53 protein-coding genes (1 of these 53 only partly in view) are annotated in these 55,958 nt (G+C 72.7%); 30 read left to right on the forward strand and 23 right to left on the reverse strand.

Annotated elements, in window-relative coordinates; genetic code table 11:
• Positions 1–1,678, reverse strand: partial view of an MMPL family transporter gene (locus tag Q5425_RS16780; protein WP_308673168.1) — the 5' portion only. The gene continues 323 nt to the left of window position 1, outside the view; the window shows 1,678 of its 2,001 coding nt (coding positions 1–1,678); its start codon is at positions 1,676–1,678; its stop codon lies off the left edge, out of view.
• Positions 1,679–1,959: 281 nt separating this feature from the next.
• Here Q5425_RS16780 and Q5425_RS16785 point away from each other — a divergent pair, with 281 nt between their 5' ends.
• The 3 genes from Q5425_RS16785 (at position 1,960) to Q5425_RS16795 (ending at position 5,188) form a co-directional block, all read left to right on the forward strand.
• Positions 1,960–3,207 carry a helix-turn-helix domain-containing protein gene (locus Q5425_RS16785; protein WP_308673169.1) on the forward strand — a complete coding sequence of 416 codons (1,248 nt, stop codon included), beginning with the start codon at positions 1,960–1,962 and terminating at the stop codon, positions 3,205–3,207.
• A gap of 117 nt (positions 3,208–3,324) precedes the next feature.
• A complete protein-coding gene (locus Q5425_RS16790) occupies positions 3,325–4,422 on the forward strand; it encodes an aldose epimerase family protein (protein ID WP_308673170.1) in 1,098 nt (365 codons plus the stop codon).
• 49 nt (positions 4,423–4,471) lie between these two features.
• The gene (locus Q5425_RS16795; protein ID WP_308673171.1) at positions 4,472–5,188 is read left to right on the forward strand and encodes a transporter substrate-binding domain-containing protein; all 717 of its coding nucleotides are present in this window, start codon (positions 4,472–4,474) and stop codon (positions 5,186–5,188) included.
• Positions 5,189–5,193: 5 nt separating this feature from the next.
• Here Q5425_RS16795 and Q5425_RS16800 read toward each other — a convergent pair whose 3' ends face one another.
• Positions 5,194–5,703 carry a DinB family protein gene (locus Q5425_RS16800; protein WP_308673172.1) on the reverse strand — a complete coding sequence of 170 codons (510 nt, stop codon included), beginning with the start codon at positions 5,701–5,703 and terminating at the stop codon, positions 5,194–5,196.
• 168 nt (positions 5,704–5,871) lie between these two features.
• On the opposite strand from Q5425_RS16800, the gene Q5425_RS16805 reads away from it, so the two are divergent.
• The 5 genes from Q5425_RS16805 to Q5425_RS16825 all read left to right on the forward strand — a co-directional run bounded on the left by Q5425_RS16805 (position 5,872) and on the right by Q5425_RS16825 (position 13,144).
• A complete protein-coding gene (locus tag Q5425_RS16805; protein ID WP_308673173.1) occupies positions 5,872–8,832 on the forward strand; it encodes a hypothetical protein in 2,961 nt (986 codons plus the stop codon).
• Between the two features lie 110 nt (positions 8,833–8,942).
• Positions 8,943–9,077, forward strand: a complete 135-nt coding sequence (locus tag Q5425_RS16810) for a hypothetical protein (protein ID WP_308673174.1) — start codon at positions 8,943–8,945, stop codon at positions 9,075–9,077.
• Between the two features lie 114 nt (positions 9,078–9,191).
• Positions 9,192–10,784, forward strand: a complete 1,593-nt coding sequence (locus tag Q5425_RS16815; protein WP_308673175.1) for an AMP-binding protein — start codon at positions 9,192–9,194, stop codon at positions 10,782–10,784.
• 434 nt (positions 10,785–11,218) lie between these two features.
• Positions 11,219–12,313 (forward strand): DnaJ domain-containing protein, encoded by a 1,095-nt coding sequence (locus Q5425_RS16820; protein WP_308673176.1) that lies wholly within the window; start codon positions 11,219–11,221, stop codon positions 12,311–12,313.
• 195 nt (positions 12,314–12,508) lie between these two features.
• On the forward strand, positions 12,509–13,144 hold the full coding sequence (locus tag Q5425_RS16825; RefSeq protein ID WP_308673177.1) for a LysE family transporter: 636 nt from the start codon (positions 12,509–12,511) through the stop codon (positions 13,142–13,144).
• A 47-nt stretch (positions 13,145–13,191) separates the two neighbouring features.
• Here Q5425_RS16825 and Q5425_RS16830 read toward each other — a convergent pair whose 3' ends face one another.
• Positions 13,192–15,663 (reverse strand): M14 family zinc carboxypeptidase, encoded by a 2,472-nt coding sequence (locus Q5425_RS16830; protein ID WP_308673300.1) that lies wholly within the window; start codon positions 15,661–15,663, stop codon positions 13,192–13,194.
• A 181-nt stretch (positions 15,664–15,844) separates the two neighbouring features.
• On the opposite strand from Q5425_RS16830, the gene Q5425_RS16835 reads away from it, so the two are divergent.
• The gene (locus Q5425_RS16835) at positions 15,845–16,504 is read left to right on the forward strand and encodes a DUF998 domain-containing protein (protein WP_308673178.1); all 660 of its coding nucleotides are present in this window, start codon (positions 15,845–15,847) and stop codon (positions 16,502–16,504) included.
• Between the two features lie 9 nt (positions 16,505–16,513).
• Here the strand turns inward: Q5425_RS16835 and Q5425_RS16840 are convergent, their stop codons facing one another.
• Entirely contained in the window at positions 16,514–17,077 is a 564-nt protein-coding gene (locus Q5425_RS16840) for an ester cyclase (protein ID WP_308673179.1), read from the reverse strand.
• Between the two features lie 76 nt (positions 17,078–17,153).
• Between Q5425_RS16840 and Q5425_RS16845 the strand changes: the two genes are divergently transcribed.
• A complete protein-coding gene (locus tag Q5425_RS16845; RefSeq protein ID WP_308673180.1) occupies positions 17,154–18,455 on the forward strand; it encodes a cytochrome P450 in 1,302 nt (433 codons plus the stop codon).
• Complete coding sequence (locus Q5425_RS16850) at positions 18,452–19,114, forward strand: TetR/AcrR family transcriptional regulator C-terminal domain-containing protein (RefSeq protein ID WP_308673181.1); 663 nt, start codon at positions 18,452–18,454, stop codon at positions 19,112–19,114. The genes Q5425_RS16845 and Q5425_RS16850 overlap by 4 nt, the downstream gene beginning before the upstream one ends.
• On the opposite strand, the gene Q5425_RS16855 is transcribed toward Q5425_RS16850, so the two are convergent.
• The 6 genes from Q5425_RS16855 to Q5425_RS16880 form a co-directional block, all read right to left on the reverse strand.
• On the reverse strand, positions 19,111–19,764 hold the full coding sequence (locus tag Q5425_RS16855) for a GTP pyrophosphokinase family protein (protein WP_308673182.1): 654 nt from the start codon (positions 19,762–19,764) through the stop codon (positions 19,111–19,113). The two genes, Q5425_RS16850 and Q5425_RS16855, sit on opposite strands and share 4 nt — an antisense overlap.
• Positions 19,765–19,929: 165 nt before the next feature.
• Entirely contained in the window at positions 19,930–21,189 is a 1,260-nt protein-coding gene (locus Q5425_RS16860; protein ID WP_308673183.1) for a hypothetical protein, read from the reverse strand.
• Positions 21,190–21,299: 110 nt separating this feature from the next.
• Positions 21,300–22,175, reverse strand: a complete 876-nt coding sequence (locus tag Q5425_RS16865; RefSeq protein WP_308673184.1) for an LLM class F420-dependent oxidoreductase — start codon at positions 22,173–22,175, stop codon at positions 21,300–21,302.
• 76 nt (positions 22,176–22,251) lie between these two features.
• Complete coding sequence (locus Q5425_RS16870; protein WP_308673185.1) at positions 22,252–23,550, reverse strand: alpha/beta hydrolase; 1,299 nt, start codon at positions 23,548–23,550, stop codon at positions 22,252–22,254.
• 35 nt (positions 23,551–23,585) lie between these two features.
• Complete coding sequence (locus tag Q5425_RS16875; RefSeq protein ID WP_308673186.1) at positions 23,586–24,374, reverse strand: hypothetical protein; 789 nt, start codon at positions 24,372–24,374, stop codon at positions 23,586–23,588.
• A gap of 163 nt (positions 24,375–24,537) precedes the next feature.
• Entirely contained in the window at positions 24,538–25,539 is a 1,002-nt protein-coding gene (locus Q5425_RS16880; RefSeq protein WP_308673187.1) for a hypothetical protein, read from the reverse strand.
• Positions 25,540–25,598: 59 nt separating this feature from the next.
• Between Q5425_RS16880 and Q5425_RS16885 the strand changes: the two genes are divergently transcribed.
• From Q5425_RS16885 to Q5425_RS16925, 9 genes are all read left to right on the forward strand, one after another.
• Entirely contained in the window at positions 25,599–26,180 is a 582-nt protein-coding gene (locus Q5425_RS16885; RefSeq protein ID WP_308673188.1) for a TetR/AcrR family transcriptional regulator, read from the forward strand.
• Positions 26,177–27,175: a hypothetical protein gene (locus Q5425_RS16890; RefSeq protein ID WP_308673189.1), complete on the forward strand. Its 999-nt coding sequence runs from the start codon at positions 26,177–26,179 to the stop codon at positions 27,173–27,175. Before Q5425_RS16885 ends, Q5425_RS16890 begins: the two co-directional genes overlap by 4 nt.
• A gap of 96 nt (positions 27,176–27,271) precedes the next feature.
• Positions 27,272–30,412: a family 43 glycosylhydrolase gene (locus Q5425_RS16895; RefSeq protein WP_308673190.1), complete on the forward strand. Its 3,141-nt coding sequence runs from the start codon at positions 27,272–27,274 to the stop codon at positions 30,410–30,412.
• 117 nt (positions 30,413–30,529) lie between these two features.
• Positions 30,530–30,874 carry a hypothetical protein gene (locus Q5425_RS16900; RefSeq protein WP_308673191.1) on the forward strand — a complete coding sequence of 115 codons (345 nt, stop codon included), beginning with the start codon at positions 30,530–30,532 and terminating at the stop codon, positions 30,872–30,874.
• Positions 30,875–31,069: 195 nt separating this feature from the next.
• Entirely contained in the window at positions 31,070–31,546 is a 477-nt protein-coding gene (locus Q5425_RS16905) for a MarR family transcriptional regulator (protein ID WP_308673192.1), read from the forward strand.
• A 149-nt stretch (positions 31,547–31,695) separates the two neighbouring features.
• Positions 31,696–32,286, forward strand: coding sequence for an RNA polymerase sigma factor (locus Q5425_RS16910; RefSeq protein ID WP_308673193.1), 591 nt, complete (start codon positions 31,696–31,698; stop codon positions 32,284–32,286).
• Positions 32,279–33,157 carry a CU044_5270 family protein gene (locus tag Q5425_RS16915; protein WP_308673194.1) on the forward strand — a complete coding sequence of 293 codons (879 nt, stop codon included), beginning with the start codon at positions 32,279–32,281 and terminating at the stop codon, positions 33,155–33,157. Before Q5425_RS16910 ends, Q5425_RS16915 begins: the two co-directional genes overlap by 8 nt.
• Positions 33,158–33,222: 65 nt before the next feature.
• On the forward strand, positions 33,223–33,867 hold the full coding sequence (locus Q5425_RS16920) for a TetR/AcrR family transcriptional regulator (RefSeq protein ID WP_308673195.1): 645 nt from the start codon (positions 33,223–33,225) through the stop codon (positions 33,865–33,867).
• A 66-nt stretch (positions 33,868–33,933) separates the two neighbouring features.
• Positions 33,934–34,803: a trypsin-like serine protease gene (locus tag Q5425_RS16925; protein ID WP_308673196.1), complete on the forward strand. Its 870-nt coding sequence runs from the start codon at positions 33,934–33,936 to the stop codon at positions 34,801–34,803.
• Here Q5425_RS16925 and Q5425_RS16930 read toward each other — a convergent pair whose 3' ends face one another.
• Complete coding sequence (locus Q5425_RS16930) at positions 34,804–35,439, reverse strand: TetR/AcrR family transcriptional regulator (RefSeq protein ID WP_308673197.1); 636 nt, start codon at positions 35,437–35,439, stop codon at positions 34,804–34,806. It lies immediately after the preceding gene.
• Between the two features lie 96 nt (positions 35,440–35,535).
• On the opposite strand from Q5425_RS16930, the gene Q5425_RS16935 reads away from it, so the two are divergent.
• Entirely contained in the window at positions 35,536–36,132 is a 597-nt protein-coding gene (locus Q5425_RS16935; protein ID WP_308673198.1) for an SRPBCC family protein, read from the forward strand.
• 20 nt (positions 36,133–36,152) lie between these two features.
• Positions 36,153–36,470: a hypothetical protein gene (locus tag Q5425_RS16940; RefSeq protein ID WP_308673199.1), complete on the forward strand. Its 318-nt coding sequence runs from the start codon at positions 36,153–36,155 to the stop codon at positions 36,468–36,470.
• On the opposite strand, the gene Q5425_RS16945 is transcribed toward Q5425_RS16940, so the two are convergent.
• The 3 genes from Q5425_RS16945 to Q5425_RS16955 form a co-directional block, all read right to left on the reverse strand.
• The gene (locus Q5425_RS16945) at positions 36,451–37,203 is read right to left on the reverse strand and encodes a ZIP family zinc transporter (RefSeq protein WP_308673200.1); all 753 of its coding nucleotides are present in this window, start codon (positions 37,201–37,203) and stop codon (positions 36,451–36,453) included. The two genes, Q5425_RS16940 and Q5425_RS16945, sit on opposite strands and share 20 nt — an antisense overlap.
• Positions 37,204–37,601: 398 nt before the next feature.
• Positions 37,602–37,742 carry a hypothetical protein gene (locus tag Q5425_RS16950; protein ID WP_308673201.1) on the reverse strand — a complete coding sequence of 47 codons (141 nt, stop codon included), beginning with the start codon at positions 37,740–37,742 and terminating at the stop codon, positions 37,602–37,604.
• 35 nt (positions 37,743–37,777) lie between these two features.
• Positions 37,778–38,620, reverse strand: a complete 843-nt coding sequence (locus tag Q5425_RS16955) for a phytanoyl-CoA dioxygenase family protein (RefSeq protein ID WP_308673202.1) — start codon at positions 38,618–38,620, stop codon at positions 37,778–37,780.
• 81 nt (positions 38,621–38,701) lie between these two features.
• Between Q5425_RS16955 and Q5425_RS16960 the strand changes: the two genes are divergently transcribed.
• Entirely contained in the window at positions 38,702–39,697 is a 996-nt protein-coding gene (locus Q5425_RS16960; RefSeq protein ID WP_308673203.1) for a LacI family DNA-binding transcriptional regulator, read from the forward strand.
• A gap of 40 nt (positions 39,698–39,737) precedes the next feature.
• Here the strand turns inward: Q5425_RS16960 and Q5425_RS16965 are convergent, their stop codons facing one another.
• On the reverse strand, positions 39,738–40,988 hold the full coding sequence (locus Q5425_RS16965) for a GGDEF domain-containing protein (protein WP_308673204.1): 1,251 nt from the start codon (positions 40,986–40,988) through the stop codon (positions 39,738–39,740).
• Positions 40,989–41,231: 243 nt separating this feature from the next.
• Entirely contained in the window at positions 41,232–42,464 is a 1,233-nt protein-coding gene (locus Q5425_RS16970; RefSeq protein ID WP_308673205.1) for an MFS transporter, read from the reverse strand.
• A gap of 166 nt (positions 42,465–42,630) precedes the next feature.
• On the opposite strand from Q5425_RS16970, the gene Q5425_RS16975 reads away from it, so the two are divergent.
• Positions 42,631–43,185 carry a DUF2231 domain-containing protein gene (locus tag Q5425_RS16975; protein WP_308673206.1) on the forward strand — a complete coding sequence of 185 codons (555 nt, stop codon included), beginning with the start codon at positions 42,631–42,633 and terminating at the stop codon, positions 43,183–43,185.
• A complete protein-coding gene (locus Q5425_RS16980) occupies positions 43,182–43,661 on the forward strand; it encodes a hypothetical protein (RefSeq protein ID WP_308673207.1) in 480 nt (159 codons plus the stop codon). The genes Q5425_RS16975 and Q5425_RS16980 overlap by 4 nt, the downstream gene beginning before the upstream one ends.
• Positions 43,662–43,667: 6 nt before the next feature.
• Here Q5425_RS16980 and Q5425_RS16985 read toward each other — a convergent pair whose 3' ends face one another.
• The 4 genes from Q5425_RS16985 to Q5425_RS17000 form a co-directional block, all read right to left on the reverse strand.
• A complete protein-coding gene (locus Q5425_RS16985) occupies positions 43,668–44,624 on the reverse strand; it encodes a catechol 2,3-dioxygenase (RefSeq protein ID WP_308673208.1) in 957 nt (318 codons plus the stop codon).
• 20 nt (positions 44,625–44,644) lie between these two features.
• Positions 44,645–45,724 (reverse strand): 4-oxalomesaconate tautomerase, encoded by a 1,080-nt coding sequence (locus tag Q5425_RS16990; RefSeq protein WP_308673209.1) that lies wholly within the window; start codon positions 45,722–45,724, stop codon positions 44,645–44,647.
• Positions 45,721–46,425: a 4-carboxy-4-hydroxy-2-oxoadipate aldolase/oxaloacetate decarboxylase gene (locus Q5425_RS16995; protein ID WP_308673210.1), complete on the reverse strand. Its 705-nt coding sequence runs from the start codon at positions 46,423–46,425 to the stop codon at positions 45,721–45,723. Before Q5425_RS16995 ends, Q5425_RS16990 begins: the two co-directional genes overlap by 4 nt.
• Positions 46,426–46,540: 115 nt before the next feature.
• A complete protein-coding gene (locus tag Q5425_RS17000) occupies positions 46,541–47,215 on the reverse strand; it encodes a GntR family transcriptional regulator (RefSeq protein ID WP_308673211.1) in 675 nt (224 codons plus the stop codon).
• Between the two features lie 78 nt (positions 47,216–47,293).
• Here Q5425_RS17000 and Q5425_RS17005 point away from each other — a divergent pair, with 78 nt between their 5' ends.
• The 3 genes from Q5425_RS17005 to Q5425_RS17015 are packed head-to-tail and all read left to right on the forward strand — an operon-like array spanning position 47,294 to position 49,817.
• The gene (locus Q5425_RS17005) at positions 47,294–48,289 is read left to right on the forward strand and encodes a DUF1932 domain-containing protein (protein WP_308673212.1); all 996 of its coding nucleotides are present in this window, start codon (positions 47,294–47,296) and stop codon (positions 48,287–48,289) included.
• Positions 48,283–48,723, forward strand: coding sequence for an MFS transporter (locus Q5425_RS17010; protein ID WP_308673213.1), 441 nt, complete (start codon positions 48,283–48,285; stop codon positions 48,721–48,723). Before Q5425_RS17005 ends, Q5425_RS17010 begins: the two co-directional genes overlap by 7 nt.
• Entirely contained in the window at positions 48,720–49,817 is a 1,098-nt protein-coding gene (locus tag Q5425_RS17015; RefSeq protein ID WP_308673214.1) for a spore photoproduct lyase family protein, read from the forward strand. The genes Q5425_RS17010 and Q5425_RS17015 overlap by 4 nt, the downstream gene beginning before the upstream one ends.
• A gap of 1 nt (position 49,818) precedes the next feature.
• On the opposite strand, the gene Q5425_RS17020 is transcribed toward Q5425_RS17015, so the two are convergent.
• Genes Q5425_RS17020 through Q5425_RS17030 form a run of 3 tightly spaced genes read right to left on the reverse strand, consistent with a single transcriptional unit; the run spans position 49,819 to position 53,138 of the window.
• Positions 49,819–51,171 carry an MFS transporter gene (locus Q5425_RS17020; protein WP_308673215.1) on the reverse strand — a complete coding sequence of 451 codons (1,353 nt, stop codon included), beginning with the start codon at positions 51,169–51,171 and terminating at the stop codon, positions 49,819–49,821.
• A 30-nt stretch (positions 51,172–51,201) separates the two neighbouring features.
• Positions 51,202–52,116, reverse strand: a complete 915-nt coding sequence (locus Q5425_RS17025) for an amidohydrolase family protein (RefSeq protein ID WP_308673216.1) — start codon at positions 52,114–52,116, stop codon at positions 51,202–51,204.
• Positions 52,113–53,138 carry an amidohydrolase family protein gene (locus tag Q5425_RS17030; protein ID WP_308673217.1) on the reverse strand — a complete coding sequence of 342 codons (1,026 nt, stop codon included), beginning with the start codon at positions 53,136–53,138 and terminating at the stop codon, positions 52,113–52,115. The genes Q5425_RS17025 and Q5425_RS17030 overlap by 4 nt, the downstream gene beginning before the upstream one ends.
• 139 nt (positions 53,139–53,277) lie before the next feature.
• On the opposite strand from Q5425_RS17030, the gene Q5425_RS17035 reads away from it, so the two are divergent.
• Together Q5425_RS17035 and Q5425_RS17040 are read left to right on the forward strand one after the other, a co-directional pair.
• Positions 53,278–55,575, forward strand: coding sequence for a LuxR C-terminal-related transcriptional regulator (locus Q5425_RS17035; RefSeq protein ID WP_308673218.1), 2,298 nt, complete (start codon positions 53,278–53,280; stop codon positions 55,573–55,575).
• Between the two features lie 86 nt (positions 55,576–55,661).
• A complete protein-coding gene (locus Q5425_RS17040) occupies positions 55,662–55,832 on the forward strand; it encodes a hypothetical protein (RefSeq protein ID WP_308673219.1) in 171 nt (56 codons plus the stop codon).
• Positions 55,833–55,958: the final 126 nt, after the last annotated feature.

A 55,958-nucleotide genomic window follows, 5' to 3' on the forward strand; every position in this document is an offset into this window, starting at 1 on the left:
CCTCGTAGTCCATCGACAGCCCGAACAACCCGGCGAACAGGAAGACGGGCAGGTACGGCTCGATCGGGCCGCCGAAGGCGAACACCACCGCGCCGGTCGTCGCGGCCGCGGTCAGCAGGTTCATCACCGCCGCGGTGAGCGGGATCAGCACGCTGCGGAACACCCAGGCGAGCAGCAGGACCGAAATCCCGACGACGGCGGCGAGGAACAGCGGCAGCCGCGCGGTGATCGCCGCGGAAAAGTCGGCCCGGGCCGCCACGACCCCGCCGACGTGGGCGTCCGGGCTGCCGAGGATCCGGGCCATCACCCGCGTCGAGGCCAGCAGTTCGCCGGTGGCCGGGTCGTCGGGCGCCGTCCGCGGGCGCACCGTGAGCAGCCAGACGTCCCCGGGCAGTGCGGCGGGCGGCCCGACGTCGGCGCTCGCGAGCAGCGCTTCCCGCAACTGGCCCACCGAGGAGCCGCCCGTCCCGGTCACCAGCAGCGGGGCGTCCGCGCCCGGCCCGAAGCCCTCTTCCAGCAGTTCGGCGGCGGTCCGCGTGACGCTGCCGGGCGGGTCGAGGGCGGCGTCCGGCACGCCGAGCCGCAGCCCGGTCATCGGCAGCGCGAGCACGGCCACGACCAGCAGGGCCGCCAGGGTGTACGGGCCGGGGCGAGCGGTCACCGAGCGCGCGAGCCGGGCCCACCCGCCGTCGCCGCCCTCCGGGCGCGGGCTCATCCGGCGGGCAAGCGGCCGCAGCAGCGCGGGCAGCAGGGTGAGCGCGGCGAAGGCCGTCAGCAGCACCGAGACCGCGGCGGCCACCGCGATCCCGGTCAGGAACGGCAGGCCGACCGTGAGCATGCCGGCCAGGGAAACGCACACGGTGACGCCGGCGAAGACCACGCTGCGCCCGGAGGTCGCGGCCGCGACGGCCAGCGCCGCCGCCGGCCCGGCGCCTTCCCCGCGACCCTGCCGGTAGCGGGTGAGCACGAACAGCGCGTAGTCGACGCCGACCCCGAGCCCGAGCAGCGCGGCGATCTCGGTGCTGATCTTCGGCAGGGTCGTGACGTGCGACAACAGGGTCACGGCGGCGAGCGCGCAGCCGACCGAAACCGACGCGGTGAGCACCGGGAGCAGGACGCAGCTCACCGAGCCGAAGGCCACCAGCAGGACCACGGCCGCGGCGAGCAGGCCGATCCCGGCGTTGCCCAGGTCCGGCGCGGCGGCCGTCATCGCGGCGAGCTCGCCGGAGGCCCCGGCGGTGAGGCCGCCGGCGTCGCGGAGGACGGCGGCCAGCGCGTCGGCCGTCCCCTGCCCGAGGTCGGCGGCCGGGGCGTCGAAGCGCACGGTGAGCACCGCGGTCCGCCGGTCGGCGGACAGCTCGCCGGGCGGCGGGCCGGCGGAAACGACGTGGGGCAGTGCCGCGAGCCGGGCGGCGAGAGCGTCGAGCCGGGCGCGGCCCGTGCCGCTGTCGACGGGCCCCTCCGGCGAGCGGACGACCACGCGTTCCGCGGCGCCACCGGCACCGGCCCCGCGCAGGAGGTTCGCCGCCGCCGTGCTGTCGGCGGCGGGCAGGTCCACCGTGTCGCGGAAGGCCGCGCCGGTGTGCAACGCGGCGGCACCGAGCCCGCCCAGCGCCACCAGCCACAGCACGACGACGATCCCGGCGCGGCGGAAGCACCAGGAAACGAGCGCCGTCATCGGTGTTCTCCTCCCGGGTGCCGGTTGATCACGCTAACAACGGGAAGGGCGCGAAGATACCGTCCCCGCTGACAAATCGAATCCCGGAAACCTTTGCCGCGGTTAGTGATCCTGGTTTGTCCGGCAGGTGACAAACTTCGGTGCGGCCGTTGAGTCCCGCGTGACAGAACCCGCTCCGGGCTCAGGGAAGGCGGTTGCCAAGTCCGATCGCGTGTGAGTACATGACCTCCGCGCCGACGACGGCGCGAACTCTCCACGAGGTGCGGCGAGGGGTGTGTGCCATGACCCGGACGTTCAAGCAGGCGGCGATCCCGCACCCGCGGGGCACCGGCCGCGCGCGGCAGCTGTGGTGCTCGCTGCCGACGGAACTCGCGGGCCGGTTCCGGCCGCACGCCGACCCGCTCGCCCGGCGGATCCTCGAGGAGGTCCAGCGGGCCGTGCCCGAGTACGCCAAACCCCTCGAAGGCGAATTCGGCAAGATGATCGTGCTGGCGATCGAGCAGGCGGTGCTCAGCTGCATCGACAGCATCGAAAACCTGGCGTCCACACAGGACAATTGGGCGAAGTTGTTCATGGAGGTCGGGAAGCGCGTTCACCACGACGGCGGCAGCCTCAACTCGCTGCAGGCCGCCTACCGCGCGGGCGGCCGCGCGGCGTGGCGCTACGTGGCCGAGCTCGGGCAGGCCCACCGCTTCCCGGCCGCGGTGCTCTGCGTCGGCGCGGAGGCCATTTTCGCCTACGTGGAAGAGATTTCCTCCTACTCGGTCGAGGGGTACACACTGGCGCAGGCGATGGCGACGGGCACGCTCGAAAGACGGCGGCGCCGGTTGTTCGAACTGCTGCTCGCCACCCCGCCGTCGTCGCCGGCCACGCTGGCGACGATGGCCAAGGCGGCGCAGTGGGCGATGCCCGAGCAGGTCACGGTCGTCGCGCTCGACCCGCGCACCGAGCACCAGCCGCCGCCCACCCCGCAGCTGGCCGGCGACGTGCTGCTCGACCTGGAAGGTCCCGAGCCCTGCTTCCTGACCCCGAACCCGGACCGCGACCTGCGGGGGCTCGAGGGCCGGCTGCCGGGCTGGCGCGCGGCGATCGGCCCCCGGGTCCGCCCGGCCGACGCGGCGACGTCGCTGCTGTGGGCCCGCCGCACGCTCGACCTGGTCCGCCGCGGCCTGGCCGGCGACCGCCCGGTCACCCAGACGGCCGACCACCTGGCGACGCACTGGCTGCTGATCGACCGGTTCCTGCTGGACGAGCTGTCGGCGAAGGCGCTCGCGCCTTTCGCGGGCCTGACGGTGAAGCAGCAGACCCGGCTGGCCGAGACGTTGCTGAGCTGGCTGGAGCACAACGGGAACACCCCGGAGATCGCCCAGGCCCTGCGGATCCACCCCCAGACGGTCCGCTACCGCGTGAGCCAGCTGAGCGAGCTGTTCGGCGACCGGCTGGCCGATCCGGCGCACCGGCTGGAGATCCAGATGGCCCTGCGCGCCCACCGGCTGCTCGGCACCCGTCCCCCGGCCGGCGAGCGCTGAGCCCCCGGGGTCGCCTCCACTGCCCTGGAGGCGGCCTCGGTCCTTGACCGTGCGGGGCGCCGGAACCTATCGTCTTCCCAGGCTGTTAGCGCTAACAGCCGGTTGGAGGACCCGCCGATGACCCCGCTCCCGCCCGGACTCACCCGGGAGTTCTTCGGCCGCGCCGACGGCGCGGACGTGCACCGGTACACGCTCGGCCGTCCCGGCGGCCCGCGCGTGCGCGTGCTCGACTACGGCGGCGTGCTCCAGTCGCTGGAGGCGCCGGACCGCGACGGCCGGCCGGGCAACGTCGTGCTCGGCTTCGGCGACCTCGACGGGTACGTCGCCAACAACCGGCCGGGAGCGGACCGGGTGTTCCTGGGCGCGGTGATCGGCCGGTTCGCCAACCGGATCGCCGGCGGCACCTTCACCCTCGACGGCGTCCAGCACCGGGTGCCGCAGAACAACGGCAAGAACAGCCTGCACGGCGGCCCCGCCGGGTTCGACACGCGGATCTGGGCGGCGACCGGGATCTCCGACGGCGACGGCGTCGCGCTGCGGCTCACGCTGGTCAGCCCGGACGGCGACCAGGGCTACCCCGGCCGGCTCACCACCGAGGTCACCTACCGCGTCGACGCCCGCGACCGGCTGCGCCTCACCTACCGCGCGACCACCGACGCGCCGACGGTCGTCAACCTGACCAACCACACCTACTGGAACCTGGCGGGCGAAGGGTCGGGCGACGTCCACGAGCACTGGCTGGAGATCGCCGCGAGCCGGTTCTGCCCCACCGGCGAGGACCTGATCCCGGCCGGCGACCCGGCCCCGGTCGAGGGCACCCCGTTCGACTTCCGCCGTCCGGCGCGGATCGGCGCCCGGATCGGCGAGCCCGACCCCCGGCTGGTGACCGGCCAGGGCTACGACCACAACTGGGTGCTCGACCGCGGTGCGCCGTTCGCCGCCCGGGCCTGGGACCCGGCGTCCGGCCGCCTGCTCACGATGTGGACGACCGAGCCGGGGCTGCAGTTCTACTCGGGCAACTACCTCACCGCGGACCTGGCCGGCACCGGCGGCCGCCCGTACCACCGCGGCGCGGGCTTCGCCCTGGAAGCCCAGCACTTCCCGGACTCCCCGAACCGCCCGGACTTCCCCAGCACGGTGCTGCGGCCGGGCGAGGTCTACCACCAGGAGACGGTGTTCGCCCTGACCACCGCGGACGAGCCGCCGGTGGCGTGAGCGACAATCGCGGGGCGCGCGCCCGGTGCCGTCGATACCCTCGCCGGTCATGGGAGATCTTTCCGCCGTCGCCCGGGACCTCGCCCCCACCGGCACACTGCGCGCCGCCGTCAACCTCGGCAACCCCGTGCTCGCGCACGGGACACCGGCGGAGCCGGGCGGGGTCACGGTCGACCTCGCGCGCGAAACGGCCGCACGGCTGGACCTCCCGGTGGAGCTCGTCTGCTTCGACGCGGCCCGGAAGTCGTTCGAGGCGCTGACCTCGGGCGCGGCCGACCTCGGCTTCCTGGCGATCGAACCGGCCCGCGCGGCCGAGGTGGCGTTCACGGCGCCGTACGTCGTCATCGAGGGTGGGTACGTCGTAGCGGACGGCTCGCCGTTCGAGGCGCCGTCCGACGTCGACCGGCCGGGCGTCCGGATCGGCGTCAAGCAGGGTTCGGCGTACGACCTGTACCTGACCCGCACCCTCCGGCAGGCGACGATCGTGCGCGGCGAGGACGGCGTCACGGCGTTCGAGACCGAAGGCCTGGAGGTCGCCGCCGGGATCCGGCAGCCGCTGACCGCCTACGCCGCCGCCCACCCCGGGACCCGCGTGCTCCCCGGGCGGTTCATGGAGATCCGGCAGGCGGTCGCCACGACCCCGGACCGCCGCCCGGAGACGATCGTGTTCCTGGGCGAGCTGGTCGAGGAGCTGAAGGCGAGCGGGTTCGTCGCCGACGCCCTGCGCCGCGCCGGCCAGGACGCCACGGTCGCCCCGCCCGCCTGACGGCGTTATCTGCCGGTCACGCCGTCGACGAGCTCGCGGCCGACGTCGACGTGCCCGGCGTGCCGGGCGAAGCTCTGCACCAGGTGGAACAGGATCCACGCGAGCGTCGGGTGCTCTTCGGCCCCGCCGCGGCGGGTGGTCCGGACCGCCCGGGCGTCCAGCGGGGTGACCGCGGCGACCCGGGCGCAGTTGTCCCGCTCGGCGCGGAAGAAGGCCGTGATGTCCGCCGAGGATTCCTCCGGCGCGACGAACCACTCCTGTTCGGCGGTGCGCGGCCAGGAGAAGTCGACGTCCTCCCCGGCGAACAGGTACCGGATCCAGAAGCGTTCGGTGCAGGCGAGGTGCTTGACCATCCCCAGCGGCGTCCACCCGGACGGCACCACGCTCCGGCGCAGCTGGTGGTCGGAGAGGCCCTCGAGCTTGCGCAGGACGGCGGCGGCGTTGTGGTCGAGGTACCCCAGCAGAAGCGCGCGCGGATCGGCCAGGGTGGGCGGGGGCTCGGGCGTCTCGACCATGATCAAAAACTAGCGGCCGGCGGCCCGCGGTGCGGCGATCCCGCGCCCCCACGACGGGGTGACCCGGGACCCGGGGGTCCCGGGAAAACGTGACAGTTCGCGGACAACTCCGCTCGACGGGCAGCGCGGACCGGGCGCCCGGCCGGCTCATCCCCGGATGATGGCCCGGTGACGGAGAATTCCGCTTCGGGCCGGTTCACCGGACCGGTGGTCCAGATCGGGACGGTACGGGGTGCCGTGCACGCCGGCGGATCCGGTCCGGTGCGCAGCTACTACCTCACCCGGGTCGAATCCTTTGCGCCCCGGTGCCTGGTCGGTCGCGACGAAGAACTCGCCGAACTGGCCCGGTTCTGCACCGACCCCGGCACCGGAGGGGCGTATGCCTGGTGGCGGGCCGAGGCCTGGTCGGGGAAGTCGGCGCTGCTGGCGGCCTTCGTACTGGATCCGCCGCCCGGGGTGCAGCTCGTCGCGTTCTTCATCACCGGGAGCCAGCCCGGCCAGAGCGATCGCCGGGCCTTCGTCGACAACCTGCTCGAGCAGCTCTGCGCAATCCGGGAAATACCGCTTCCGCAGTCGACGGACTCGACGCGCGAGACGCAGCTGCGGGGCCTCCTCGCCGAGGTCGCGGACCAGTGCCGCCGGCGCGGTGAGCAGTTCGCGCTCGTCGTGGACGGGCTGGACGAGGATCACGGCCTGGACGGCAGCCCAGACACCCACAGCATCGCGGCGCTGCTCCCGGAGCACCCGCCGGCGGGGATGCGCGTGATCGTTTCGGGCCGCAGCAGCAGGCCCCTGCCCACCGACGTCCCCGACGACCATCCCCTGCGCGAGCCGGCGATCATCCGCCCGCTCGCCCCGTCCGCAAAGGCCGGCGCCGTGCGCGATGCCAAAGAACGCGACCTGAAACGTCTCCTCCGCGGCGCTCCGATCGAGCAGGACGTCCTGGGCCTGATCACTGCGGCGGCCGGCGGCCTCACCGCACCGGACCTGGTCACCTTGACCGGCGCCATGCCCTGCGACATCGACGACTGCCTGCACACCGCGACCGGGCGCAGCTTCGCCTGCCGTCCACCGGAGCGTCCCGGGCTGACCGACGAGGTCCACGTCCTGGCCCACGAGCAGCTCCTGGTCACCGCGCGGGAGATGCTGGGGCCCCGGCTCGCGGGCTACCGGCAGCGCCTGCACGAGTGGGCGGACGGCTACGCGGACAAGGGATGGCCACCGGACACGCCCGAGTACCTGCTCCGGGGTTACTTCGCGCTGCTCCTGGCGGAACAAGACGTGCCCCGCATGCTGGCCTGCGCCACCGACCCGCATCGTCACACCCTCGCCCAGGTCCGCGCGGGCGGCGACGGCGCCGCGCTGAGTGAGATCACCGCGACGCAGAACTTGATCCACGCCTCCGGGCCGCCGGACCTGGTCGCCCTCGCCCGGCTCGCGGTCCATCGCGTGCACCTGCTCCGGGGCAACGGCCGGGTGCCACCGGCCCTGCCGTCGGGCTGGGCCAAGCTCGGCCACCTGGACCGGGCGGAAGCGATGATCGCCGCCATCCGGCACCCGTTCGACCGCATCCGGGCCTTGATCGCGACCGCGGCGGTTTGCCGCGCCAAGGGACACCCCAGCCAGGCGGCGAGCCTGCTGGATCAGGCGGAGGAACACGCGGCCGCGCTCAGCCAGTTCTTCGGCGCCGGCCCGGTGGTTTCGCTCGCCAAGGCGGCCGGCCGCGCCGGCGATCACGAACGCGCACGCCGCGTAACGGCACTCGTGCAGAACACCGCCGAACGCGCGGAAGCACTCGCGCTGCTGGCCGGCGATGCCGCCGCCGAGGCACCGGACCGGGCGGACGCGCTCCTGGCCGAAGCCGGGAAGCTGCTCGAAGGCGAGGAGCAGCACGGATCCGCGGAGGCGCTGAGCGCGATGGCCGCGGCCGCCGCCGAACTGGGCCGGCCGGACCATGCCGCGGACCTGCTGGAGGACGCGGAAACCACGCTCTCGACGGCCCGCCTGGCCGGGCGGACCACTTTTGCCGGCCCGGTGGCGGCCGACGCCGCCCGGGCCGGTGACGACGAGCGCGCCCTGCGGATCCTGGACACGCTGGAGGACGCGGAAAAGCGGGAGGAATGGCTGGGGGAGATCCTTCGGATCACAGCCAAGCAGGACCGCCACCGTGCCGAAGCCATCGCCCGGACGACGTCGGAGCCCGTGCGGTTGGGCGCCCGGCTGGCGGAAGTCGCTTCGTCGATCGGCACGAAGGACCCGGCCGGGGCGGCCCGCCTGAGTGCCGAGGCACTACGCATCGCCCTGGAGGCGCCGGACGCTCTCCAGCGCCGGAAAGCCCTGATCGCCGTCGCTCCGACGCTCGCGGAAACCGGGGACCCGCAGCGCGCGGCGAAGATCGCGCGGGAGTACGCGGAAAAGGGCAACGACGCGCAGGCGCTTTTTGTCGTGGCGGCCGCCCTCCTCCGGGCCGGCAGCGCGGACGAAGGCGCCGAAGTCCTCCAGCTGACCGAGCGGGTGGCCCGGGGGCTCGTCGGCGAGTACGACCAGCGCATCTCCGTGCTGTGGATCAGAACGATGGCCGACCACGAAGACTTCGACCGCGCGGAGCGCCAAGCCGCTCTGTTGACCGATCCCACGGCGCGGGCGTCTGCCTGGGCCGCCATCACCGAAGGCGCGGTGGCGGCAGGCGAGCTCGACCGGGCCGAACGCACGCTGGCCCGGGTGGCCGACCCGGCGCTCGAGTGGCGGCCGCGGCTGGACGTGCTCCGGGCCCTCTTGGCGGCCGGCCTGCCGGAACGCGCGCGAGCCGTCGCGCGGAACGCGGCCGATCCCCCGGACCGCGTGAACGCGGTGCTGCTGGTGGCGAAGCAGACGCGTGACGGTGATCTGCTCGACGAAGCCGGGCGCCTCGCCGAGGCGCAGCCCGACCCCGTCGAAGCGATGAACGGCCTGCTCGAGGTGGTCGCGGTAGCGGCGGATCGGGGTGACCGCGACCGCACGACGGCCCTGATCGACCGCCTCCGGCCCCTCGCCGCGCACTCGGCGAAGACCCGGCCGGCGATTCCCGCCCGGCGGCCCGGAACGTCCGGCAGGTCCTCGAGCTCTGCTCGGGCCGGATCCGGAGCCTGACCGAGCTCGGCCAAGAGGTCTCGACGTGGAGGGGCCTCAGTAAGGATTGGACGCGCAAGACAGCGACCTCCGCGGTCCCCGGCCGGTTCCCGGCCACCGACACCCGGGGCTTGTCCCCGGAGCGGGCGCTGGCGAAGCAGCTGGTCGAGCACGACTGGGCCTACGTCGTCGAGGACCTCGTCGACCGCTGCCCGGAGGCCTACCCGGCGATCATCGCCGAACTCGATGTGCTCGCCGGCGGCTGAACCGACCCGTATCGCTGTCTCGTTGCCGCCGTCAACGATGCGACATTGCGTCTTCTCGACGGTCGCAACGAGTGCTACGTTCCTCGTGGGGCAGGTCGAGACCGAGGAGCTGCGATGAGGCTTACTCCCAGCGCTCACACCGACTCCTTCTGCCGCGACCGGCTGCCGCCCGGTGAGCAATGGCCGCGGCTCGTGTTCGACCTGCCGGAGCTGCACTACCCCGAGCGGCTCAACGCCGCGACGGTGCTGCTCGACGACACCGCCGCCCGCCTCGGCCCGGACCGGCCCTGCCTGCGCTCGCCGCAGGAGGTGTGGACCTACGGCGAAGTCGTGGCGCGTGCCAACCGGATCGCCCACGTCCTCACCGCCGAGCTCGGGGTCGTGCCCGGCAACCGCGTGCTGCTGCGCGGCACCAACACGCCGTGGCTCGCGGCGTGCTGGCTCGGCGTCCTCAAGGCCGGGGCCGTCGCCGTCACGACGATGCCGATGCTGCGCCGCGGCGAACTGGACAAGATCGCCGACCGCGCGCAGCCGTCGGTCGCCCTGTGCGACGAGCGCCTGCTCGACGAACTGCCGCCCGGGCTGCCCGTGGTGTCCTACGGCACCGAGCGCGCCGAACTGGCCGGACGCTGCGCCCGGCACCCGGCGGCCTTCGCCGACGTGCCGACGGCCGCCGACGACGTCGCCCTGCTCGCCTTCACCTCCGGCACGACCGGGACGCCGAAGGCCACCATGCACTTCCACCGCGACCTGCTCGCCATCGCCGACACGTTCTCCCGGCACGTCGTGCAGCCCACCGCGGACGACCTCTTCTGCGGCACCCCGCCGCTGGCGTTCACCTTCGGCCTCGGCGGCCTGCTGGTGTTCCCGCTGCGCGCCGGCGCGTCGACGCTCCTGCTGGAACGCGCGACCCCCAAGGAGCTGGCGTCGGTCGTCGCCGAGCAGGCGGTGACGGTGCTGTTCACCGCCCCGACCGCCTACCGCGCGATCCTCGGCGCCGGCGACGGGCCGCTGCTGGCCGGGGTCCGCCGCGCCGTCTCCGCCGGGGAAGCGCTCCCCGCCGCCGTGGCCGAGCGGTACCGCGAGGTCGCCGGATCGCCGTTGATCGACGGCATCGGCAGCACGGAGCTGCTGCACGTGTTCATCTCCGCGGCCGGCGCCGACGTCCGCCCCGGCCGGACCGGCAAGGTCGTGCCCGGCTTCCGCGCCGCCGTGCTGGACGCCGACGGCCGGCCGGTGCCGGACGGCACGCCGGGACTGCTCGCGGTCCAGGGCCCCACCGGCTGCCGCTACCTCGGCGACCCGCGGCAGACCGACTACGTCCGCGACGGCTGGAACATCACCGGCGACACCTACGTCCGCGAACCCGACGGCTACTTCCGCTTCGTGGCGCGCAGCGACGACATGATCGTCTCCTCCGGTTACAACATCGCGGCTCCCGAGGTCGAGGAAGTGCTCCTGACGCACCCGGACGTCGAGGAGTGCGCGGTCGTCGGCACGCCCGACCCGGACCGGGGCGCCGTCGTGACCGCCTTCGTCGTGCTCCGGCCGGGCGCCGCCCCGGGCCCGGACGTCGTGCACGCCCTGCAGGAGCACGCCAAAGCCGTTGCCGCGCCGTACAAGTACCCGCGCCGGGTGCGCTTCCTCGACGCGCTGCCGCGCAACGCCAGCGGGAAGCTGCAGCGGTTCCTGCTGCGCGAGCGCTGACGGGGGTGACGGGCCCGCTGCCGAGGTGGGGTGGCGGTGGGCCCGTCACGTCTGAGGGGGTTCGAGGACATGCCTCCATCGTAGGCGAGCTTTCGAACATCTGTTCGCGGCTATTCAGGTGAAATCCGGCTACGAAAAGTGACCAGGAAGCCCGCTTTCCCGGCCGGCGCAACACTTCCGGGTGACATATGGTCCTCAGTGGACACTCCCGGACCACCGCAAACCCCGTCGCACCGCCACGCCGGACGTCGTCACGCGCACGCATGCGGCGGGTACGCCGGAGCGCGCAAACCCCGCGCCGTCAGCGGTAAAACTCCCACACGGCGCTGACCTGCGCCGAGGAGCATCACCCGCACGCGCCGCCGAGGCGGTGACAGACCCCGTGGCCCGACCCCATAAAGTCTTCGCGCAGCCATCCGGAGGTGAACGCCCGCGTGCCCGAGGTCGACTACTACGAGGTGCTCGGCGTCCGCCGGGACGCCACGGCGGCCGACGTCAAGACGGCCTACCGCCGGCTGGCCAAGTCCCTGCACCCGGACGGCGGCGGCACGGTCGGCACGTTCCGGCTGCTGCGCGAGGCCTACGACGTCCTGAGCGATCCGGTCGCCCGCGCCCGTTACGACTCCGGCGGCGCGGCCGTGGTGCCCGTGCCGGTCCGGCCGCGCCCCCGCCGCCGCTTCGGCGACGAGCCGGGGTTCGTCCCCGACCTGCCCGAACTGGACGCCGAGGACCTGAGCTGGTGGCACTGCGCCGGCGAGGACACCCGGATGCGGCACGGCCGCCGCAGCGGGCCCGGGCACACGCCGGTGGTCGCCGCGATCGCCGGGATGGTGCTCGTGCTGCTGCCGCTGGTGACCGGGGTCGGGTTTTCCCCGCCGGTGCTCGTCGTCTGGCTGCTGCTGACGGCCGGCACGGCGTTGCTGGTCCAGCGGCTGGCGCGCGGGTACCTGCGGGCCGCCCGGGACCGCGAGGCGTACGCCGAGGAGTTCGGCGGCCGCACGGTCTTCGGCGCTCCCGGCACCGAGCGCGACGAGCTGGCCGAGCGGCTCACCGCCGACCTGCTCGAGGGCTACCTCACCCGGCTGCCCGGCGCCCGCATCTTCCACGGCCTCGCCTGGCCCGGTTCGGTGTTCGCCGACGTCGACCACGCGGTGCTGTGCGGGAAGCGGCTGGTGCTCATCGAGTCGAAGCTGTGGCTGCCGGGCCACTACGAGACGGCCGAGGACGGCCGGCTCCTGCGCAACGGCCGCCCGTTCCGCGGCGGCGGCAGCCGGCTCGCCGAAAGCCTCGCCGCCTACCGCGGCCTGCTGCCCGACGTGGCGCTGAGGGGCGCGATGATCGTGTACCCGAGCCGCAGCGGCGACCTGACCACGGCCGACCCGGGCGACCTGCCCGTCGCGCCGATGACGCCGGAGGAGTTCCTGCACGAGATCGGCGAGTGGCTGGCGGCGGATCCGTCCACAGTGGATCACCCGACGCTGAGGACGATGCGCGACCAGGTCGTCGGCGGAGGCGGCCGGGCCGCGTGAGCCAGGTTCCCGAGCGCCCCAATGGGGCGTTCGGTGCGTCCAACGCACCCAATGTGGCGTTCGGTGCGTCCGACGCACCCAATGCGGCGTTCGGTGCGTTGGACGCAACCAACGCCACATTGGGGCGCTTGCCGGCAAGGGAGGCCGACCCGCCTCGGCCCGGTCCGATGAGCCCGGTCCGATGAGCCCGGCCTGATGAGTCCCGCCGCTACCCTCGCCACCGTCCTCCTGGCCTACCTGCCGGCCGCCGTCTCCCCCGGCCCGAACTTCGTGCTCATCGTGCACACCGCCGCCACCGGAACCCGGCGGGCCGCGGTTGCGATCGCGCTCGGCGTGGTCGCCGCGGGCGGGCTGCTGGCCGCGGTCGCCGTCTTCGGGCTGGGCGGTGTCCTGGCACGCACGCCGTGGCTGGCCACGGCGTTGCGCGTGGTCTGCGGCGCGTACCTGGCGTGGCTCGGCGCCCGGCTGTGGTGGCGCGCCCCCGCCGACCCCGCCACACCCGCCAAACCGCCGGACCAGGCAGTGAGCACCCCGGACCGCCCGGGAACCTTCTTCCGCCGCGGTGTGCTGAGCAACCTGACCAACCCCAAGGCCGTCGCGTTCTTCGGCAGCGTCCTCACCGCGACGCTCCCGCCCACCGAACCCACGGCCGTCAAAGCCGCCGCGGTCGCCCTGATCGTCGCCGCCTCGGCCGCCTGGCACCTCGGCGTCGCCCTGCTGTTCTCCTCCCCCGTCACCCAGCGCTGGTACGCCCGCGCGGAACCGGCCCTCAACCGCGTCGTGGGCACGGTTCTCGTCGTCCTCGGCGTCACCCTGGCCGTAACGCCGTGAAGGCCTCCCCGCGCGAGCGAGGAGGCCTTCACGTACCGAAAACCGGGCTACCGGACCCCGCCCGACGCGCGCTGCTTCTGCGCGTGCGCGGAGCGGGTGCAGACCTCGCCGACGTCGACCGTCTGGCCGCGGTCGGCGTAGACGTCCGCCACGCCGACGAGCTTGCCGTTCGGCGACGAGCAGGTCAGCTGGTAGGCCTCCTTCGTCCCGTAGGTCGGCGGGATCGGCGACGAGAACGACACGTCCCCGGCCCAGTCGTCGACCGCGGCCGGGTTCGCCTGGTCGTAGTTGACCACCACGGCCTTGTAGTCACCGGCCGGCGGGTCGAACAGCACGGCGTGCTCGGACGTCGTGCCGCCGTTCGCCGACGAGCTGACCAGGTTGCCCGCCGCGTCGTAGATGAACAGGTCCCAGTCGGTCGCGGTGTTCGCCCAGTTGATGTTGACGCTGAACTTCCCGTTGTCGACCTTCGGCAGGCCGTCGACGTGGAAGGTGAACGAGTCACCCGCCGGGTCCTCCGGGTAGTTCTGGTTGATCGGCGGCACGCCCGCCGGGTTCGTGACCGCGAAGCCCTGCTGCGCGGGGCCCTGCGGGTCGCGCCCGTACCGGCCGGCCACGTACGGCCGCGTCGACGGGTTGACCGACCAGGCGAAGCGCCCGCCGGTGGCGGTGAACTTCGAGTTCAAGTCGTCGGTGATGTAGATCGGCGGCTTGGTCGAGCCGTCGGGCTGGATCACCGGCGACGTCGGCGTCTGGAACGTCTTGTGCAGCTTGAGCTGGTAACCCTTCGGCGCCGAGCCGATCAGCGTCGAGTGCTGCTGCGGGTCGGCCGCGTTGCCCAGCATGTCCAGGAACGCCTGCCGGTTGCCGCCCTTGCCGGCCCCGGCCGCCGGGGCCAGGCCCGCGTACTCGGCCACGACGCTGTCGGCGTAGGGCCCGTGGAAGCCGTTGCCGCCGACCTCGATGGTGAAGCCCCAGCCGCCGGTGGCCCAGTACGACCAGTCCTCGGTGGTGCCGGTGGTGTCGTAGAGCGCCCAGCTCGGCTCGCTGGTGTAGCCGTTGCGCGAGGCCAGCTTGTCGCCGAGGGCCTTGTACTGCGGTTCCTCCAGCGGCGGGCGGATGTCGGCCACGCCCGGCGGGCGCAGCACCAGCGCGGCGACCGTGTGCATCGTCATCAGGTTGGTCACCTGGCGCGAGGACACGATCGAGCGCACGTTGCGCACCTCGGGCTCGCTGAACGGCGCGGACCCGCGGAAGGTGTCGCCGCTCCAGGCCAGCTCGGCGCCGGCGCCGCCCCAGAAGCCGCCGTAGTTGCGGTTGGGGTCGGTGCCGCGGAGGCGCCCGCCCGGGTTCGCCTTGCACACGCCGGTCGCGAACTGCGGCGGCGAGTCGTTGACGTTGCAGTTCTTGCGCTTCATCTCGTAGTCGAACCGGGTGAAGTCACCCTTGGGCTCGGCCTCGCGGGAGATCTCGAAGCCGTCCGGGTTGATGATCGGCACGACGATGTTGCGCGTCTTGCTCACCAGCCCGCGGATGGCTGCGTCGCGCGAATAGCCGTTGACCAGCTCGTACGCCCATTCGATGACGTGCTCACCCGCCGGCCACTCCCGGGCGTGGTGCACGCCCATGGTGAAGTTCACCGGCTTGCCGTCGGTCACGTTCTTGACGTCGGTGGCGATTTCGACGCCGACGACGTCCCGGCCTTCCCACGTCGATTCCGGCATCGTGAACGCCGAGACCAGGTTCGGGTTCTTGCGCGCCAGTTCCTTGAGCTCGTAGTTGTACTCGTAGAGGTGCCGGTAGCCGGTGCGCCCGGAGGGCAGCGCGGTCGCGGCGGTCTTCGCGGCGAACTCGCGGTCGATCTTCGCGTCCCGGATCGACTTGGCCGAGAGGTCCGCCTCGATGACCTTCGACTTGAAGCCGCTGTCCTTGAGCGTCTTGCGGTCGGCGTCGTCGGCGAGCACGACCTCGACCCCGGTCGCGTCACCCTTCTCCGTGACGTCGAGCCCGAGGGCGGTCAGCTTGCCCTTGTCGGCGCGCGTCGGCGTCTCGACGCGGACGAGCTCCGCGCGCTGGACCGCCGGCGCCGCACCGGTCGGCGTGCCCTGCGGCGTCAGCGCCAGGAAGTCGACCCCGAGCTGCGCCTGACGGGCCGAGCCACCGTACCGGCAGCCCTGGACGACGAGCTCCTGCCCCTTTTTCACGAAGCTTTCAGCGAGTTCGTGGCTGCGCAACGCGGCGGAGGCGGCGACCACCGCGCCCGTGGCCTTGTCGAAGACGGCGACGTCCCAGTCGCCCTCGGCGCCCTGCGCCGGCTGCAGCCGCGCCTGGACCAGACCGTCCACGGTGGACGTCAGCTCGCGGCGATCGGTGCCCGAGGTGCCCTTGGGCAGCACTTTCGCGAAGCACGAGCGGGCCACCGACTTGTCGGCGCGCAGGACGTTCTGCGCCGCGCCGGCGGTGCCGGACGGCAACGCGACGAACGTTCCGGCCAGCGCGACGGCCGAAGCCAGCAGCACTAGCCGTCTTGGTGAATTCCCCACGGAAAGCGACCTCCTTGACCGAGGCCGGCACGCACGGACGTACCGGTAGCGGAGGACCATAATGGAGGAAATCCGGCCGGGGACACCGCCGTAAGTCGGACAGCGTGCACCCTGCTTTTCACCGGGAACTCAACCACCGGTCGGCTACTGTGCGCCCATGGTCACGGTCCCTGCGCGGCGAGTGTCGGTCGCGGTCTCCCTGACGGGCATTGCGGCCTTGGTGATCGGCGCCGGCCTGGTGCTGCTGCTGCAGGTCATCCCGCCGACCGACGAGATCAGCGCCACCCGCCGCACGATCAGCGAGTACGGCCTGTCCGACCACAAGCGGGTCTTCGACGTGGCGGTGGTCCTGGTCGCGCTGGGCTCGGCGGCCGGCCTGGCGGTACTGCGCGGCCAGCGCCGCCTCCCGGTCCCGGCGGCCATCCTGGGAACACTGTGGACGGTGGGGCTCCTGGTCATCGTGGCGTTCCCCAAACCGGACTGGGCCACGGTCTCCCGCGCCGACTTCGGCGGCACGCTGCACCGGATCGCCAGTGTGGTGGCGTTCGTGGCGCTGCCGTTGGCGGTGCTGGTGGCGGCGCGGACAGCGTTCCCGTCGTCGCCGGGGCGTCGCCGGCTGGTGCGCGTGCTGGCGGTCGTGTCGCTCGGCTGGTTCGCGGTGATCCTGGGCGCGGTGGTGGTGGCGGCGCTGGAGGACGGCCGCTGGTGGACGTTGATCCCGCTCGGCTTGGTGGAGCGGGGAATGGCGGTGACGGAACTGCTCGCGCTGGGGGTGCTGCTGGCCCCGGTCGCGGAACGGCCCGGACGAACGCAGTGAAACGCGCCCTCAGACAGCACGCAGCTCCGGCTCGACCGTGTCGACCAGCCGCGGGTCGGGGCGCCCACCGGACATCGCCAGGAACCCCCGCGCCACCCGCACCAGCAACAGCCAGTTCTTCAGCTTCTTCTTGTCCACCCCGCCCACCAGCTGCTTGAGCATCGACAGCGTGTCGAAGTAGATCCGCTCGCACACCAGCCTCTCCTGCGCGTCGAACACGAAGTACGCCGTCATGCGGACGCGGAAGCGCGACCCCGTCGGCGGAACCGGGCCCAGCGGGCCCAGGTGCGTGCCCAGCAGCCAAAACTCGACCACGACCGCGTCGGCGCTGTGGCGCAGCGCGATCAGCTCGTGGTGCTGGTCGGGGAACGCCGTGCGCGTGTCGTGGTAGTAGCCGCGGACCGCCGTGGCGCCGTCGTGGACCGTCATCGTGGCCACCACCTCGTAGTGCGGGTGGGGGAACGTCGACAGCGTGGCGTCCCAGTCCTGGGCGGCTTCGTCGCGGAAGTGGTCGAGCACCAGCTTCTGCCGGGCCGCGAGGACTTCGGGGGCGGGGATGTCGAACTCGCTCATCGGAACTCCCATAAATCTACGCCGTAGGTAATCGACGATAACCTACACTGTAGGCACATCGACCGGAGGGGAAACCATGACCGCGGCTCTGGCCTGGACGAAACCCGTCGTGCGCTGGGGCCTCGGCCACGCACTCCCCCGTACCGTGCTGCGCCGCGAGGCCCGGCGCGGGGACCTGCAGGGCCGGATGGTGGTCGCCGCGGCCGAGGGGCAGGACCTGACCGGCCTGTTCGAGGAAATCCGCGCGGCCGGCCCGCTCGCCCGTACCCGCTTCGGCTGGATGACCACCACGCACGCCGCCGTCCGGGAGGTGCTGGCCAGCGACGATTTCCGCGTCGGCGTCATCGGCTCCGACGGCTCGGCGCTCGGCCGGCTGGTCGAGTGGTCGGCCGGCGAGCACCTGCACCCCGTCCGGCCGCCGTCGCTGCTCGCCGTCAACCCGCCCGAGCACACCCGCTACCGCAAGCTCGTCACCGGCGTGTTCACCGTGCGCGCGGTCGAGCAGCTGCGCGGGCGGGTGCAGGAGATCGCGGACGGCCTGCTCGACTCGCTCGACCCCGCCGCCCCGCTCGACCTCGTCGAGTCCTACTGCGGCCTGCTCCCGGTCACCGTCATCAGCGAAATCCTCGGCGTGCCGCCGTCCGACCTCGGCAAGGTGCTGTCGCTGGGCGCGGCCGCCGCGCCCAGCCTCGACCTCGGGCTCGGCTGGCGCACCTTCCGCGACGTCGAAACCGCGCTGGCCGAGTTCGACACCTGGCTCGGCGAGCACCTCGACCACCTGCGCCGCCACCCCGGCGACGACCTGTTCAGCAAGCTCGTCGCGGCCCGCGACGGCGGCGTCGGCCTCACCGAAACGGAACTGAAGTCCACCGCGGGCTTGGTGCTGGCGGCCGGCTTCGAGACGACCGTCAACCTGCTCGGCAGCGGCATCGCCCTGCTCGCCGCCGACCCCGCGCAGCTCGCCGTGCTGCGCGAACGGCCCGAACTGTGGGGCAACACCGTCGAGGAGGTCCTCCGGTACGACCCGCCGGTCCTGCTGACCGGCCGCGTGTCGACGCGCGCGACCGAGGTGGCCGGGGTTCCGCTGCCGCGCGGCGCGCTGGTGACGACCGTGCTGGCCGGCGCCAACCGCGACCCCGGGGTGTTCACCGAGCCGGGCGTCTTCGACGTCACCCGGGCCGGCGCGCGCGACCACGTGTCGTTCGGCGCCGGCCGCCACCACTGCCTGGGCGCCTCGCTGGCGCGCATGGAGGGCGAAATCGGGTTGCGCACGATCTTCGACCGGTTCCCCGGCCTGCGCGTGCTGCCCGGGGGCCGTCGCCGGTCGACGCGCATCCTGCGCGGCTACGAACACCTGCCCGCGGTGCTCTCCCCGTGACGGGCCGTCGCGGGCGTCCGCCCAAGGACGCGGACGCCCTGTCGCGCGACCGGATCCTGCGGGAGGCGCTGGCGCTGGTCGACGAAGAGGGCCTGGCCGCGGTGAGCATGCGCAAGCTCGCGCGCCGGCTCGGCGTCGACCCGATGAGCCTGTACAACCACGTCGACGGCAAGGACGCGCTGCTGGACGGGATCGCCGAGGTCCTGCTGGCCGCGATCCCCGCGCCGCCGGCGGAGGCGGACCTGCGGGAGACGATGTCCGCGCTGGCGCACGGGTTCCGGGCCGCGATGCTCGGCCACCCGCGCGCGGCGCCGCTCGTGCTCACCCGCCAGCTCGCGTCGATGACGGCGCTGACGCCGGTGGAGACCGTGCTCGCGCCGCTGCTCGCCGCGGGTTTCCCGCCGGACCGCGCGGTGCACGGGCTGCGGGCCGTGCTGGCGTTCCTCATCGGCACGCTGATGCGGGAGGTCGAGGCCGCGCCGACGTTCAGCGGCACCGACCCCGACGGGGCCCGCCGCCGGCTCGCGGAACTCGAAGCCTCGGGGCTGCCCGCCGTTTCGGCGGCGGCGCCGTTCCTGGCGGTGTGCGACCACGAAGCGGAGTTCGAGTTCGGCTTGCGGATCCTGCTCGACGCCCTCGGCGCGATGGCCGTGCGTTAGCGGATGCGTTCGTGCAGCGCGGCCATCCGGCGGTCGAGGTCGGCCGCGGTCCGGGCCGCCGCCGAGAGTTCGCCCGCGAAATCCGGCGGCACGCTGTCGCGGTACTTGTACGACAGCTTGTGCTCGACCGCCGCCCAGAAGTCCATGGCGATGGTGCGCAGCTGCACCTCCACCTTGACCTTTTCCACGCGGTCGGACAGGAAAACCGGGATGCGCACGATGAGGTGCAGGCTGCGGTAGCCGTTCGCCTTCGGGCTCGCGATGTAGTCCTTGGTGCGCAGCAGCTCCACGTCGTCCTGCGCGGTGAGCATGCGGGCGACTTCGTAGACGTCGGAAACGAACGGGCAGACCACGCGGATCCCGGCGATGTCGTCGAGGGCGCCGGCCGCGGAGACCCAGTCGGTGCCGAGACCGCGGCGGTGCACCTTCTCCTTGATCGCCTCCGGCCGCTTGACCCGGCTCGTGATGTGCTCGATCGGGTCGTGCTGGTGGACGAAGTCGAACTCCTCGCTGAGGATCCGCAGCTTCGTCATCAGCTCTTCGATGGCGAACTTGTACATCAGGAGGAAGCGAGGGAGCTGCCCGGCGACGGCGAGCTCGTCGGCCACCTCGCGCAGGGAAGCGTCCTCGGCCGCCGGGTCGGTGGTCACTGAAGCCTCGTGCTGTCGTCGGTCGTTTTCCGAGCGCCAGCGTACTGCGCTCAACGTGGTGAACGAACGGCGACGGGCCGGAGTTCCCGCCGGTCACCGGTTCGGGTCACCCGCGCCCGGCCCGGACCGGCGGTGGTGGCCGGTCCGGGCCCGGCGGGTTGCCGGTCAGCGCCCCATGGGGACCGTTTCGGCGGTGGCGGCCGCGACGCACCGGGCGGCGACCGCACCGGCCTCGTCTTCGGCCTTCTGCTGGGCCTTCTTGTCCTGGGCCTTCTGGTTTTCGGCCTTCTTGTCTTCGGCCTTGTGGTTCTGGGCCTTCTGGTTCTCTTCGACGGCCATGCCCTGCTGCTCGGCCGCGGCAGCGGGGTCGGCGGCCTGGGAAACGCAGTTCAGGACGGCCGCGCAGTCCTCGGCGGAGAGGTCGGCCTGTGCTGCATCTTCCTGCTTCGCCGCGTCGTTCTGCTCGGCAGCGTCCTTCTTGGCGGCCTTGCCGTTCCGGTCGGCGGCGTTGTTCTTGGCGGCCATACCGTTCCGCTCGGCGGGCTCGTTCTCGTCGGCCATGCCGTTCTCCGCGGCCATGCCGTTCTCGTCGGCGCCGCTGCCCGCGGCCATGCCGTTCTGCTCGGCAGCGTCCTTCTGCTCGGCCATGCCCTGGTGGCCGGCCATGCCGTTCTGGTCGGCGGCGTCGTTCTCGGCCTTGCCGTTCTGGTTCGCCATTCCGCCGGCGTCGGCCACGCCGGCGGCCTGGGCCAGGCACTTCTGGACCACTTCGCAGGCCTGGGCGGCAGCGGCGTCCTGGTCGGCCGCGGCGTCCTGGTCGGCCGCGTCCTGCTGACCGGCCATGCCGTTCTCGTCGGCTGCACCCTTCTCGGCCGCCGCGCCCTTCTTCGCCGCCATGCCGTTCTCGTCGGCCGCTGCGCCCTTCTTCGCCGCCATGCCGTTCTCGTCGGCCGCGGCGTTCCCGGCACCCATGCCGTTCTCGTCAGCCATACCGTTCCCGGCACCCATGTCGTTCTCGCCGGCCATGCCGTTCCCATCGGCCAGTTCGGCGCCGTCGGCTTCCTTCCCGGCCGCGGCCTCCTGCGCCGCTCCGACGACCGCCGCGCATTGGGCCGCCACCTCGTTGGCCGCCACCTGCTTCGCGCAGCCCGCGGCTTCGCGTCGCTGCTCGATCTGGTCGACCACCGCCTGGCGGTTCGCTATCCGCGCTTGCGATTGGGCGTCCGGAGCCGTGCGCTGGCTCGCGATGAACGTCAGGTTGTTCTGCAGCGCCGTGTCCAGGCCACCACAGCTTTCCGTGGCCGCGTTGCTCGCCGGGCTGGTCAGGGCGATGGCCGTGGCCGTGGCGCCCGCTACTCCCAGCAAAGCGACCAGTCCGATCGTCGCGGGTTTGCGGTGTCGTCCTGCCGTGCGCACGTGGGGCATCAGCCCCTCCTCTCTGGTCGCCACCTCACCAGGGCACACGGCTCACCCGGCGAAGCGGTTCACCCGGAAGGAAAATTCCCCACGTGTCCACTGTGGACAAACAATCTGGCTCAGCCGAGGCCGGCCAGCTGCGGCACCACCGGCGCCATACCCTCGATCCACGCGGCGGGCGACCCCGACGTCGGGGTGACGATCGCCGTCTGCACGCCGAGTTTCGCGTAGCCCGCCATGGCTCGGACGAAGTCGTCGCGGGTTTCCGGGGTCGGCCGCGGGTTGTTGGCGAGGATCGTCTTGCGGATCGTGTCGTAGTCGCGGCCGAGGTCGTCGCAGTGGCGGCGCAGCACGTCGAGCTTGTGCGCGACGTCCTCGACGGAACTGCCGAAGAGGTTGCACGCGTCGCCGTACCGGGCGACCAGCCGCAGCGTCTTGCGCTCCCCGCCGCCGCCGACGAGGACCTTCGGCCGGTTGATCGGCTGCGGCGAGCACAACGTCTCGGCCAGCCGGTAGTGCTTGCCCTCGAACGGGCTGTTGTTCTCCGGGTCCCACATCTGCGCGCAGATGCGCAGCGTCTCCTCCAGCCGCTCGAAGCGCTCCGCGACCGGCGGGAACGGCACGCCCATCCCCTGGTGCTCGCGCTCGAACCAGGCCGCCCCGATCCCGAGGACGGCCCGGCCGCCGGAAAGGACGTCGAGCGTGGTGACGATCTTCGCGAGCAGCCCGGGGTGCCGGTAGGTCACGCCGGTGACGAGCAGGCCGAGGTCGATCCGGGACGTGTGCGCGGCGAGGAAGCCGAGCGTGGTGTAGCCCTCCAGCATGTTCGACTCGGCGGGCAGACCGGTGGGCTCGATCTGGAAGTAGTGGTCCATGAACGACAGCCAGGTCGCCCCGGCCTCTTCCGCCGCGGTTCCCACGCGGGCGAGCTCACCGGCGATGGCGGTGGTCCCGCCGTCGATGTCGAAGATGGGGAGGTGGAAACCGAGTTCCATGGAACGTGCTCCTGACGTGGTCGGTGGAGGCCCACGCTAAGACCTGGAGCGCGCTCCAGGGCAAGCCCGGATCCGTTCAGCCGACGGCGGCGGCGAAGAAGTCCGCGACTTCGCGCTCGGACGACGGCCCCTCGGTCACCGGCACCCCCGCCGCGCGCAGGCGGGTCGCGAACTCGGCCGACTTCCGGCCGCCGTCGAGCAGGAACGGGGGTGCGCCCGGGCCGGCGTGAGTCAGCGGACTGGCCGCGCGCAGCGTCGACGGCGAGCGGCCCAGCGCCATGAGCACCGACGCGCGGGTGAGGGGGTCCAGCCCCGCGAGGTCGAAGCCGGCCGGGGCCGCCACCGCGGCCACCGCGCGGACCGTGCTGTCCTGGCCGGCGTACTGGCCGGTGTCCGGCCCCCGCGCGACGCCGAGCAGGGCCGCCAGGGTGCCGCCCGTGCCGCTGCCCCACACCGCGATCCGGGCCGGGTCGACGGCCAGCGCGGCCGCGTTGGCCTTGAGGAACCGGACCGCGCACCGGGCGTCGGCGAGCGGGGCCGGCCACGGGGCCGCGGGCGCGAGCCGGAAGTCGATCACGGCGACCGCGAACCCCCGGGCGATCAGCTCGTCCCGCAGCGGGCCGGACCACGAGCCGGCGAGCAGGGCCCCGGGACCGCCGGGTTTGCGGTTGCCGAGGACCAGCCCGCCGCCGTGCAGGAAGAGCACCACCGGGGCCGGCCCGCCCGTCCGCTGCCGGTAGAGGTCCATGGCCAGCGGGATCCCGTCGGGGCGGCAGTACTCGAAGGTGCCGGGACCGTCGTCGAGCAGCGTCGAGGCGGCGGTGCCGGTGCTGCCTTCGCCGGCCGCGACGGTGCCCGCCACGCCGGTGGCGAGCACGGCCACGACCACCGGGAACAGCACGATCCACGCCGCCACCCGCCGCGGCGCGGACGGCCACGGGTGCGCCCGGCGCCGGGCGACGACGAGGAAGCCGAGCACCGCGACGACCTGCAGCCCGGCGGCGACCCAGTCGGTGAAGCCGGCCACCGTGTCCGCCGGCTGCCAGGGGTCCAACCGCGTCAGCAGGCCGAGCGGACGGCTCAGCACCCACAGGGCGAAGCCCGCGAACGCCGCGAGCGCGCCGAAGTGCGCCGTCTTGCGGGTGGGCCACCCGGACACCGCGACGACGGCGACGATCCCGACGGCGGCCACCGCGCCGAAGAGCATCGCGTACAGCTGCCAGATCCGCCAGAGCCCGGGCAGCGCGGCCGCCGGGATCACCGCACCCCCGAGCGCCGCGAACACCGCCGTGACCAGCACCGGACCCCGGCGCAGCGGCGGCGGAACGGTCGCCGGCGGGCGGTACGCACCGCGCTGCCCGCCGACGACCTTCATAGCGCCAGTGTCACCCTGGTCGCGCGCGAGCGCACCTACCGACGGGCCGCGGTGTAGTTCCGGAACAGCAGGTAGGTGTCGAGGATGTCGGCCGAAGCGCTCTGGACCGACCGGTAGATCCCCCACTTGGGGCGGACGTAGTCGCCCTGGCCGGGGGAGTTCACCCCGCTCATGCTGCCCTGCGCGGCGATCGGCGCGCCGGCTCCGGTCCCGGTGCGGATGACGCACGCCGCCTTGCCCTTCGAGCCCGGCGTGAACGTCCACTCGACGGTGATCCACTTGTTCCGCAGCGGCGCCAGGTCCGTGGCCGCGATGCTCGGCGAACCCGAGTTGGCGTAGGCGCGCGCGTTGAGCATTTCCTTGCTGCCGCTGCGGGTCAGGTCGAGCGTCACCCACGGGCCGCCGTTGGTCGAGGGCGTCTTCGTCTGGAAGATGTGGGTGAACTTGCTCGTGCCGTGCAGCGACGACGGCAGGTACATCTCGTAGGAGATCGTCCACGTTTCGCCGTCGTGCATCTTGAGCGCGGGGCCGTTCTGCACCATGCCCTTCGACTCGGTGCGCTGGCGGTCGCCGCCGCCGGTGGTGTCGCGGTCGTCCTTCCAGATGTTGAAGCGGTAGTGGTCGCCTTCGACGACAACGTACTTGCGGTCGGGGTGGTGGTGGCCGCGGTCGGCTTCGATGCCCTCGAAGGCCTTCAGGCCGTCGGTGGCGGGGTCCGGGTGCCACAGCGGGGCCGCCTGGGCGGGCGTGCCCAGCACGAGCGGGACGGCGAGAACGGCGAGGGCGAACGAGCGCAGGGCGGCCCTGCGGGGGAAGTGCGGCATCGTCGGTGTGTCCTTCCTGGCGAGCAGTTCGGCAGGGGTGCACATCGGTCGGCGGACGGGCCCGGAAACCGGGCTGGACATCCGATGTCTTGCGCTATGAAGTTAGAAGGGACACCGCCTTCTGTCAACGCCACCCCGATTATCGCGCTGGTTCGCCAAGAATTCATCGGACCTCGTAGCAGGCGGCCAGCGCACCGAAAGCCGCCTTCGGTTCCCACGGCACGTCCGGGTACGCCTCGCCCGTTCCCTCCTCCAGCACCTTCACCACACCCCAGCTCGCCATGTCCAGGTCGGTGCGGGGATCGGCCCGGTGCACCAGGCCGTAACACACGAACGTGCAGGCGAACGCCGCGTCGACGCCCTCCGCCTCGAAGATCTCCACCAGTTCGCGCAGGTAGCGGGCCTGTTCCTGCTCGTCGCGGACGTACTCGCCCTTGAGCCGGACCGGGACGTCGCCGTCGTACTCCACGATTTCGCCGCAGCGGGCCCCCAGGTCGGCCGCGCCCCGGTAAGGCGTCACGCCGAACTCCGTGATCGCCACCGGCTTGCCCGCCGCGACGAGGCTCCGGACGCCCTCGCGGTAGCCGGCCTCGACCTCCTTCGACCGGTGCGCGTCCACCGAGACGATGTCGAAGGGCGCCCAGTCGACGCGTTCCAGGGGAACCGCCGCGTACGTGACGCGGCCGCCGAACCGGGCGCGGACCGCCTCGACCGCGCGGGCCAGGAACGCGTTGACGCGGGCCGGGAGCCCGGCGACGAGGTCACGCGAGGCCAGCAGCCGCCCGACCCGGCCGGAAACGCTTTCCCCGGGCAGGAAACCGTGGTTGAACAGGCTCAGCTCCGCTCCGGTGACGAACACGACTTCGGCGCCGGCCGAGCGAAGGCGTTCGGCGCGGGCCGCACCGTCGGCGAGCAGCGCCAGGATCTCGTCCGGGGTCCGGTCCCACGGGAACGGCGAAAACCAGATCTCCAGCCCCAGCTCGGCCGCCTCGCGGCCGGCGTGGTCGATCCGGTCCAGGTCGGTGCCGATGAGCCGCACCGCCGTGCAGTGCAGGTCGTCGCGGATGATCGTCAGCTCGCGGCGGACGAGGTCCGGGTCGAAGGGCCGGTTGAACCGCCCGCCGCGCTCCAAGCCGGTGTCGTAGCCGATGCCCTTGGCCCGCATGAGTGCTCCCGTCTTTAAGGTACGGTTCGTACCGTACCGTATCGGCTAAGGTGGTGCCCATGGCCGCACCGAAGACCCGGCGCCGGGGCACCGACCTGGAAGAGGCGATCCTGCGCGCGGCGGCCGGCGAACTCGCCGACGGCGGTTACCCCGGCCTGACCATGGAACGGGTCGCCCAGCGCGCCGGCACCAACAAGAACGCGATCTACCGCCGCTGGCCGAACCGCGCCGCGCTCGCCGTCGCCGCCTACCGCCACCTGGCCGAGGACACCCTCAAGCCACCCGGCACCGGCAACCTCCGCGAAGACGCACTGGCCCTGCTGCGGGCGATCAACTGCGGCCAGACCTCGCCCGCCGCCCGGATCCTGCGCGGCCTGCTCACCGGCGTGGGCGACGAACCGGAACTGCGGGAGCAGCTGCACGAACAGGCCGTCCGGGGCGGCACCGACACCTGGCTCACCCTCGTCGGCGAGGCGGTGGCCCGCGGCGAGGCCCGGCCGGAGGCCCTGCACCCGCGCGTCGCGACCGTCGCACTCGTGCTGCTGCGCCACGAATTCCTCACCCGCGGACTGACCACAGTGGACGACGGCGTCCTGGTCGAGATCGTCGACGAGGTCTACCTGCCGCTGGTGCGCGCGTGACGCACCGGCTCGCCCGCCACGGCAAGATCGCCGCCGCCCTGGCCGAAGCGGGTGACGATCTCCTGGCCGCGGCCCGCCCGCTCGGCACCGGGATCGGCGGGTCGACCTGGCTGCTTGAGGTGGCCGGCGAACCCGTCTTCGTCAAGCGGGTCGCGCTCACCGACGTCGAGCTGGCGAACCCCCGCTCGACGGCCGACCTCTACGGGCTCCCGCCGGAGTGGCACTACGGAGTCGGGTCCGCGGGCGGCGGAGCCTGGCGCGAGCTGGAAGCGCACCTCATGACCACGGCGTGGGTCCGCAGCGGCGAGTGCAAGAACTTCCCGCTCCTGCACCACTGGCGGGTGGCGCCCGGCCTGCCCCGGCCCCGCCCCGACATCGAGGCCGACGTGGCGTTCTGGCACGGCGACGACGGCGTGCGGCGAAGGCTGGAAGCCCTCGCCACAGCCACCACCGACCTCGTGCTGTTCCTCGAGTACCTGCCGCACAGCCTGGCCGCGTGGCCGGGGGGCGACCTGCCGCTCGAAGACGACCTGCGGCGGATCACCGGATTCCTGGCCGCACGGGGAATCCAACACTTCGACGCGCACTTCGCCAACATCGTCACCGACGGCGAACGGCTCCACCTCACCGACTTCGGCCTGACGGTGGCGCCGGAATTCGACCTCTCGGCCGCCGAGGCGCAGTTCCTCGCCGACCACGCCGAACACGACCGGGCCTACGTCCTGACCCACCTGGTCAACCGGACCGTCCGAGGCCTGCGCGAGTGGCCGGATCCCCGCACCCGCAACGACTTCGTCCGCGCGTGCGCCGCCGGCGCGGTAGCGCACCCGGACCCGCTCCTGCGGCGGTACGCCCCGCTGGCCGCGGTCGTCAACGACTTCTACTTCGCGCTCCACACCGAGAGCCGGAAGACGCCGTACCCGCGGGAAGAGATCGCCCGTCAGCTGGCCCGCGCGGACCTGCCGGCACCCGGGGGCCATCCTTCCGGCTCTTGACCGCCGGACGCCACCGACCTAAAGTCAGCGTACCCCGATCCATGTTAACGTTAACATGCACCGGTCCCCCGACGTGCCCCGAAGGAACCGACAACGATGAAGTTGTTCTCTCCACGCCGTTTCGGCGTCGTGCTGGCCGTCGTGGCCGCACTCGTCCCCCTCGGCAGCGCCGGCGCCGGTGCGGCGCCGTCTTCCGCTTCCGGCCCGGACCTCCGCGCCGCCGCGAGCACGCTGTCCGTACCCGGTATCGACGACGTCCGCGGCAACCTCACGCTGCCGGTGAGCGGCCCGGACGGCACGAGCGTCGCCTGGACGTCGTCCGCGCCTTCGGTGATCACCCCGACCGGTGAAGTCACCCGGCCGGCGACCGGGGCCGCGCCCGCGAAGGTCGTCCTGACCGCGAAGGTCAGCCTGGGCCGGCAGAGCACCACCCGGCGGTTCACCGCCACGGTGGTCCCCAAGCCCGCCCAGGAACCCCTATCCGGCTACAGCTTCTTCTACTTCACCGGCGAAGGCACCTCCAACGGGGAGCAGATCTACTCGGCGCTCAGCCGCGGCAACGACCCGCTGAACTGGACCGAGCTCAACAACGGCCAGCCGGTGCTGAAGTCGAGCCTCGGCGAATTGGGCGTGCGCGACCCGTTCATCCTGCGCTCCCCCGACGGCGACAAGTTCTACCTGCTGGCCACCGACCTGCGGATCTACGCCGGCCGCGGCTGGGACGCCGCCCAGCGCACCGGCAGCCGGTCGATCATGGTGTGGGAGTCCACCGACCTGGCGCACTGGTCGCGCCAGCGCAGCGTCCAGGTCTCCCCGCCGACCGCGGGCAACACGTGGGCACCGGAGGCGTTCTGGGACGCCAAGCGCGGAACCTACGTCGTCTACTGGGCTTCGAAGCTGTACGCGGCGAACGACCCGAACCACCTCGGGGACAGCTACAACCGGATGATGTACGCGACCACGCGGGACTTCGTCACCTTCAGCGCGCCCCAGGTGTGGATCGACCCGGGCTACTCGGTGATCGACTCGACGGTCATCAAGAACCAGGACACCTACTACCGCTTCACCAAGGACGAGCGCAACAACACCTCGTCGACGCCGTGCAGCAAGTTCATCACCGAGGAGAAGGCCACCGACCTGCTCGACCCGCACTACGGCTTCGTCGCCGACTGCATCGGCAAGGCCACGGCGACCGGCCCGGGCCTGTCCGCGGGCGAAGGGCCGACCGGGTTCAAGTCCAACACCGAGAACAAGTGGTACCTGTTCATCGACGAATTCGGCGGCCGCGGCTACGTCCCGTTCGAGACCACCGATCTCAACTCGGGCAAGTGGACGATGTCGGCCGGTGCGCACCTGCCCGCGTCGCCGCGCCACGGCACCGTTCTGCCGGTCACGCAGGCCGAGATGAACCGGCTGAGCGCACCCCCGGCGCCGCCGAAGGCCGACGCGAACGGCCTCGTCGCGCACTGGCCGCTCGACGCGAAGTCGGGCACGGTCGCGACCGACTCCACCGGGCACGGGTACGACGGCGCCCTCGCCGGTGACGTCTCCTGGGCCGGCGGCGCGCTGGCCTTCGGCGGCAAGAACGGGCACGTGCAGCTGCCGGACAACCTGCTCACCGGCGCCGCCGCGGCCACCGTGTCGGCCGACGTCCTGGTCGACCCGGCCCAGCAGACGCCGTACTTCCTGTGGGGGCTGGGCAACACGGCGAAGGACGGCACCGGCAACGGCTACCTGTTCACCACCGGCGGCACCGCGAGCGGCGGCTTCCGCGGCGCCATCGCGACCGGCAACTGGACCACCGAGCAGGCGGCCGGGGCGGGCGGGCTGCCGCGCGGGGTCTGGAAGAACGTCACGCTCACCGTCGGCAACGGCGTCGAAGTGCTGTACCTGGACGGCGTCGAAGCCGCCCGCAACACGAACGCCACGATCAAGCCGTCGGACCTCGGCGGCGGCGTCACGGCGGCGAACTACCTCGGCCGGTCCGTGTACGCGGGCGACAAGACCCTGACCGGCAAGATGAAGGACGTGCGGCTCTACAACCGGGCGCTGTCCGGGCTCGAGGTCGCCACGCTGCCGTCGAACAGCACCGCGATCCGCTCGGTGCAGCTCGACGCCCTCAAAACGCCCGCCGTCATCGACTCCGGCGCCGGCACGGTCGTGCTGCCGGTCAAGCCCGGCACCGACCTGCGCCGGCTCGCGCCGGAGTTCACCCTGGCACCGGGCGCGACCATCAAGCCGGACAACGGGAAGCCCGTGAACCTCGGCTCGCCGAAGCGGTTCACGGTCACCGGCGCCGGCGGTGACCGTCGCGTGTGGACGGTCGAGGCGCACGAGGTGCGCAGCCCGGTCCTGCCGGGCTACCAAGCCGACCCGAACATCGTCGCGTTCGGCGACACGTACTACCTGTACCCGACCACCGACGGCTTCGACGGCTGGAGCGGCACGAAGTTCTCGGCGTGGTCGTCGAAGAACCTCGTCGACTGGAAAGACGAGGGCGTTATCCTCGACCTCGGCAAGGACGTCGGCTGGGCCGACAAGAACGCCTGGGCGCCGACGATCGCGAAGCACAACGGGAAGTACTACTTCTACTTCTGCGCCGAGGCCAAGATCGGCGTCGCGGTGAGCGACTCGCCGACCGGCCCGTTCGTCGACTCCGGCAAGCCGCTGATCGCGACGAACCCCGACGGCGGCCAGGCCATCGACCCGGCGGTGTTCCTCGACCACACCGGACAGCCGTACCTGTACTGGGGCAACGGCAACGCCTACGTCGTCCCGCTCAACGACGACATGGTGTCCTACGACCCGGCGAAGATCACCCGCCTGACCGGCCTCGACGGCTTCCGCGAGGGGCTGTTCATGGTGGAGAGGAAGGGCACCTACTACCTCAGCTGGTCCATCGACGACACCCGCAGCGAGGACTACCGCGTCGGCTACGCCACCGCGCCGAGCCCGGCCGGGCCGTTCACCAACCGCGGCCTCATCCTGAGCAAGGACGCCCACCTGGGCGTCCTCGGCACCGGGCACAGCTCGATGCTGCAGGTGCCGGGCACCGACGACTGGTACCTCGCCTACCACCGCTTCGGCATCCCGGGCGGCGACGGCACCCACCGCGAGACGACGATCGACAAGCTGACCTTCCGCCGCGACGGCACGATCGCCCCGGTCGTCCCGACGCTGGAAAGCGTGCGGCCGCAGCGGATCCCGTGGCACTGCGGGGCGGTCCGCGCCAGCTGAGGGGTCACCCGACCCGATGAGACGGAGATCACCAGCGGCGGCGTTTACCCCGGTCCGGCCGGGGTAAACGTCAACCGTTCGGGTTGCTCAGCTGCTTTCCGCCTCAGGAGTCGTTTGATGACCAGCGTCCTGACCGACGGCGTCGGGAATTCGCGTCCGGTCCCCCGGCCGCGGCCCCGCCCGGTCACGTCCGACACGCTCGCGGAGCTCGCCCGCCTCGCCGCGCTGGCCGAGCTCGCCCGGCGCTCCTCGCCGTCCCTGATGCACCACGCGATCCTCGCCGGCACCTCCCCCGCCACGGTGGCCGCGGCCGCGAAGATCGACGTGGCCGAAGCGCACATCCGCTGGCACGAATGGGCCGACACGGCGGTCGGCCGCGACGAGTACCTCCGCGTGCACACCGCGTTCGCCCGAGCCGTGGTCGTCCGCCACGACGCCCTGGAGGAGGGATTGTGCCCGTAGAGACCGCGGGAACGACCTTGGCCGACCTGGCCGCGCTCGACCAGGCGGCGACGGAGCTGCTGGCGGAGCTCACCGAACAGCTGGCGGCCGCGGCGTCACGGCGCTGAGACGGGCGAACCACCCGGCGTAGTCCTCACCAGCGACAACGCCCGTCTGGACTTGAGTTCGAATTTGAACACCGGGTACGGTTGTGACATGGGTCGTCCGCGGTGGCTGAACGCCGAGGAAAAGCGCGCCTGGAACGCGTTCCTCAGCACCTCCGAGCTGCTCAACCGGCGGCTGGACCAGCAGCTCAAGCAGGACTCCGGGATCTCCCACCTCCAGTACGTGATCCTCGCGCGGCTGTCCGGTGCCCCGGACAAGGAGCTGCGGATGGCCGAGCTGGCCTGCGCCGTGGCGAACTCCAAGAGCGGGCTCACCTACCAGATCGGCCAGCTGGAGCAGGCCGGCCTGGTGCGCCGCCGCGCGTGCGAGAGCGATCCCCGTGCCGTCTACGCCGTCCTCACCGACGAGGGCACGGCCCTGCTGGAGCGGGCCGCGCCCGGCCACGTCGCCCTGGTCCGCGAGCTGCTGATCGACGTCCTCAGCCCGGACCAGCTGAGCGCGCTGGCCGACGGGCTCGGCGAGGCGAACCGTCGCATGCTCGCGGCCGGCGACGCCGGCTGTTCGTGACTCCTCGGGCAACTTCCCGCTCGAATCCCGCCGCGGACCCGGCCTTCCGGTGACCTGCGTCACTTTTGCCGTCGAACACCCGGATCCTGGAACCCGGTCCCCGCCGTCCGGCAACAGCAGACGACACCGGCTGGACCGAAAGGCGGGCGATGACCCCGGAAGACACCGATGCCGACGACGACGCGAGCCTGATCGCGCGATCGCGGCACGAGCCGAGCCTGTTCGCGGTCATCTTCGACCGCCACTCGCGGCACATCCACCGCTACCTGGCCCGGCGGCTCGGCGCGGTGACCGCGGACGACGTCCTGGCGGACACGTTCCTGATCGCCTTCGACAAGCGGGCGAAGTACGACCCGGCCCGCCCGGACGCCCGGCCGTGGCTCTACGGCATCGCCACCAACCTCGTCTCGCGGCAGCGGCGGACGGAAGTGCGCGAGCTGCGGCTCCGGCTGGCCGTCGGACCGCCCGCCGCCGAAGAAGGGCACGCCGACCGGGTCGCCGACCAGGTCAGCGCCCAGGCCCTCGGCAAGCGGCTCGACCGGGCCCTGGCCGCCCTGCGGCCCCGCGAACGGGACATCCTGCTGCTCGTCGCCGCGGAAGGCCTGGGGTACCAGGAAGTCGCCCAAGCGCTCGGCATTCCCGTCGGCACCGTCAAATCGCGGCTCAGCCGGGCCCGCGGCCGCGTCCGCGCCGAACTCGGCGCCCTCGACCTCGTGAAGGAGACCTCCGGTCATGGATGAACTGGACCTGATCCGCGACCGCGCGGAAACCGTCGGCTTCGTGCCGGCGGACCACCTCGCCCCGGCCCGGGAGCGGCTGCTGGCCGCGGCGCGCGGCGAACGGCGGCACCGGCCGCGCCGCTGGTTCTGGATCGCCGGCGCCTCGGCCGGCCTGGCCGCGGCGATCACCGCCGTCGTCGCGCTGGCTCCCGCCGACCAGGTCGGCGTCGGGGCAGGCGTGGCGCACGCCGACCCGGTCAAGGTGCTGACCGCGGCGGCGAGCAGCGTGCTGAAGGAGCCGGCCAAGCCGCCCCGCCCCGACCAGTTCCTGTACGTGAAGACCGAATACCCCATTCCTCCCAACCGCGAGGTCTGGTTCTCGGTCGACGGCACCCGAGACAGCCTGATCGGCGGCACCAAGGAAGGTGGCTGCCGCAACGGCAAGGCGCCGATGTACGGCACGAACGACCCGCGCGCGGAAGGACAGCTCCAGGACTGCGCCCCCCGCGCGGTCTACCGGACGGACCTGCCGACGACGGCCGACGCGATGCTGGCCTACCTCTACGACAAGGAGAGCGATCGCGACGGCCGAGCCACCTACATCGGCAAGGCCGTCTACAACCTCGCCTATGAGCAGGTCCTGCAGCCGGCGTCCTACGCGGCGCTGTTCGAGGCGGCGGCGAGGGTGCCGGGCCTGACGGCCCTGGACCACGTCACCGACGGCGCCGGCCGCCCGGGCGTAGGGATCGAGTTCCCGATGCCCCCCGGCTCGAGCCCGAAAGCGAAGCCGATCGTGCTGGTCTTCGACGCCACCACGTTCCAGTTCCTGGGCACGACCGACAGCGCGGTGACGGTGAAGACCTACGTCGACGAGGTGGGGCAGCGCCCCTGACGGCCGGGCCCGCCGGGCCCTCCGTTACGACCCCGTGCCGTATCGGATCGATTAGGCTTCCGCTCATGGCGCGAGCACGCAAGGCCGACGAGGAAGCCGCGCCGAAGCCGGGTGGACGTCCCCGCGACACCGCGCTCGACGAAGCGATCATCCTGGCCACCCGTGCGCGCTTGGTCCGCGACGGCTACTCGCTGATGACCATCGGCGACATCGCGGCCGACGCCAAGGTCAGCCGCCCGACGCTGTACCGGCGGTGGCGCACCAAGTTCGAGCTGGTCGTCGACGCGCTGGACTACGGCTTCCGCAAGCAGCGGGACTCCTACACCGTCGACCTGAGCGAAATGGCACCGCGGGAGGCGTTCACCGAAGCGGTCCGGCGGCTCGATCCGGCGTACTTCAACCCGGACGCCATGGTGCTGATGGGCAACTTCGCCGGCGAAGCCATCCGCACCCCCGAGCTGCTCGGGATCCTGCGGGAGCACGCCGTCGAACCGCGGGTCACGCTGGTCGAGAACGTGCTGTCGCAGCTGCAGGAGAGCGGCGCGGTCTCCGGCGGCATCGACCGGCACACCATCGCGACGCTGTGCTTCGGCAGTTACTTCGCCGCGTTCTACCGCGGTGAGAGCCGGGACAAAATCCCCGAAGCGGTCGTGTCCGTGCTGTGGCCGGCAATCGAAGCGAAGAAGCCGGCCCGCCGCCGACGCGGCTGACCGGCGCGGATGCAAGATCACCGTCGTCCTCGCAACCATTCCGGGCCTTCACCCGTGCATTGAAGTGTGAGGACCTCTTCGGATCGACGACGGCAGTTCCGGGCCCGGGCGGTGGCGGTCGCGGTGCTGGCCGGGGCCGGGCTCGCGTTCGCCCACGCCGTGACCGGGGCGACGGTGGCGGGGCCCGTCCTGGCCGCGGCCGCCGGCGGGCACAGCCTGCCCGACACCGCGGCCCCCGCGCCGGCGCCCGTGACCACCTCGGCGCGGCCGGCGCCGAACCCGGTCCTGCCGTTCAACGCCAAGCTGACCTCCGACGACATCCCCGTCCCGGGCGGCGGGGTGCGCAGCGGCGCCTGCAGCGGCGCACTGGTCGCGCCGCAGTGGGTCGTCACCGCCGGGCACTGCTTCCACGACCTGAAGGACGCGCGGATCGGCGGGCGGCCGCCGTACACGATGAGCGTGACCGTCGGCCGGCTGAAGGACACCGATCCCGGCGGCTACACGAGCGAGGTCGTCGACGTCCGGCAGTCGCCGGTGAACGACCTGGCCGTGGCGAAGCTCGCCACCCCGATCGACGACATCGTCCCGGTGGCGCTGGCCACGAGCCGGCCGTCGATCGGGAAGCAGCTCCAGTTCGCCGGCTGGGGGTCGCTCTCGGCGACCGTGCTCGGCCCGTCCGACCACCTCAAACGCGGCCGCTTCACGGTGTCGGGCATCGGCCAGGCGACCCTGGAGGCCCAGCCGGTCGGCCGGCGCACCGTCGAAAACGGGCCGTGCCCCGAAGACTCCGGCGGCCCGTTCTTCGTCTCGGACGACGACCGCACCGCCACCCTCGTGGCCATCGTCAACACCGGGCCGCCGTGCCCGCAGCCCGGCCCCGAGACGATCGCGCGGGTGGACGTCGTGGCGGACTGGATCCGCGAACAGACCGGCTGATCACCGCCGCCGCAGCGCGGCCAGCTCCTCGGTGATCAGCAGGTCCGGGTCGAACTCCATGCCGGCGAACTGGCCGGCCAGCTCGAGCGAGAGCACGCCGTGCAGCCGGGTCCAGAAGGACAGCGCCCGGTGCAGGGCCGCGGCCGGGGCGGGGTGCCCGCCCGCCCACTCGCGGTGGGTCTCGAGGTGCGTGTCGAACGGCGTCGGCGGCTCGTCGCCGGTTTCCTCCGCGCAGGCTTCGATCAGCACGGCCATCACCTCGGCCGAGATCGCGGTCGTGTCGTCCGGTGCGTGGTAGCCGGGTACCGGCGTGCCGTAGATGAGGAAGTACCGCTGCCGGTCGCTGCGCGCCCAGCCGCCGATGGCGTGCGCCAGCTCGAGCAGGCCGGCCCCGGCGTCGCGGGCGGCCCGGACGGTGTCGGCGACGCTGCGGTAGGCGTCGCGGATGAGCGCGGTGATCAGCTCGTCGCGGCTCGCGAAGTACCGGTACAGCGCCGGGCCGCTCATGCCCACCTGCTTGGCGATCGCGTTGAGCGACAGCGCGGCCACCCCCGCCGCCGCGATCTGCTCCCACGCGTGGCGCTTGATCTCGGCGCGCACCTGGGCTCGATAACGCTCTCGCGGGCTCTCGCTCATCACCGTTAGAGGCTATCACGCTCGCTATTGACACTCACTGCTGACGGGTTATAGCTTCTAACCATCAGAACAAGAACTAACAAACCGGAGGACACCTTGCCGTCCCGGCTGCGTTCCGCACTGCTTTCGCTCTCCCTCACCGCAGGGCTCCTGGGCACCGCCGCCTCGGCGGAGGCCGCCCCGGCGACGGCCCTGACCTGCCGGGGTGCCGGCATCGACCCCGCCGCCCAGCTCCACTACCGGACCGAAACGCTGATCAAGGCGCCGCCCGGCGCGGTCTGGAAACTGCACACCGACGTGGCGCGCTGGCCCGCCTGGCAGCCGGCCGTCACCGGCGCGCAGCGGCTCGATCCCGGCCCGCTGCGGCCGGGGTCGCGGTTCCGCTGGACCACCCCGGCGCCGCCCACGCCGACGACTCCGGCGACCACGCTGGTCATCACCTCGAAGGTCGAGCAGCTGCGGCCCGGCCGGTGCGTCCGCTGGACCGGCCCGGCGATCGGCGACGGCCTGCGCATCGACCGCGGCGTGCACGTCTGGACCTTCACCCCGGTTCCGGGCGGCGTGCTGGTCCGCACCGAGGAGAGCTGGACCGGCGCGCAGATCGAGACCGACCCCGCCACGGCCCTCCGGTACCTGGCCCCCGGGCTCGACGCCTGGCTGGCCGACCTCAAGACCACCGCCGAAGCCCGCTGAACCGCCCCCAGGAGAAGACGATGACCGTCACCGCCCCGCACCGCACTCCGAAGACCGTTCCCGTCGCGGCCTGGACCGTCCCGGTCCTCGTGGCCGGCCAATTCGCCCTGCTGGCCGGCGTGCCCATCGCCGTCGTGCTGCTCGGCTCCCTGCGCCGGCGGGCCCACCGCCGGTGGGCCGTCGCCCTCGCCGCGGTCTACGCCGCCGCGCTGGTGCTGTGGCTGGCCGGGCCGAGCACCGCGCCGAGCCTGTCGAAGTACCTGAGCCCGGTGGCGACCGCGTTGTTCGCCGCGGCCGGTGTCGTGACCGCGGTGGCGGTCAGCCGACGTGCCCGATGACGAACGCGGTCAGGAAGCCGATGGTGGCGAGCAGGCCGGTGTAGAGCTCCGTGCGTTCGAACGCCTCGGGGATCATCGTGTCGGCGATCATGGCGAGGATCGCCCCCGCGGCCACGGCCGTGATCGCGGCGACGGTCGCGGGGGACGCCGTCCGCAGCAGGAGGTTGCCGGCGAGGGCCGCGGCGCCGCTGACGAGCGCGATGCCGCTCCACACGCCGAAGACGTACCGGGCACTGCGGCCGGCGGCCTTCATGCCGGCGGCGCTGGACAGGCCTTCCGGGACGTTCGAGATGAACACCGCGGCGAGCACGGTGACCCCGATCCCGCCGCCGCCGAGCAGGGAAACGCCGAGCACCACCGATTCCGGGATCCCGTCGAGCAGCGCCCCGACGGCGATGGCCGCGCCGCTGCCCGCGGTGTCCTGTTCGGACGGTTGCTGCCCGCCGGAGCGCTTGCGGTGCCGGGCGCCGCGGCGTGCGAGGAGCACGTTGATCACGACGTAGACGACCGCGCCGCCGAGGAAGCCGCCCGCGGTCGGCACGAGCCCGCCGGAGCGCTGCGCGTCGTCGACGAGGTCGAAGGCCAGCGCGGAGATCAGCACCCCGGCCCCGAAGGCCATGATCCCGGCCACGACCCGCCGCGATACCCGCACCCACCAGGCGACGGCGGCGCCGAGCACCAGCGCCACCCCGCCGACCAGGCCCCACAGGCCCGCCTCTGCCCATTGCGGCACGAAAGCCACCTTCCGCCGGCTCGGTGATAGTCCGCAGGGAAACTACCCACGATCGCCGTCGCGGACACACGTGCCGACGTCGCGAATGACTCATTCGGGACCTCCGACGTCCCGAATGAGTCATTCGCGGCATTCGGTGCGGCTGAGCGGTGTGGCGCGGGTCACGGAATGTCCGGCGAGCTTCGGCGCTACACCCAGGAGAACCGTTCGTCCACAAGGGAGGGCCATGTCCGCCACCACCGCAGAAGAGTCCGTCGCCGTGCCCGAGCTGGAAGACTTCGACTTCCCGCTCACCGACGGCGCCGCCTGCCGCATCGACGACCCGGATTGCGAAGCCTGCCAGTGAAATCAGGCTCCGGCCACGGGCGCAGTTCGCGTGGCCGGAGCCTGAAGACCGGCTAGACGTGCATGGCGAGCCACAACGCCATCCACGCGACGCACGCCAGCGCACCGCCGACCCCGAAGGCCAGCAGTACGCGTCGCAGCGCCGCGACGGTTCCGGCCCGGCCGGACATTTCGGTGATCCCTGCTTCTGCCATGGCCGGAAGGTGCCCGGGTCCGGGGCCGCCAAACATCACGCTCCCATCACCAGGCCCTCGATCGTGTGTTTCTGGGTGATGGGCTCCAGGACGTCGACGACCGGGCAGTTCAGGTGCGCACGCAGCGATTCCGGCAGGGACGCCCAGAACTCGCGGGTCACCGCGGTGTCGTGCCGGGCGTCGTTGCCCGCCCCCGGCGCGTCGAGGCCCAGCACCAGCACCGGGCGCGACTTGGCCGAGTGGTTCGCGGTGCCGCGGTGGACCGTCAGCGCCGACCGGATCGAAATGTCCCCCATTTTCGGGAACTTGCGCGCCGCGAGTTCGTGGTAGCGCGGATAGGCCTCCCGCGGCGGGAACATGCCGTGGTCGAATGCGCTGCCGTCGTCCCAGTGCGTGCCGGGCGCGATTTCGAACGGCCCCATGTCCGGCTCGGTGTCGACAGCGGTCACGTTGACCGCCAGCGACGTCAGCTTGCGGTCGCGCGCGGTTTCGGCGGGCATCGGGAAGTCGCGGTGCCACGGCTGGTCCACGGCGCCGGCGAGCGGGACGTCGAAGCCGACCTCGACGATCCGGTACTCCGGCCCCAGCACCGCCTCGGCGACGGCGGTGATCCACGGGTGGCCGGCCAGCTCGGTGAACCCGCGCAGCTGCTCCGGGTGGATCTCGACGTAGAAGCGGTTCGGGCCGCGGCCGACGGCGCCGTCCGGCCGGGCCCTGGCCTCGGCGAACGCCGTGTCGATGTCTTCGCCGAGCTGCCGGACCCAATCTCGGCTGAACGCCCCGGGCAGGCCGATGATGCCGTCGGCGTGCAGGCGCTCGGTCAGCGCCGCGAGTTCGGCGGCGGGCAGCGGGGCGGGGACGGTCTGGTTCGCGGTCATCCTGGCCTCCTGGAGGGCACGACGGCGTGGCAGCTCAGTTTGCAACGTGGCATGCCACGTTGCAAGAGGTACCATTTGCCGGTGAACCCGAAACTGCGTGACGTGGCCGAGCACGCCGGCGTGTCGGTGCGCACGGTGTCCAACGTGGTCAACGGGTTCCGCTACGTGGCCCCGGCGACCCGCGAGCGCGTGCAGGCGAGCATCGACGCGCTGGGCTACCGGCCGAACCTGGCCGCGCGCACGCTGCGGCGCGGCCGGACCGGCCTGGTGGCGCTGGTGATCCCGGAGATCGACTCGCCGTACTTCGCCGAGCTCGCCGCGCGGACCGTGCGCATCGCCGGTGCCCGGGGCCTGACCGTGCTCATCGACCAGACCGACGGCGACGCCGAGCGCGAGAAGGAACTGCTGCACGGACGGCGCAGCCAGCTCGTCGACGGCGTCCTGTTCAGCCCGTGGGCGGTGGCTCCGGCGGAGCTGGCCGCGCGCACCGACACCGTCCCGCTGGTGCTGCTCGGCGAGCACGACGGCACCGGCGGCATCGACCACGTCGCGATCGACAACGTCGCGGCCGCGCGCGAGGCCACCGCGCACCTGCTGGCGTCCGGCCGCCGCCGCGTCGCGGCGCTGGGCATCCAGCCCCGCTCGCTCAACGCGACCGCCCGCCAGCGCCTCACCGGCTACCGGCAGGCCCTGGCCGAGGCGGGCCTGGCGGCCGAGCCGGAGCTCGAGGTGCCGGTGCGGCGCCTGCACCGCGCCGACGGCCACCAGGCGATGCTGCGGCTGCTGGACGCGGCGCAACCGCCCGACGCCGTCTTCTGCTTCACCGACGAGCTGGCCCTGGGTGCGCTGCGGGCCGCCGCCGACCGCGGCGTCACCGTGCCGGAATCCCTGGCGCTGGCGGGGTTCGACGACATCGAAGACGGCCGCTACAGCACCCCGGCCCTGACGACGGTGGCACCGGACAAGGACCGCATCGCCGAACTCGCCCTCGACCGCCTGGCGAGGCAGGCGGCCGACCCGGAACCCCCGAGGTCGATCGTCGCACCGCACCACCTGGAAGTGCGCGAGACGAGCTGAGCGGGCGGCGGACGCGGTGGCCCGGCCGGAACCGGCGGGCTCACCACCCGGCGACGGCCACCCGGTCACGGCCGGCCTTCTTGCCCGCGTACAGCGCGTCGTCGGCTGCCCGGATCATCTCGTCCAGGCCCGCTCCGGGCACCGCGGGGTGCAGCGCCGCGCCGATCGTCGCCGAGAGCGTCACCGGCTCGCCCGCCGGTGTGGTGATGCGCAGCGCCCGGATCCGCACGCGGATCCGCTCGGCGATCGCGCGGACCTCGGCTTCGTCGACGTCGGGCAGCAGGACGGCGAACTCCTCGCCGCCGTACCGGCCGACCGTGTCCCCGCGCCGGACGGCCCGGGTGAGCACCGTGGCCACCTCGGCAAGGACGTCGTCGCCGACCGGGTGACCGTGGGTGTCGTTGATGCGCTTGAACCAGTCGAGGTCGATCATCAGCACGCCGATCCGGCCGCGGGTGCGCTCGAGCGCGTGCTCGGCCTGTTCGTGCCAGGCGATCGCGTTGAGCAGCCCGGTGCGCTGGTCGGTGCGGGCGGCGACCTTGAGCTGGTCGAGCTGGACGCACTGGTGCAGCGCGAACGTCGGGATCATCATCAGCAGCGCGGCGGGCGGCCACCACAACAGCGCGAGCGCGACGAACACGCCGAGGGCCAGCTGGCTGACCTCCAGGAGGTTGTCCGAGGCGCTGCCCAGGAGCCGGCGGGGATGCTCGACGGTGACCGTCCAGGCGATGACCGTGCCGATGAGCCCGGTGTTGACCGCCCACTGCACCGCGGCCGCGGCGACCACGGCGGCCAGGTCGGCCCAGCCGGGCCGCGCGCCGCCCGTGAGGTGCTCGTGGACGCCGCTCGAGCGCAGCACGGCGACCGCCGCGGCCGCGGCCAGCGCGAGCGTGGCGGCGGTGAACACGGTGCGGTGCGGCGGCCGGATCGGGTCGAACCGGTTGACCAGCACCCAGCGGTGGGCGTAGAGCACCGCCACCAGCGCCAGTTCGAGCACCAGGGGCAGCACGATGGCCCCGGCGAAGATCCAGACGCTGCAGAGGTCGACGTACGGCGTGCCCGAGCGGTCGCGACGGCGCCGCTCGATGAGGTGCGAGGCGTGCAGGTGCGGCAGCGCCGCCGCCGCGAGCCAGCCCGCCGTCACCCATTGTCCCGGCGTCGGTGCCGCGCGGGCCGCGAGCGCCAGCACGCCCAAGGCCAGCAGGTCCACGCCCAAGACGAAGTACCGCACCCGGCCGGGCAACGACCACAGCTTCCACCCCGGCGGTACCCAGCTCCCGGATTCCCCCATCACAGCGCCTCCCCCGCGCCCGGTGATCCCCCGCTTGCCCACGGTAGTCGTGCCGGCGCCGGATGTCAGCCGTTTCCCGGTCACGCGACCCGACCGGGCGGCTGAGACCATTCCGGGGTATCCGGCACCGGACGAACCGCACGGAAAGGGGCAGCGATGAGCGACAAGGGCTGGTGAACTTTCACTTCCACTCCCCTGCCACCGGGAAGGAGCCCGCGATGAGCGACAAAGGCTGGTGAAACCTCAGGCCTCGGCCGGGAGCGCGGCCGAAACGGCGTCCGGGCGACGGCGTGCCCAGGCCGCGGCCGCGGCGAGCGCGACCAGCGCTCCCGCGGTCCCCGCCCAGGCGATCGCCGTCGCCGGCCCGACCAGCTGGGCGAGCACCCCGCCGGCCACGATCCCGAGCCCCTGCCCGGCGATCATCCCGGTCCGCGCGAACCCGAGCGTCCGCCCGCGCACCCGCGGCGGGGACAGCTGCACGAACGTCGCCCCCGCGGTGACCTGGTAGGCCGAGCACAGCCCGGACACGAACAGCAGCGCCAAAGCCGCGCCCAGGGTCGGCTGCCCCCAGAAGGCCACGAGCGGCGCCGACGTCCCGACCGCGAGCACACCGAGCGCGCGCACCCGCACCGGCCGGGCGACCCGCCGCAGCAGCAGCGCGCCGGCGACCGCACCCGCCGGTTCCGCGGCGAGGAGCACCCCGATCCAGCCGCCACCCGCCCCGACCTGGTGGGCGAACGGCACCGCGAGGCCCTCGGGGACGACGGTGAACAACGCCAGCCAGCCCAGCCACACCAGCGTGCCCAGCGTGCGGTCCCGGCGCACGGCGACCGCCCCCGCGGCGACCCGGCGCCAGGACCGCCGCCACCACGTCGCCCCGCTTTCGCCTTCCCCTTCCGCGGACGGCGGGTGGCGGCCGAGGCCGGCGCGGATCAGCAGGGCGGAGACGGCGAAGGTGGCGGCGTCGATCGCCAGTGCGGCGTGCGCGCCGACCCCGGTGACGACGAACGCGGCCGCGGCGAACCCGAGCACCAGGCACAGCTGGGTGGTGACCTGCTGAACGGCTTGACCGGCCTCGTACCGCGCGCCCAGCAGCTCCGGCAGGACGGCGCCCTGCGCAGCGGAGAACGGCGCCTCGGCCAGCTGGACCAGCACGAGCAGGGCCGCCATCAGCGGCAACGGCACCACGGGCACGGCCATCACGGCCACCAGCACCGCCCGCACCCCGTCGCAGGCCACCATCACCCGGCGGCGCGGGTACCGGTCGGCCAGCCAGGAGAGCAGCGCCCCGGACACGAGCGCCGGCAGCATCGACAGCGCGTAGGCGGCCGCGCTCAGCGCCGCGGAACCGGTGCGCTGGAAGACGAGTATCGACAAAGCGACCCGGGCCAGCTGGTCCCCGGCCACCGAGAGGAGGCCGGCGAGCCAGAGCACGCGGAACCCGCGGACCGCGAACGCGGACCACGTCGTGCCCATCCCCACCCTCCCCAGGCTGTCATGCTGTTACGCAGAGCGTTGCCCAAGATGCTCACAGTAGTGCGTGCGCGGGCTGTCCACCATCGCCGAAGGTGGGATGGCGGGGCGGATCACCACCTACCGACGCCCGCGGTTGGACCGCGCCCGGCGGGGTAGCCGGGACGGCATGCAGAGAGCCCACCCCAGTGAGACCCCAGCCCCGCCCCACCGTGCGTTGACGGCCGTCGAAGAGGCCGCGGTGCTCGATGCTCCGGCCACCGCCCTCGTGGAAAAGCTGCGCGGTGCGGCCGGGAGCGTGCCCGGCCGGCTGCTGCGCGGCCGCTGGCTGGGGCACCCGCTGCACCCGCTCGTCGTCACCGTGCCGATCGGCGCGTGGCTGTGCTCGGCCCTGTTCGACCTGGTGCCCGGCCAGGAGGAGGCCGCCCGCCGCCTGGTCGCCACCGGCCTGCTCGCCGCGCCGGCCGCGGTGCTGCTCGGCTTGTTCGACTACGCCGACCTCGACGAACGGCAACGCCGCGTCGGGCTCGCCCACGCCGCCGGCAACGCCGTCGCGATCGCCCTCTTCGGTGCTTCCTACACCGCCCGCAAGCGCGGCCAGGTCGCCCGCGGCCGGGTCCTGGGTGCGCTCGGCCTGGCGATGACCAGCGCCGGTGGCGCCCTCGGCGGGCACCTCGCCTACGCGCAGGGCGCGGGCGTCTTCCGCTGGCAGTCCGCCCGATGAGCGGCTACCTGGCCATCTACCTGCGGGACCAGCTGGCCCTCGGCGTGACCTGGCGCGAGCTGGCCCGGCGCGCCCGCGACCACAACCGCGGCACCGACCTCGGCCGGACGCTGACCGAAGTCGCCGACGCGATCGCCGAGGACGTGCGGACCTTCGAAGGGATCATGCGACGGCTGGAGGTCCGGCCGAACCCGGCGAAGGTCGCCGCGGCGGTCGTCGCCGAACGCCTCGGCCGGCTCAAGCTCAACGGCAAGCTGACCGGGTTCTCGCCGCTGAGCCGGTTCTTCGAGCTCGAGGCGCTCGTGATGGGCATCGACGGTAAGAAGACGCTCTGGCACACCCTCGGCGAGATCGCGGGCTTGCAGGAGCGGTTCCCCGACATCGACTTCGCCGCCCTGATCGCCCGCGCCGACGCGCAACGCAACGCGCTCGAACCGTTCCGCCGCAGCACCGGCCAGGCGGCCTTCGCCTCCTGAGCGGGCTCAGGCCAGCGGCGGCGTGCCGTGCGTGTGGAACGACTCGATCGTCTTGAGGCCCCACGCCTGTCCCTTGGCCCGCTCGGCTTCGGTCCAGGTGACCGGCTCCCAGTCGGGGGCGAAGATCAGCCGTCCGGTGGGGTTGCACAGCTCGATGCGGTTGCCGCCGGGTTCGTAGACGTAGAGGAAGAACGTCTGCTGGATCGCGTGCTTGTGCGGCCCGGTTTCGATGTGGACGCCGTTGTCGAGCGCGATGTCGGCCGCGCGCAGGATGTCTTCGCGGGTGTCGGTCGCGAACGCGATGTGGTGCAGCCGCCCGTGCGAACCCGTCCAGTCATCGGTATAGACCAGGTCGTAGGACTTCTGCGCGAAGTGCGTCCACTGCCCCGAAATCACGCCGCTGTCGAGCCGGATCTGCTCGGTCACCCGGCCGCCGAGGACGTCGCAGACGAACCGCCCGTTGGCCTCCGCCTCGCGGGCCAGGTAGTTGACGTGGTCGAGGCGGCGGACGCCGACCCCGCGCCCCGGGTACGCCTGCGCCTGGTTCTTCAGGGCCGGCCGCAGGCCCTCGGGCGGTGCGTAGCGCTCGGTTTCCCAGTAGAGCTCGAGTTCGTGACCGTCCGGGTCGCGGAACAGGTACGTGGCCCCGATCCCGGTGTCGCCGTCGACCCAGCCGACGCCGACCCCGCGCTCCTCCAGCGCGGCCACCCGCCGCTTGAGGGCGTCCTCGCTGGACGTCCGCAGCGCGGTCCGCCCGACGCCGGACGTCTTCGCGGCGGTGAGCTTCAGGCTGTGGTGCTCGTAGTCGTCCCAGGTGCGCAGGTACACCGAGTCGCCGTCGGCGCCGTTCTCGGTCAGGCCGAGCACGCGGACGAAGAAGTCCAGGCTCCGCTCCGGCTCGGCGGTGAACAGCTCGACGTGACCGAGGTGCGCGATCTCGTGGCGCGGCGAGGGATCGGGCAAGGCTGGCTCCTCAAAGCTCCTCAGTGGCGGGGGAAAACGGTGCCGTCGAACAGTTTCCGGGCCGTGCGGATGACCGTCGACCGGCTGACGCGGGGCGGGGTGACCGCGGTGTCGAACTCGATGCCGACCGCGAGCTTGCCGCTCGGGTGCTCGACTTCGACGGGTTCGCCCGCGGGCGGCGCGACGAGCAGTTCGCGGCCCACGGCCCCGTCGAGCAGCAGCGCGGTCACCACGCTCACCGCGCCGAGCACGCCGATCGAGGGGTGCGGCTTGACCGGGATGAACGTGCGGGTGCAGACGGCGCCGCCGTCGCGCGGCGCGGCGACCAGGGTGGTCTTCGGCACCGAACCGCCACCGACGTCACCGAGCCCCATCAGCTTCCCGGCTTCGGTGCGCAGGGCGTCGATCCGCCGGGCGAGCCCGGTGTCGGCGGCGAGCTCTTCGACCGGTTCGTACCCGGTGACGCCGAGGTCGCCGGCGCGGGCCACGACGACCGGCATCCCGTTGTCCACACAGGACACTTCGATGCCGCCGACGTCGTCGCGGACGTGGCCGGTGGGCAGCAGGCTGCCGCACACGGACCCTTCGGTGCCGGTGAAGTCCAGCTCGACCGGCGCGGCCGTGCCGGGCACGCCGGAGATGGCCGTGCCGCCGCGGTAGTCGACTTCGCCGCCGGGCGTGGCGAACGTCGCGACGGCGATCGAGCCGGTGTTGACCAGCCGCACGCGGACGGTGGTGCGCTCCGGCCCGGCGGGGACGAGCCCCCGCTCGACGGCGAACTGCCCGACGCCGGCGAGGAGGTTGCCGCAGGTCTGGCGGTCGGAAACGGTCGCTTCTTCGACACCGACCTGCAGGAAGAGGTAGTCGACGTCGTGGCTCGACTCGGTGGTTTTCGACTCGGGGGCTTTCGAGAGGATGGCGACCTTGCTGGTGACCGGCTGCGCGCCGCCGAGGCCGTCGATCTGGCGCGGGTCGGGGGTGCCCATGATCCGCAGCAGCAGGTCGTCGCGGGCGGCCGGGTCGGCGGGCAGGTCTTCGGCGAGGAAGTACGCGCCCTTCGAGGTTCCGCCGCGCATGAGCATGCAGCGCACGCCGGTCATGCCTGCTCCTTCTCGTACTCCTCGGCGGTGAGGTACCGGACGCCGAGGGCTTCGAGCTTCTCGCGCAGCCCGTAGCGGTCCAGGCCGAGCTGGCCGTTGGCGAAAGCTTCCCGCGCGGCGGCTTCCTTTTCGAGCCGCTGCCGGGCTTTTTCCAATCCGGTTCGGACATCTTCCCGACGGACGCACAGGACGCCGTCGTCGTCGGCGAGGACGGCGTCGCCGGGGCGGACGAGCTGCCCGCCGACGACGACGGGCACGTTGACCGCGCCCGCGGTCGCCTTGACGGTGCCCTGCGCGCTGACCGCCGCCGACCAGACGGGGAAGCCGAGGGCCCGCAGGTCGGCGACGTCGCGGACGCCGGTGGTGGTGATCAGCCCCCGCACCCCGCGGCGGCGCAGGGCGGTGGCGAAGAGCTCGCCGAAGAGGCCGTCGCGGCAGGGCGAAGTGGTGGTGACGACCAGGACGTCGCCGTCGCTGCACTGCTCGACGGCGGCGTGGATCATCAGGTTGTCCCCGGGCCAGCACAGCGCGGTGACGGCGGTGCCGCCGACGCGGGCGCCGTCCTGGATCGGCCGGAGACCGGGATCGAGCAGGCCGGAGCGGCCGAGGGCTTCGTGCACGGTCGCAACGCCGTAGTCCGCCAGCTGCGTGACCTGATCGAGGTCGGCCCGGGGCGGATCGGTGACGATGACGGGCTTCATGCTGTCACCGTACGATCCGGTTGACGAAATTGTCAACAATTTTGGCGGCCAAGTTGGCCGCTGGTTGGGCGCCGGCTTTGACTGGGGTGATGCAAGCCCTCGCCGGCGCGTTGCGTCAGGGGTGCAGCGGGGAAACCTCGGCGTCGGCGGCCTTCAGGGCCTCGATCACGCTGCTCAGGTGCCGCCGCGCGGCCTCGGCGGCTTCGTCCGGGTGGTTCGCGCAGATCGCGTCGATGATCGCCAGGTGCTCCGGGAGCGAGACCTGCGGGCGGCCGGGGCGCATGGCCAGGCGGAACTGGTGGCGGACGCTCTGGCCGCGGAGCCGTTCCAGCACCTGCGCCGCGGTGCGCTGGCCGCTGATTTCGCGGACGCGGCGGTGCAGCCGCTGGTTGAGCCCGGAGTAGCCGACGACGTCCCCGCCCGCCACGGCCATCTGCATCCGTTCGCCGAGTTCGCGCAGCTCGCCGACCTCGGCGTCGGAGATGCGCTCGGCCGCCTTCGCCGCGCACAGCGACTCGAGCATCATCCGGACCTCGGAGATCTCGACGGCCTCCTCCAGGGAAACGGCGCGCACCCGGGCGCCCCGGTTCTGCACCCGCTCGACGAGGCCTTCGTTGGTGAGTTCGATCAGCGCGGCCCGCACCGTGGCGCGGCTGGCCCGGAACTGGGCGGAGAGATCGGCCTCGACCAGCCGCTGGTTAGGCACGAATTCGCCGCGGACGATGGCGTCCCGGACGGCCGCCACCACCGAACGGTCCCCCGGCTGCCGGTCCGCAGCACTCTCGGTCATAACCTCGGCTCCGTCTTTGTTGACAATTTTGTCGAGCACATCGTGTACTCGATCGTAGCTGGCAAGGAGGATTCTGCTATGACCGGAACCATCGCGGTACTCGGACTCGGCGAAGCGGGAGGTGCGCTCGCCCGCGACCTGGCCGCCGCGGGAGCCGTGGTCCGCGGCTACGACCCGGCGATTTCCGCAGCCGAGGCCGCCGGCACCGGCCCGGCAGCGCACGGCACCGCCGGCAGGCGAGCCGAACCCGCCGACGAGCCGCCCGCGCCACCCCGCAGCACCACCACCAGCCCAACCCAACCCGCCGACAAGCCGCCCGCACCACCCCGCAGCACCGCCGCCGGCCGAACCCCACCCGCGAACAGGCCTCCCGCGCCACCCCAGCCCGCCACCGGAGCCGACCTCGGACTCGCCGGCGTCATCATCACCACTTCCGAAGCCGAAGCCGCCCGCGGGGCCGACCTGATCCTCAGCGTCAACAGCGCATCCGCCGCCCTCGAAGCACTTCGAGCCGGACTTCCCACCCTCCACCCGGGCGCCGTCTGGGCCGATCTGAACACCGCCTCCCCCGGCACCAAACGACAACTCGCCACCCTCGCCGCCGAGCACGACGTCCCCTTCGCCGACGTGGCGATCATGGCTCCCGTCCCCGGCCGGGGGCTGCAGGTGCCGATGCTCGCCACCGGGCCCGCCGCGGACACCGCCGCCACGGTCCTCAACGCGCTCGGCGCGGCCGTCGAGACCATGCCCGGCGAGGCCGGGCTCGCCGCCGAACGGAAGCTGCTGCGCAGCGTCTTCTTCAAAGGCATGTCCGCCGCCGTCGTCGAAGCCCTCCAGGCGGCGCGGGCCGCGGGCTGCGAAGACTGGCTGCGAAAGATCGTCGTCGACGAGCTCACCTCGGCCGGGGCCGCCACCGTGGACCGGCTCGTCGACGGCTCGTACCGGCACGCCGTCCGCCGCACCGCCGAGATGGCCGCCGCCGCCGAAATGCTCGGCGAACTCGGCGTGCGAGCCGATGTCGCCGCCGCCGCTCGGGACCAGCTAGCGCGCATAGCTGATTCACAGGATTGTTAACGTCGCGGGCCGCCTCGCCGAGGCGCTTCGGCGCCCGGCCGGTCGCCGTCGTCTGGTTCACGCTCACCGCGGGCGGGGTCGGCCTCCTGGCCGTCCGCATGCCGCTGCCGCTGACCTACGTCGTCGTGTTCCTCACCGGCGCGTGGCTGTTCAGCGCCCAGACCCTGGTCTACGCCGCCGTCGGCGCCCACTACCCCGCCGGCAGCCGCGCCACGGCGCTCGGCTGGGTCGCCGGGGTCGGCCGCTTCGGCGCGGTGTTCGGCCCGTGGCCGGGCGGCGTGCTGGTCGCGAGTGGACTGTCCACACCGGGCTTCGGCGGGTTCGCGGTCGCCGGCCTGCTGGGCGCGGCGATGGTCGCGCTGGTGCGACGGCCGGCACAGGTGACGGCGGGTTCCCCGCGGGTAGACTCGGAGGTCCCGAGACTGCGCAGGTGAACCTCTTCGTGACAGCGACCGACGCGGCCCTCGAACGGGAACGGCTGCTGGCGCCGTCGCGCATCTACGTCGAACCCGCCGCCGCCGCACTCCCCCGCGGGCGCCAGGTGCTCGACCGCTTCCCCGACGCGACGGTCGTCGAGGTGGACAGCCACTGGCGCATCCCCGAGCTGCACGGCGACGAGACCAACGTCCGCCGCTGGGTGCGCATCAAACGCGAAGCCCTCGTGCTGGGGGTCAAGAAGTCGCTGACGGCCCGGCCCAACGGGCGGTCCGCGGACTTCATCGCCCCGTCGACGTCCAACGGCTGCGCGATGGCGTGCGCCTACTGCTACGTCCCCCGCCGCAAGGGCTACTCCAACCCGATCACCGTCTTCGCCAACATCGAGCAGATCACCGGCTACCTGGCCCGTCACATCGCCCGGCAGGGGCCCAAGCCCGAGCCGAACCAGTGCGACCCCGCCGCGTGGGTCTACGACATCGGCGAGAACTCCGACTGCTCGGTCGACGCCCTCGTCAGCGACAACGTCGCCGACCTCGTCGGGCTCTTCGCCGGGCAGCCGACGGCGAAGGCGTCCTTCGCCACCAAGTACGTCCACCACGGGCTGCTGGACCTGGCCCCGCGCGGCCGCACCCGCATCCGGTTCTCCCTGATGCCCGAACGGCCCGCGAAGCTGCTGGACCTGCGCACCACCCCGATCGCCGACCGCCTGCGCGCAATGGACGACTTCGTCGCCGCGGGCTACGAGGTGCACGTCAACTTCAGCCCCGTCGTCGTGTACGACGGCTGGCTCGGCGACTGGGCCGCGCTGCTGCGGGACCTCGGCGACGCCACGAACGACAACACCAAGGCCCAGCTGGCCGCGGAGGTGATCATGCTGACGCACAACCGCGGCCTGCACGAGGTCAACCTGGGCTGGCACCCCAAGGCGGAGCAGGTCCTGTGGCGGCCCGACCTGCAGGAGACCAAGCGCAGCGAGGGCGGGGGCGTGAACGTCCGCTACCGGGCCGGCCACAAGCGGGCCCTGCTGGACGAGCTCCTCGACCTCATCGCCGTCCACGCCCCGTACCTGCGCGTCCGGTACGCGTTCTGAGTCAGACCCCGGCCGGCGCCGCGGCGGTGGTCTGCAGCCGCGCCTGCCGGGTCCGGGGCCCGAAGACCGCCAGCACCACCGCGCCGACCAGCCACGTGCCCGCGATGAAGTAGAAGACGCTCCGGTACCCGCTGCCGTTGTACAGCCCGGCCACGATCAGCGGCCCCACCGCGTTCGACAGCCGCCCCAGGCCGTACGACACGCCGGTGCCGAGCGACCGGCCGCGCGTGTCGAACAGCTCCGGCGAGTACGCGTACCCGAGTGCCGTGTACCCGCGCTCGAACATGTTGACCAGGAAGCCGAACACGACGATCAGGACCGGGTTGAACGTCAGCCCGTACAACAGCCCGCACAGCGCGATCACGGCGCCGAACGCGACCAGGCACCACTTGCGCTCGAAGCGATCGGTGACCAGGGCCGCCAGGTACGACCCCAGCGGCGCGCCGACCGTCGTGAGCGCCACGTAGAACACGGACTTCTCGACGCTGAAGCCCTCCTTGGCCAGCAGCGTCGGCGCCCAGCTCGAGTAACCGAAGAAGCCGATCGTCTGCGTCACCCACAGGACCGTCAGCAGCAACGTCGGCAGCAGGTACCTCTTACGCAGCAGCAGCCGCAGCGGCGCCTTGGTCACCGGCGCCTCGTCGATCGGCGGTGCCGGCTCCGGCAGCGGGCCCTTCTCCGCCGCGACCTGCGCCTCGATCTCCCGCAGCACCACGTCCGCCTTGGCGTGCTCGCCCCGGCTCTCGTACCAGCGGGGCGACTCCTTCAGCCGCCGCGTGAACAGCACGAGCAGGACGCCGAGCGCGCCCCACAGGTAGACCAGCCGCCACGACCAGCCGTTGAGCGGCACGACGGCACTGGCGATCAGGTTGGTCACCGGTGTGCCGCAGATGCCGATCACGATCGCGTAGGCCTGGTACTTGCCGCGGTTCGCCGCGGGGTACAGCTCGTTGACGTAGATCACCGCGACGACGGTCATCGCCGACAGGCCCGCCGAAGTCAGGATCCGGAACGCGCCCAGCGACACGATGTCCCACGAGAACACCGCCGCGAACGAGAAGACGCCGAACCACACGGTCGTCAGCACGAGGGCGTTCTTCCGGCCCCAGCGGTCGGCGATGGTGCTCGCGATGATCGAGCCGAAGAACATGCCGACGAACGACAGCGAGGTCACGTAGGCGACCTGGTTGACCGTCACGCCCCACAGCTTGATCAGCTTGGGCGCGGTGGTGGCGAAGCTGTTGATGTCGGCGAACTCGAAGAAGTAGGCGAACGAGACGGCGAACAGGGTGTACTTGTGGAACCGGCCGATCGGCAGGCGGTTCAGCCGGTTGAGCGCGTTGGCGTGCTGCATTGCATGCCCTTCAAGGGTTTCAGGGGGAGTTCAGGCGGTTTCGCCGGGCCAGTACAGGCGCATCGGGTTGTCGACGAGCAGCTTCCGCTGCCGCTCGGGGGTGTCCGCGATCCGCGGCACGTGGTCGACGAGCAGCCCGTCGTCGGGCATGTGGTGCTTCAGGTTCGGGTGCGGCCAGTCGGTGCCCCACAGCACCCGGTCGGGGAACTCCGCGACGACGCGGCGGGCGAACGGGACGACGTCGGTGTAGGCGTGGCGTTCGCCGTCCAGCGCCGGCGGCCCGGTCACGGTGAGCCGCTCGGGGCAGCTCACCTTCACCCAGACGTCGTGGGTGGCGGCGAAGGAGAGGAACCGGCCGAATTCCGGGCCGTCGACCGGCTTGGTCACGTCGGGACGTCCCAGGTGGTCGATCACCAGCGGCGTGGGCAGCGCCCCGAAGAACGGCTCCAGCTCGGGCAGGTCCGCGGCCTCGAAGTAGAGGACGACGTGCCAGCCGAGCGGGGCGATCTTCTTCGCGATGGCGCTCAGGTCTTCCCGCGGCGACGCGTCGACCAGCCGCTTGACGAAGTTGAACCGCACGCCCCGGACGCCCGCCGCGTCCAGCTCCCGCAGTTCGGCCTCGCCGACGTCGGGCCGGACGGTCGCGACGCCGCGCGCCCGGCCGCCTGCCGCCCGGACGGCGTCGACCATCGCGGAGTTGTCGGCGCCGTGGCAGGTGGCCTGCACGATGACGTTCCGGGCGACGCCGAGGTGGTCGCGCAGCGCGAAGAGCTCGTCCTTGCCCGCGTCGCAGGGCGTGTACTTGCGCTCGGGCGCGAAGGGGAACCCGGCCTGCGGGCCGAACACGTGGCAGTGCGCGTCCACCGCGCCGGGCGGCAGCCGGAACTGCGGGGTGGCCGGTGCGGCGCACCAGTCCAGCCACCCGGGCGTCTTCGGCGCGGTCACCGGCCCTGCCCCTTCAGGAGCGCGTCCAGGCGCGGGTAGACGGCGCGGGCGTTGTGCTCGCGGATCGCCGCCCAGTCCGTTTCGGACAGTTTCGCGGCTTCGGCGTACCGGCGGGTGTCGTCGAAGTGGTGGCCGGTGCGCGGGTCGACGCTGCGGACCGCGCCGATCATCTCCGACGCGAAGAGGATGTTGCGCGCCGGGATGACGTCGAAGAGCAGGTCCGAGCCCGGCTGGTGGTAGACGCAGGTGTCGAAGAAGACGTTGCCCAGCACGTGCTCCTCCAGCTCCGGCTTGCCCAGCGCCATCGCCAGGCCGCGGAACCGGCCCCAGTGGTAGGGCACCGCGCCGCCGCCGTGCGGGATGATCAGCCGCAGCGTGGGGAAGTCGGTGAACAGGTCGCCCTGCACCAGCTGCATGAACGCGGTCGTGTCGGCGTTGAGGTAGTGCGCGCCGGTGGTGTGGAACGCGGGGTTGACGCTGGTGCTGACGTGCACCATCGCCGGGACGTCGTACTCCACCATCTTTTCGTAGATCGGGTACCACGACCGGTCGGTCAGCGGCGGGGCCGTCCAGTGGCCGCCGCTCGGGTCGGGGTTGAGGTTCAGCGCGACGGCGCCGTACTCCTCGACGCAGCGGGTCAGCTCCGGGAGGCAGGTGGCGGGGTCGGCGCCCGGGGACTGCGGGAGCATCGCCGCCGGCGCGAACCGCTCCGGGTAGAGCGTGCTGACGCGGTGGCAGAGCTCGTTGCAGATCGCCGCCCACGCCGACGAGGTCTCGAAGCCGCCGACGTGGTGGGCCATGAAGGAGGCGCGGGGCGAAAAGATCGTCAGGTCGATGCCGCGTTCGTCCATCAGCCGCAGCTGGTTCGGCTCGATGGTTTCGCGCAGTTCGTCGTCGCTGATCCGCAGGTCGGCCCGGACGGGCGCGGGGCAGGCGCCGTCCAGGGCGGCGATCTGCCGGTCGCGCCACGCCGCGAGGGCGGGCGGCGCGATCGTGTAGTGGCCGTGGCAGTCGATGATCAAGGTGGTTCCTCGTCGCTTCGGGTCTCGATAGTCGCACAGTAATCGTCGATGAGATTGTTAACAATATCTACGACGAGGTTGTTACGGCCGTGTTCCCGGCTCGGCTTGAGCCCCGCCCGTCCGGACCTAGACTCTCCGCATGGGTGCGCGTTCCCGCCGAAGCACCGGCAACCTGCCCGCCGAGCTGACCAGCTTCGTCGGCCGGCGGCCGGAGCTCGGCGAGGTGAAGCGCCTGCTGTCGGCGGCCCGGCTGGTCACCCTGACCGGGGCCGGCGGCGTCGGCAAGACGCGGCTGGCGCTCCGGGTCGCCGCCGGCGTGCGCCGGGCCTTCCCGGACGGCGTGTGGCTGGCCGGGCTGGCCGACCTGGGTGATCCCCGCCTGGTGCCGAACACCGTGGCGACGGCGTTCGGCCTGCGCGGCACCAGCGACCAGGCGGCCGGGCTCGCCGAGTACCTCGAAGACAAGCAGCTGCTGCTCGTGCTGGACAACTGCGAGCACGTCGCGGACGAGTGCGCGATGCTGGTCGCGAAGCTGCTCGCGGGCTCCGCCGGTCTCCGGGTACTGGCCACCAGCCGGCACACGCTGCACGTGGAGGGTGAGCACATCCTGCACGTCGAGCCGCTGCCCGTCCCGCCGGCCGAGGACACCGGCGCCGGCCCGGCGGAGGCGGTGACGCTGTTCGCCGAGCGCGCGGCCGCCGTCTCCCCCGGCTTCGAGCTCACCCCGGGCAACCGGGCGGCGGTGAGCCGGATCTGCCGGCGCCTCGAGGGAATTCCCTTGGCCATCGAGCTGGCCGCCGTCCGCGTCCGCGTGCTCTCGGTCGACCAGGTCCTCGAACGGCTCGACGACCGGCTCGGCCTGCTCACTTCGGGACCGCTCGCCCCCCAGCCCCGCCGCCGGACCCTCGAGGCGGCGATCGGCTGGAGCTTCGAGCTGTGCACACCCGCCGAACAGCGGCTGTGGGCGCAGGCGTCGGTGTTCCCCGGCGGCTTCGACCTCGACGCCGCCGAGCAGGTGTGCGCGCCCGGGGAAACCGGCAGCACGCTGGACGTCGTGGCGGGACTGGTGGACAAGTCCGTCCTCAGCCGCCGGAACGGCACCTTCGGCCGGCACGCCTGGTACCGCATGCTGGAGACCGTCCGTGAATACGGCGGCGCCAGGCTGGCCGCGGAGGGCGGCGAGGCCGGCGTGCGGGCCCGGCAGGCCGGGTACTACGCGGACCTCGCGCGGCGCTACCGGGCCGAGGGGTTCGGCCCCCGGCAGTCGGAGTGGCTCGGCCGGCTCCGGCGCGAGCACGCCAACCTCCGGTCCGTGCTGGAACACTGCCTGTCCGGGCCAGGAGCGGGCCGGGCGCTGGACATCGCGGCTTCGCTGTGGAACTTCTGGTACGGCGGCGGCCTCGTGCCGGAGGGGTGCGGGTACCTGCGGCGCGGCCTCGAGCTGTGCGGTGAGCGCACGCCGGTCCGGGCCCGCGGGTTGTACGCGATGGCGTTCCTCGCGATCCAGACCGGCGCGCCGCACGCGGAACTGCTGGCGGAGCTGGCCGAGCTCGCCGAGGAGCTCGACGACGAACGGCTCCGGGCGGGCCACGCGGAGTGCGCCGGCATGGCCACGTTCTTCGCCGGCGACCTGACCGGCGGTGCCGCGCTGCTGGAGCGGGCGCTGGCCGGGTACCGCACGGCCGGTGACGCGCTGCTGGTGTTCGACACGCTGATCCTGCTCGCCGCCGCGCGCTTCTTCCTCGGCGACCCCCGCGGTGCGGCCGCCGCGGAGGAGGCGCTGGCGCTGGCCGACCGGCACGGAGCACGCTGGTCACGGGGCTACGCGTTGTGGGCCGTCGCGATCCACCGCTGGCGGGCGGGCGAGACCCGGGCGGCGGCGCGGCTGCTGCACGAGGCCATTGCCCTGCGGCTGACCGACCGCACGCTGCTCGCGTTCCTCGTCGAGGCCCTCGCGTGGTGCCACTCCGCCGAAGGCGCGCACGACCGGGCCGCCCGGCTGCTCGGGGGCGCCGGCGCGGTCTGGCGGCTCAGCGGCGCCCGCGTCGGCGAAATGAGTCCCTACCAAGGCGTCGACGAGCAGTGCGCGGCACAGGCCCGCAAGGCGCTCGGGAACGAAGCCTTCGAAGCGGCCTTCGCCGAGGCGGCCGGCTCCGGCCTCGACGAGGTCGTCCGGTGCGCCCTCGGCGAGCGGCCGCCCGCGGAAGCGGCGGGCAAGGCCGCGGGCAAAGCGGCGGCCGAACCCGGCGGGCTGACCCGGCGCCAGCGGGAGATCGCCGGGCTGGTGGCGCGGGGCATGAGCAACAAGGAGATCGCGGCCGCTCTCGTCCTCAGCGGACGGACCGTGGAGGGGCACGTCGAGAACATCCTGGTGAAACTCGGCCTCACCTCCCGCACCCAGGTGGCGTCGTGGCTGGCCGGGCCGCCACCCGCGTAGCCATTCGGGTAGTTTCCCCGGTCCGCTCCGGTCCCTTTCGGACGATCCTTTTCCCGCGATCACCCACCACGCGCAAGGAGGACGAGTTGTCCATCGACTCGGTGCCGCAGACCTGTCCCCGGTGCCGGCGCCCGACGGTCCTCATGTCCCACGCCTGGGGCCGCCAGTGGGTGCACGTCGGCACCTGGCGCCCGCAGTGCGGCAACCCGCACTGGGCGGTGCACTCGGCGGGGCACCGGGCCCGCCCGGCCGGATAGGCCGCTTCGGACCAGCCGGACGCGCGTCGCCAACCTCGCGCGGCCCGGCGGAGCGTGGTGGGATCGGGCGATCCCCTCCCCCCAAGACCGCCCGGTCCCACCACGCTCATCCCTTTTGGAGACCAC

This window comes from Amycolatopsis sp. A133, from assembly GCF_031082405.1.
In the GTDB taxonomy this organism is placed as follows: Bacteria; Actinomycetota; Actinomycetes; order Mycobacteriales; family Pseudonocardiaceae; genus Amycolatopsis.

Excerpts from the sequence above, each read along its gene's own strand:
- Q5425_RS16785 (WP_308673169.1), top strand. The coding sequence starts at position 1,960 with ATGACCCGGACGTTCAAGCAGGCGGCGATCCCGCACCCGCGGGGCACC.
- Q5425_RS16790 (WP_308673170.1), top strand. The coding sequence starts at position 3,325 with ATGACCCCGCTCCCGCCCGGACTCACCCGGGAGTTCTTCGGCCGCGCC.
- Q5425_RS16795 (WP_308673171.1), top strand. The coding sequence starts at position 4,472 with ATGGGAGATCTTTCCGCCGTCGCCCGGGACCTCGCCCCCACCGGCACA.
- Q5425_RS16800 (WP_308673172.1), bottom strand. The coding sequence starts at position 5,703 with ATGGTCGAGACGCCCGAGCCCCCGCCCACCCTGGCCGATCCGCGCGCG.
- Q5425_RS16815 (WP_308673175.1), top strand. The coding sequence starts at position 9,192 with ATGAGGCTTACTCCCAGCGCTCACACCGACTCCTTCTGCCGCGACCGG.
- Q5425_RS16825 (WP_308673177.1), top strand. The coding sequence starts at position 12,509 with ATGAGTCCCGCCGCTACCCTCGCCACCGTCCTCCTGGCCTACCTGCCG.
- Q5425_RS16835 (WP_308673178.1), top strand. The coding sequence starts at position 15,845 with ATGGTCACGGTCCCTGCGCGGCGAGTGTCGGTCGCGGTCTCCCTGACG.
- Q5425_RS16840 (WP_308673179.1), bottom strand. The coding sequence starts at position 17,077 with ATGAGCGAGTTCGACATCCCCGCCCCCGAAGTCCTCGCGGCCCGGCAG.
- Q5425_RS16845 (WP_308673180.1), top strand. The coding sequence starts at position 17,154 with ATGACCGCGGCTCTGGCCTGGACGAAACCCGTCGTGCGCTGGGGCCTC.
- Q5425_RS16860 (WP_308673183.1), bottom strand. The coding sequence starts at position 21,189 with ATGCCCCACGTGCGCACGGCAGGACGACACCGCAAACCCGCGACGATC.
- Q5425_RS16865 (WP_308673184.1), bottom strand. The coding sequence starts at position 22,175 with ATGGAACTCGGTTTCCACCTCCCCATCTTCGACATCGACGGCGGGACC.
- Q5425_RS16870 (WP_308673185.1), bottom strand. The coding sequence starts at position 23,550 with ATGAAGGTCGTCGGCGGGCAGCGCGGTGCGTACCGCCCGCCGGCGACC.
- Q5425_RS16875 (WP_308673186.1), bottom strand. The coding sequence starts at position 24,374 with ATGCCGCACTTCCCCCGCAGGGCCGCCCTGCGCTCGTTCGCCCTCGCC.
- Q5425_RS16880 (WP_308673187.1), bottom strand. The coding sequence starts at position 25,539 with ATGCGGGCCAAGGGCATCGGCTACGACACCGGCTTGGAGCGCGGCGGG.
- Q5425_RS16885 (WP_308673188.1), top strand. The coding sequence starts at position 25,599 with ATGGCCGCACCGAAGACCCGGCGCCGGGGCACCGACCTGGAAGAGGCG.
- Q5425_RS16895 (WP_308673190.1), top strand. The coding sequence starts at position 27,272 with ATGAAGTTGTTCTCTCCACGCCGTTTCGGCGTCGTGCTGGCCGTCGTG.
- Q5425_RS16900 (WP_308673191.1), top strand. The coding sequence starts at position 30,530 with ATGACCAGCGTCCTGACCGACGGCGTCGGGAATTCGCGTCCGGTCCCC.
- Q5425_RS16905 (WP_308673192.1), top strand. The coding sequence starts at position 31,070 with ATGGGTCGTCCGCGGTGGCTGAACGCCGAGGAAAAGCGCGCCTGGAAC.
- Q5425_RS16910 (WP_308673193.1), top strand. The coding sequence starts at position 31,696 with ATGACCCCGGAAGACACCGATGCCGACGACGACGCGAGCCTGATCGCG.
- Q5425_RS16915 (WP_308673194.1), top strand. The coding sequence starts at position 32,279 with ATGGATGAACTGGACCTGATCCGCGACCGCGCGGAAACCGTCGGCTTC.
- Q5425_RS16920 (WP_308673195.1), top strand. The coding sequence starts at position 33,223 with ATGGCGCGAGCACGCAAGGCCGACGAGGAAGCCGCGCCGAAGCCGGGT.
- Q5425_RS16930 (WP_308673197.1), bottom strand. The coding sequence starts at position 35,439 with ATGAGCGAGAGCCCGCGAGAGCGTTATCGAGCCCAGGTGCGCGCCGAG.
- Q5425_RS16940 (WP_308673199.1), top strand. The coding sequence starts at position 36,153 with ATGACCGTCACCGCCCCGCACCGCACTCCGAAGACCGTTCCCGTCGCG.
- Q5425_RS16950 (WP_308673201.1), bottom strand. The coding sequence starts at position 37,742 with ATGGCAGAAGCAGGGATCACCGAAATGTCCGGCCGGGCCGGAACCGTC.
- Q5425_RS16955 (WP_308673202.1), bottom strand. The coding sequence starts at position 38,620 with ATGACCGCGAACCAGACCGTCCCCGCCCCGCTGCCCGCCGCCGAACTC.
- Q5425_RS16965 (WP_308673204.1), bottom strand. The coding sequence starts at position 40,988 with ATGGGGGAATCCGGGAGCTGGGTACCGCCGGGGTGGAAGCTGTGGTCG.
- Q5425_RS16970 (WP_308673205.1), bottom strand. The coding sequence starts at position 42,464 with ATGGGCACGACGTGGTCCGCGTTCGCGGTCCGCGGGTTCCGCGTGCTC.
- Q5425_RS16975 (WP_308673206.1), top strand. The coding sequence starts at position 42,631 with ATGCAGAGAGCCCACCCCAGTGAGACCCCAGCCCCGCCCCACCGTGCG.
- Q5425_RS16980 (WP_308673207.1), top strand. The coding sequence starts at position 43,182 with ATGAGCGGCTACCTGGCCATCTACCTGCGGGACCAGCTGGCCCTCGGC.
- Q5425_RS16990 (WP_308673209.1), bottom strand. The coding sequence starts at position 45,724 with ATGACCGGCGTGCGCTGCATGCTCATGCGCGGCGGAACCTCGAAGGGC.
- Q5425_RS16995 (WP_308673210.1), bottom strand. The coding sequence starts at position 46,425 with ATGAAGCCCGTCATCGTCACCGATCCGCCCCGGGCCGACCTCGATCAG.
- Q5425_RS17000 (WP_308673211.1), bottom strand. The coding sequence starts at position 47,215 with ATGACCGAGAGTGCTGCGGACCGGCAGCCGGGGGACCGTTCGGTGGTG.
- Q5425_RS17005 (WP_308673212.1), top strand. The coding sequence starts at position 47,294 with ATGACCGGAACCATCGCGGTACTCGGACTCGGCGAAGCGGGAGGTGCG.
- Q5425_RS17020 (WP_308673215.1), bottom strand. The coding sequence starts at position 51,171 with ATGCAGCACGCCAACGCGCTCAACCGGCTGAACCGCCTGCCGATCGGC.
- Q5425_RS17035 (WP_308673218.1), top strand. The coding sequence starts at position 53,278 with ATGGGTGCGCGTTCCCGCCGAAGCACCGGCAACCTGCCCGCCGAGCTG.